This is a genomic window from Tateyamaria sp. GN1-10 (assembly GCF_055693845.1).
On record NZ_JBVFUR010000003.1, the window covers coordinates 1 to 56,021 of the forward strand.

The 56,021-nt window shown below is 60.4% G+C and carries 59 protein-coding genes and 2 pseudogenes (1 of these 61 running past the window's edge); 29 read left to right on the top strand and 32 right to left on the bottom strand.

Translation table 11 applies throughout. The annotated features are described in order from the left end of the window. Positions 1–22: 22 nt before the first annotated feature. The 4 genes from ACZ1HN_RS00575 to ACZ1HN_RS00590 are packed head-to-tail and all read right to left on the bottom strand — an operon-like array spanning position 23 to position 2,490. Positions 23–355, bottom strand: a complete 333-nt coding sequence (locus ACZ1HN_RS00575) for a hypothetical protein (protein WP_472726037.1) — start codon at positions 353–355, stop codon at positions 23–25. Beyond that, positions 352–1,239, bottom strand: a complete 888-nt coding sequence (locus tag ACZ1HN_RS00580) for an NAD(P)-dependent oxidoreductase (protein WP_472726038.1) — start codon at positions 1,237–1,239, stop codon at positions 352–354. The genes ACZ1HN_RS00575 and ACZ1HN_RS00580 overlap by 4 nt, the downstream gene beginning before the upstream one ends. Before the next feature lie 13 nt (positions 1,240–1,252). Beyond that, the gene (locus tag ACZ1HN_RS00585) at positions 1,253–1,735 is read right to left on the bottom strand and encodes a gluconokinase (RefSeq protein ID WP_472726039.1); all 483 of its coding nucleotides are present in this window, start codon (positions 1,733–1,735) and stop codon (positions 1,253–1,255) included. Continuing rightward, complete coding sequence (locus ACZ1HN_RS00590; RefSeq protein WP_472726040.1) at positions 1,735–2,490, bottom strand: SDR family oxidoreductase; 756 nt, start codon at positions 2,488–2,490, stop codon at positions 1,735–1,737. Before ACZ1HN_RS00590 ends, ACZ1HN_RS00585 begins: the two co-directional genes overlap by 1 nt. A gap of 93 nt (positions 2,491–2,583) precedes the next feature. Here ACZ1HN_RS00590 and ACZ1HN_RS00595 point away from each other — a divergent pair, with 93 nt between their 5' ends. From ACZ1HN_RS00595 to ACZ1HN_RS00625, 7 genes and pseudogenes are all read left to right on the top strand, one after another. Beyond that, a complete protein-coding gene (locus ACZ1HN_RS00595; protein ID WP_472726041.1) occupies positions 2,584–3,531 on the top strand; it encodes a 2-hydroxyacid dehydrogenase in 948 nt (315 codons plus the stop codon). An 11-nt stretch (positions 3,532–3,542) separates the two neighbouring features. After that, the gene (locus ACZ1HN_RS00600; RefSeq protein WP_472726042.1) at positions 3,543–4,571 is read left to right on the top strand and encodes an L-idonate 5-dehydrogenase; all 1,029 of its coding nucleotides are present in this window, start codon (positions 3,543–3,545) and stop codon (positions 4,569–4,571) included. Between the two features lie 139 nt (positions 4,572–4,710). Next, on the top strand, positions 4,711–5,751 hold the full coding sequence (locus tag ACZ1HN_RS00605) for a hemin-degrading factor (protein WP_472726043.1): 1,041 nt from the start codon (positions 4,711–4,713) through the stop codon (positions 5,749–5,751). After that, complete coding sequence (locus ACZ1HN_RS00610) at positions 5,751–6,605, top strand: heme/hemin ABC transporter substrate-binding protein (protein WP_472726258.1); 855 nt, start codon at positions 5,751–5,753, stop codon at positions 6,603–6,605. The genes ACZ1HN_RS00605 and ACZ1HN_RS00610 overlap by 1 nt, the downstream gene beginning before the upstream one ends. A gap of 23 nt (positions 6,606–6,628) precedes the next feature. Beyond that, positions 6,629–7,669, top strand: a complete 1,041-nt coding sequence (locus tag ACZ1HN_RS00615) for a FecCD family ABC transporter permease (RefSeq protein WP_472726044.1) — start codon at positions 6,629–6,631, stop codon at positions 7,667–7,669. Continuing rightward, positions 7,666–8,472, top strand: coding sequence for a heme ABC transporter ATP-binding protein (locus tag ACZ1HN_RS00620; protein WP_472726045.1), 807 nt, complete (start codon positions 7,666–7,668; stop codon positions 8,470–8,472). Before ACZ1HN_RS00615 ends, ACZ1HN_RS00620 begins: the two co-directional genes overlap by 4 nt. Positions 8,473–8,483: 11 nt before the next feature. Beyond that, positions 8,484–8,943: pseudogene (locus tag ACZ1HN_RS00625) on the top strand (Rrf2 family transcriptional regulator). A gap of 2 nt (positions 8,944–8,945) precedes the next feature. On the opposite strand, the gene ACZ1HN_RS00630 reads toward ACZ1HN_RS00625, so the two are convergent. Further along, positions 8,946–9,431: a hypothetical protein gene (locus ACZ1HN_RS00630; protein ID WP_472726046.1), complete on the bottom strand. Its 486-nt coding sequence runs from the start codon at positions 9,429–9,431 to the stop codon at positions 8,946–8,948. Between the two features lie 385 nt (positions 9,432–9,816). On the opposite strand from ACZ1HN_RS00630, the gene ACZ1HN_RS00635 reads away from it, so the two are divergent. Continuing rightward, positions 9,817–10,836 (top strand): Fe(3+) ABC transporter substrate-binding protein, encoded by a 1,020-nt coding sequence (locus ACZ1HN_RS00635; RefSeq protein WP_299206130.1) that lies wholly within the window; start codon positions 9,817–9,819, stop codon positions 10,834–10,836. Between the two features lie 129 nt (positions 10,837–10,965). Here ACZ1HN_RS00635 and ACZ1HN_RS00640 read toward each other — a convergent pair whose 3' ends face one another. Next, positions 10,966–11,145, bottom strand: a complete 180-nt coding sequence (locus ACZ1HN_RS00640) for a hypothetical protein (protein ID WP_472726047.1) — start codon at positions 11,143–11,145, stop codon at positions 10,966–10,968. Positions 11,146–11,159: 14 nt separating this feature from the next. Here ACZ1HN_RS00640 and hemP point away from each other — a divergent pair, with 14 nt between their 5' ends. The 5 genes and pseudogenes from hemP to ACZ1HN_RS00665 all read left to right on the top strand — a co-directional run bounded on the left by hemP (position 11,160) and on the right by ACZ1HN_RS00665 (position 13,943). Then, positions 11,160–11,333: a hemin uptake protein HemP gene (gene hemP / locus ACZ1HN_RS00645; RefSeq protein ID WP_299206126.1), complete on the top strand. Its 174-nt coding sequence runs from the start codon at positions 11,160–11,162 to the stop codon at positions 11,331–11,333. Continuing rightward, on the top strand, positions 11,330–11,800 hold the full coding sequence (locus tag ACZ1HN_RS00650) for a hypothetical protein (RefSeq protein WP_472726048.1): 471 nt from the start codon (positions 11,330–11,332) through the stop codon (positions 11,798–11,800). The genes hemP and ACZ1HN_RS00650 overlap by 4 nt, the downstream gene beginning before the upstream one ends. A 33-nt stretch (positions 11,801–11,833) precedes the next feature. Next, positions 11,834–13,095: pseudogene (locus tag ACZ1HN_RS00655) on the top strand (imelysin family protein). 165 nt (positions 13,096–13,260) lie between these two features. Then, positions 13,261–13,518, top strand: coding sequence for a DUF1289 domain-containing protein (locus ACZ1HN_RS00660; protein ID WP_472726049.1), 258 nt, complete (start codon positions 13,261–13,263; stop codon positions 13,516–13,518). 23 nt (positions 13,519–13,541) lie between these two features. After that, entirely contained in the window at positions 13,542–13,943 is a 402-nt protein-coding gene (locus ACZ1HN_RS00665; RefSeq protein WP_472726050.1) for a hypothetical protein, read from the top strand. A 53-nt stretch (positions 13,944–13,996) separates the two neighbouring features. On the opposite strand, the gene ACZ1HN_RS00670 is transcribed toward ACZ1HN_RS00665, so the two are convergent. Together ACZ1HN_RS00670 and ACZ1HN_RS00675 are read right to left on the bottom strand one after the other, a co-directional pair. After that, complete coding sequence (locus ACZ1HN_RS00670; RefSeq protein WP_299706495.1) at positions 13,997–14,467, bottom strand: Dps family protein; 471 nt, start codon at positions 14,465–14,467, stop codon at positions 13,997–13,999. Between the two features lie 106 nt (positions 14,468–14,573). After that, positions 14,574–14,996 (bottom strand): hypothetical protein, encoded by a 423-nt coding sequence (locus ACZ1HN_RS00675; RefSeq protein ID WP_472726051.1) that lies wholly within the window; start codon positions 14,994–14,996, stop codon positions 14,574–14,576. A gap of 73 nt (positions 14,997–15,069) precedes the next feature. Here ACZ1HN_RS00675 and ACZ1HN_RS00680 point away from each other — a divergent pair, with 73 nt between their 5' ends. The 10 genes from ACZ1HN_RS00680 (at position 15,070) to ACZ1HN_RS00725 (ending at position 26,434) form a co-directional block, all read left to right on the top strand. After that, positions 15,070–16,593, top strand: a complete 1,524-nt coding sequence (locus ACZ1HN_RS00680) for a di-heme oxidoreductase family protein (RefSeq protein WP_472726052.1) — start codon at positions 15,070–15,072, stop codon at positions 16,591–16,593. Further along, complete coding sequence (locus ACZ1HN_RS00685) at positions 16,580–17,563, top strand: imelysin family protein (RefSeq protein WP_472726053.1); 984 nt, start codon at positions 16,580–16,582, stop codon at positions 17,561–17,563. The genes ACZ1HN_RS00680 and ACZ1HN_RS00685 overlap by 14 nt, the downstream gene beginning before the upstream one ends. Beyond that, a complete protein-coding gene (locus ACZ1HN_RS00690) occupies positions 17,563–18,633 on the top strand; it encodes a DUF1513 domain-containing protein (protein WP_472726054.1) in 1,071 nt (356 codons plus the stop codon). The genes ACZ1HN_RS00685 and ACZ1HN_RS00690 overlap by 1 nt, the downstream gene beginning before the upstream one ends. Before the next feature lie 11 nt (positions 18,634–18,644). Further along, positions 18,645–18,968: a heme-degrading protein HmuQ gene (hmuQ, locus tag ACZ1HN_RS00695; RefSeq protein ID WP_299605366.1), complete on the top strand. Its 324-nt coding sequence runs from the start codon at positions 18,645–18,647 to the stop codon at positions 18,966–18,968. Positions 18,969–19,138: 170 nt separating this feature from the next. Continuing rightward, complete coding sequence (locus tag ACZ1HN_RS00700) at positions 19,139–21,031, top strand: serine hydrolase domain-containing protein (RefSeq protein WP_472726055.1); 1,893 nt, start codon at positions 19,139–19,141, stop codon at positions 21,029–21,031. A gap of 126 nt (positions 21,032–21,157) precedes the next feature. Further along, positions 21,158–22,198 (top strand): helix-turn-helix domain-containing protein, encoded by a 1,041-nt coding sequence (locus tag ACZ1HN_RS00705; protein WP_472726056.1) that lies wholly within the window; start codon positions 21,158–21,160, stop codon positions 22,196–22,198. A 90-nt stretch (positions 22,199–22,288) separates the two neighbouring features. Then, positions 22,289–23,377, top strand: a complete 1,089-nt coding sequence (locus ACZ1HN_RS00710; protein WP_472726057.1) for an efflux RND transporter periplasmic adaptor subunit — start codon at positions 22,289–22,291, stop codon at positions 23,375–23,377. Beyond that, entirely contained in the window at positions 23,377–24,087 is a 711-nt protein-coding gene (locus tag ACZ1HN_RS00715) for an ABC transporter ATP-binding protein (RefSeq protein WP_472726058.1), read from the top strand. Before ACZ1HN_RS00710 ends, ACZ1HN_RS00715 begins: the two co-directional genes overlap by 1 nt. Next, the gene (locus tag ACZ1HN_RS00720; protein WP_472726059.1) at positions 24,084–25,226 is read left to right on the top strand and encodes an ABC transporter permease; all 1,143 of its coding nucleotides are present in this window, start codon (positions 24,084–24,086) and stop codon (positions 25,224–25,226) included. The genes ACZ1HN_RS00715 and ACZ1HN_RS00720 overlap by 4 nt, the downstream gene beginning before the upstream one ends. Before the next feature lie 5 nt (positions 25,227–25,231). After that, complete coding sequence (locus tag ACZ1HN_RS00725; RefSeq protein ID WP_472726060.1) at positions 25,232–26,434, top strand: ABC transporter permease; 1,203 nt, start codon at positions 25,232–25,234, stop codon at positions 26,432–26,434. 36 nt (positions 26,435–26,470) lie between these two features. On the opposite strand, the gene ACZ1HN_RS00730 is transcribed toward ACZ1HN_RS00725, so the two are convergent. From ACZ1HN_RS00730 to ACZ1HN_RS00775, 10 genes are all read right to left on the bottom strand, one after another. Further along, positions 26,471–27,433: an energy transducer TonB family protein gene (locus ACZ1HN_RS00730; RefSeq protein WP_472726061.1), complete on the bottom strand. Its 963-nt coding sequence runs from the start codon at positions 27,431–27,433 to the stop codon at positions 26,471–26,473. A gap of 38 nt (positions 27,434–27,471) precedes the next feature. Then, the gene (locus ACZ1HN_RS00735) at positions 27,472–27,858 is read right to left on the bottom strand and encodes an ExbD/TolR family protein (protein WP_472726062.1); all 387 of its coding nucleotides are present in this window, start codon (positions 27,856–27,858) and stop codon (positions 27,472–27,474) included. Next, a complete protein-coding gene (locus ACZ1HN_RS00740) occupies positions 27,858–28,244 on the bottom strand; it encodes a biopolymer transporter ExbD (RefSeq protein WP_472726063.1) in 387 nt (128 codons plus the stop codon). Before ACZ1HN_RS00740 ends, ACZ1HN_RS00735 begins: the two co-directional genes overlap by 1 nt. Then, positions 28,237–28,890 carry a MotA/TolQ/ExbB proton channel family protein gene (locus ACZ1HN_RS00745; protein WP_472726064.1) on the bottom strand — a complete coding sequence of 218 codons (654 nt, stop codon included), beginning with the start codon at positions 28,888–28,890 and terminating at the stop codon, positions 28,237–28,239. The genes ACZ1HN_RS00740 and ACZ1HN_RS00745 overlap by 8 nt, the downstream gene beginning before the upstream one ends. After that, the gene (locus ACZ1HN_RS00750) at positions 28,890–29,321 is read right to left on the bottom strand and encodes a hypothetical protein (RefSeq protein WP_472726065.1); all 432 of its coding nucleotides are present in this window, start codon (positions 29,319–29,321) and stop codon (positions 28,890–28,892) included. The genes ACZ1HN_RS00745 and ACZ1HN_RS00750 overlap by 1 nt, the downstream gene beginning before the upstream one ends. 138 nt (positions 29,322–29,459) lie before the next feature. Further along, positions 29,460–31,091 carry an ABC transporter ATP-binding protein gene (locus ACZ1HN_RS00755; protein WP_472726066.1) on the bottom strand — a complete coding sequence of 544 codons (1,632 nt, stop codon included), beginning with the start codon at positions 31,089–31,091 and terminating at the stop codon, positions 29,460–29,462. Further along, entirely contained in the window at positions 31,088–31,954 is an 867-nt protein-coding gene (locus ACZ1HN_RS00760; protein WP_472726067.1) for an ABC transporter permease, read from the bottom strand. The genes ACZ1HN_RS00755 and ACZ1HN_RS00760 overlap by 4 nt, the downstream gene beginning before the upstream one ends. Next, positions 31,951–32,925 (bottom strand): ABC transporter permease, encoded by a 975-nt coding sequence (locus ACZ1HN_RS00765; RefSeq protein WP_472726068.1) that lies wholly within the window; start codon positions 32,923–32,925, stop codon positions 31,951–31,953. Before ACZ1HN_RS00765 ends, ACZ1HN_RS00760 begins: the two co-directional genes overlap by 4 nt. 64 nt (positions 32,926–32,989) lie before the next feature. Beyond that, on the bottom strand, positions 32,990–34,570 hold the full coding sequence (locus tag ACZ1HN_RS00770) for an ABC transporter substrate-binding protein (protein ID WP_472726069.1): 1,581 nt from the start codon (positions 34,568–34,570) through the stop codon (positions 32,990–32,992). A 116-nt stretch (positions 34,571–34,686) separates the two neighbouring features. Then, a complete protein-coding gene (locus ACZ1HN_RS00775; protein ID WP_472726070.1) occupies positions 34,687–35,622 on the bottom strand; it encodes a LysR family transcriptional regulator in 936 nt (311 codons plus the stop codon). Between the two features lie 104 nt (positions 35,623–35,726). Between ACZ1HN_RS00775 and ACZ1HN_RS00780 the strand changes: the two genes are divergently transcribed. Genes ACZ1HN_RS00780 through ACZ1HN_RS00790 form a run of 3 tightly spaced genes read left to right on the top strand, consistent with a single transcriptional unit; the run spans position 35,727 to position 38,219 of the window. Next, positions 35,727–37,364, top strand: coding sequence for an amidohydrolase (locus tag ACZ1HN_RS00780; protein WP_472726071.1), 1,638 nt, complete (start codon positions 35,727–35,729; stop codon positions 37,362–37,364). After that, positions 37,357–37,998: a GTP-binding protein gene (locus ACZ1HN_RS00785; RefSeq protein ID WP_472726072.1), complete on the top strand. Its 642-nt coding sequence runs from the start codon at positions 37,357–37,359 to the stop codon at positions 37,996–37,998. The genes ACZ1HN_RS00780 and ACZ1HN_RS00785 overlap by 8 nt, the downstream gene beginning before the upstream one ends. 14 nt (positions 37,999–38,012) lie before the next feature. Then, the gene (locus ACZ1HN_RS00790) at positions 38,013–38,219 is read left to right on the top strand and encodes a GTP-binding protein (RefSeq protein WP_472726259.1); all 207 of its coding nucleotides are present in this window, start codon (positions 38,013–38,015) and stop codon (positions 38,217–38,219) included. Between the two features lie 22 nt (positions 38,220–38,241). Here ACZ1HN_RS00790 and ACZ1HN_RS00795 read toward each other — a convergent pair whose 3' ends face one another. The 14 genes from ACZ1HN_RS00795 to ACZ1HN_RS00860 form a co-directional block, all read right to left on the bottom strand. Continuing rightward, positions 38,242–39,876, bottom strand: coding sequence for a V-type ATP synthase subunit A (locus ACZ1HN_RS00795; protein WP_472726260.1), 1,635 nt, complete (start codon positions 39,874–39,876; stop codon positions 38,242–38,244). Beyond that, a complete protein-coding gene (locus tag ACZ1HN_RS00800) occupies positions 39,842–40,090 on the bottom strand; it encodes a hypothetical protein (RefSeq protein ID WP_472726073.1) in 249 nt (82 codons plus the stop codon). The genes ACZ1HN_RS00795 and ACZ1HN_RS00800 overlap by 35 nt, the downstream gene beginning before the upstream one ends. Beyond that, a complete protein-coding gene (locus tag ACZ1HN_RS00805; protein WP_472726074.1) occupies positions 40,087–40,779 on the bottom strand; it encodes a hypothetical protein in 693 nt (230 codons plus the stop codon). The genes ACZ1HN_RS00800 and ACZ1HN_RS00805 overlap by 4 nt, the downstream gene beginning before the upstream one ends. 2 nt (positions 40,780–40,781) lie before the next feature. Further along, a complete protein-coding gene (locus ACZ1HN_RS00810; protein ID WP_472726075.1) occupies positions 40,782–41,459 on the bottom strand; it encodes a hypothetical protein in 678 nt (225 codons plus the stop codon). After that, the gene (locus tag ACZ1HN_RS00815) at positions 41,459–41,902 is read right to left on the bottom strand and encodes an ATP synthase subunit C (RefSeq protein WP_299206065.1); all 444 of its coding nucleotides are present in this window, start codon (positions 41,900–41,902) and stop codon (positions 41,459–41,461) included. The genes ACZ1HN_RS00810 and ACZ1HN_RS00815 overlap by 1 nt, the downstream gene beginning before the upstream one ends. Further along, positions 41,899–43,692, bottom strand: coding sequence for a V-type ATP synthase subunit I (locus ACZ1HN_RS00820; protein ID WP_472726076.1), 1,794 nt, complete (start codon positions 43,690–43,692; stop codon positions 41,899–41,901). Before ACZ1HN_RS00820 ends, ACZ1HN_RS00815 begins: the two co-directional genes overlap by 4 nt. After that, entirely contained in the window at positions 43,689–44,285 is a 597-nt protein-coding gene (locus ACZ1HN_RS00825; RefSeq protein WP_472726077.1) for a V-type ATP synthase subunit D, read from the bottom strand. Before ACZ1HN_RS00825 ends, ACZ1HN_RS00820 begins: the two co-directional genes overlap by 4 nt. Further along, on the bottom strand, positions 44,263–45,624 hold the full coding sequence (locus tag ACZ1HN_RS00830; RefSeq protein ID WP_472726078.1) for a V-type ATP synthase subunit B: 1,362 nt from the start codon (positions 45,622–45,624) through the stop codon (positions 44,263–44,265). The genes ACZ1HN_RS00825 and ACZ1HN_RS00830 overlap by 23 nt, the downstream gene beginning before the upstream one ends. A 53-nt stretch (positions 45,625–45,677) precedes the next feature. Further along, positions 45,678–46,610: a carbamate kinase gene (arcC, locus tag ACZ1HN_RS00835; RefSeq protein ID WP_472726079.1), complete on the bottom strand. Its 933-nt coding sequence runs from the start codon at positions 46,608–46,610 to the stop codon at positions 45,678–45,680. A 2-nt stretch (positions 46,611–46,612) separates the two neighbouring features. After that, positions 46,613–47,614 carry an ornithine carbamoyltransferase gene (gene argF / locus ACZ1HN_RS00840; protein ID WP_472726080.1) on the bottom strand — a complete coding sequence of 334 codons (1,002 nt, stop codon included), beginning with the start codon at positions 47,612–47,614 and terminating at the stop codon, positions 46,613–46,615. Positions 47,615–47,670: 56 nt separating this feature from the next. Next, positions 47,671–48,864, bottom strand: a complete 1,194-nt coding sequence (locus ACZ1HN_RS00845) for an arginine deiminase (protein WP_472726081.1) — start codon at positions 48,862–48,864, stop codon at positions 47,671–47,673. Beyond that, on the bottom strand, positions 48,864–50,168 hold the full coding sequence (locus tag ACZ1HN_RS00850; RefSeq protein ID WP_472726261.1) for an amino acid permease: 1,305 nt from the start codon (positions 50,166–50,168) through the stop codon (positions 48,864–48,866). The genes ACZ1HN_RS00845 and ACZ1HN_RS00850 overlap by 1 nt, the downstream gene beginning before the upstream one ends. 60 nt (positions 50,169–50,228) lie before the next feature. Beyond that, positions 50,229–51,629 carry a YfcC family protein gene (locus tag ACZ1HN_RS00855; RefSeq protein ID WP_472726082.1) on the bottom strand — a complete coding sequence of 467 codons (1,401 nt, stop codon included), beginning with the start codon at positions 51,627–51,629 and terminating at the stop codon, positions 50,229–50,231. Between the two features lie 186 nt (positions 51,630–51,815). Then, complete coding sequence (locus ACZ1HN_RS00860) at positions 51,816–52,928, bottom strand: porin (protein ID WP_472726083.1); 1,113 nt, start codon at positions 52,926–52,928, stop codon at positions 51,816–51,818. A gap of 211 nt (positions 52,929–53,139) precedes the next feature. Between ACZ1HN_RS00860 and ACZ1HN_RS00865 the strand changes: the two genes are divergently transcribed. The 3 genes from ACZ1HN_RS00865 to ACZ1HN_RS00875 all read left to right on the top strand — a co-directional run. Next, positions 53,140–54,174 carry an AraC family transcriptional regulator ligand-binding domain-containing protein gene (locus ACZ1HN_RS00865; protein WP_472726084.1) on the top strand — a complete coding sequence of 345 codons (1,035 nt, stop codon included), beginning with the start codon at positions 53,140–53,142 and terminating at the stop codon, positions 54,172–54,174. Positions 54,175–54,314: 140 nt separating this feature from the next. Next, a complete protein-coding gene (locus ACZ1HN_RS00870; RefSeq protein ID WP_299206043.1) occupies positions 54,315–55,388 on the top strand; it encodes a replication initiator protein A in 1,074 nt (357 codons plus the stop codon). Between the two features lie 507 nt (positions 55,389–55,895). Continuing rightward, positions 55,896–56,021: the start of a PHA/PHB synthase family protein gene (locus tag ACZ1HN_RS00875; RefSeq protein ID WP_472726085.1), read on the top strand. 1,590 nt of this gene lie beyond the right edge of the window; only the first 126 of its 1,716 coding nucleotides appear in the window; its start codon is at positions 55,896–55,898; its stop codon lies beyond the right edge, outside the window.

A 56,021-nucleotide genomic window follows, 5' to 3' on the forward strand; every position in this document is an offset into this window, starting at 1 on the left:
TGGTGACACGCGCACCCATGGTTTACGCCCGAAATTCGTTTAGCTGGGTGACGTGGTGGTGAATGCGACCATCGAAATGCTCAGCCACAATCTCTCCGGTCACGTCCCGCGATTGTGCGCGGAACGGACTTTCCAGCGCCCCCTCCATCGCGGCAGCATCGGGATAGGTAATGGCGAGGATCAACGGAAACTCTGGCGCGCCCTCGTCCCGGTCGTCGCTAAACATCACCCGCACATCCGTATTGCCGGGAAACTGCTTCCACAAGGGCACCAACCGCTCCAGCACGGCAGCGCGAAAGGCATCGGTCTGACCAGGCTTCACCGATCCTTCGAACAGGGCAAACCGCGTGATCATACTTCTATCTCCTCTTTTGCGCCTTGGAAGAATTCCATGAGCGCTGCCTGATCTTCTCCGCCCAGCCCAGCAGCGGTCAGCATCCGGTGAATTTCGGCACATAGGGCAGTCATGGGCATCGAAGTACCGGTTTGCCGTGCCAGATCGTTCACCATGTTCAAATCCTTGACCATGTTGTCGATGCGGCCAGTACGGCGGTAATCCTTGGTGGCGTACCGGGGCAGATACTCCTGCAACAGAGCTGAATCTGCCCGCCCACCCTTCAGCGCCTGCGGGATTTTTTCGGCATCCACACCAGCATCCAGCGCCAGTTGCGTGGCCTCTGCCACGGCCATAAAGCCCAAACCACACAGCACCTGGTTGATCAGCTTCGTGGTCTGCCCGGCACCAGACGGGCCCATATGGGTGTAGTTCGCCGCCACATGCTTCAGCGCCACATATGCACGCTCCACATCCTTGGTCTCTCCCCCCGCCATTAGGGTCAATTCCCCGATGAGCGCCTTGGGTGCGCCGCCAGACAATGGGCTGTCGACCCAGGCCAGATCACGTTCTGCAGCCATCTTTGCAAACTTACGCGTCGCATCCGGTTCGATCGAAGACATATCGATAATAACAGTGCCCGGCTTCGCCCCGTCTGCAATCCCGTCTTTGCCAAAGGCGGCAAGGCCCACGATGCGCGAAGCGTTTAGGCTGGTGATCACGAAGTCCACGTCGCGCGCTGCCTCGGCGGCAGAGGCAGCCGCAACCGCCCCCTTCTCCACCAGTGCGTCTACCCGTTCCTTATCCAGATCGAAGACATGCAGGGAATTTCCGGTCTCCAGCAACCGCGTCCCGATGGCGCCGCCCATGGCGCCCGCCCCGATCAAGGCAATTTTCTCACTCATATCATCGTCCCCCTCACGTAATCCTCGGACTGTGCGACCACCTGTTCAAAAGGAAGGGCGATATCGATCTCTCCCCCCACTCATCGCGATCCAGCCGTTCCAACGTCGCGAACTGACTATCGAGTAGGGACGCAGGCATGAAATGTCCGGGCCGGTGGGTGACCCGCTGGGCCAGTACATCGCGTGGCGCGTCTAGATGCAGGAAGTGCACCGGCTCGTCGACATGCGCCCGAATCCAGTCACGATACTTCTTTTTCAGCGCTGAACAGCCAATGGCGATGGCGCCTTCGTGCCTCGCCAGCATTCGGCCCACATCGGCCAACCAGGGCGCGCGATCGTCATCATCCAGAGGCACACCTTTCGCCATCTTGTCGATATTTTCTTGCGGATGAAGATCATCACCATCAACGAACTCCATATCGCATAGCACCTGCAAAGCCGTGCCAACCGACGACTTGCCGCAGCCCGACACTCCCATCAGAACGTAGCACCGCATTAGAGCGACGCCGTAATGCCGCCGTCCACGAACAACGTGTGACCGTTGACGAAACTTGATGCGGGCGAGGACAGGAAGACAGCCGCGCCCACCAGTTCTTCAACCTGACCCCAGCGGCCCGCCGGGGTACGCTTTTCAAGCCACGCCGAAAACTCAGGGTCAGCCACGAGGGCCGCGTTCAACGGCGTGTCAAAGTACCCGGGCGCGATGGCATTGCACTGTAAGCCATGCTTGGCCCAATCCGTTGCCATCCCCTTGGTCAGGTTGGCAACTGCCCCCTTGGTCGCGGTGTAGGGCGCAATGCCCGGGCGTGCGAGTGCCGTCTGCACGGATGCGATATTGATGATCTTACCTGCCCCGCGCGCGATCATGTGGCGCGCCACGGCTTGGCCCACATGGAAAACGCTCGCGATATTGGTTTGTAGCAACCGCTCGAAAGCATCTGCGGGAAAGTTCTCCAACTCCGTCCGATACTGCATCCCGGCGTTGTTGATCAGGATGTCGATAGTGCCGGTGTCTGCCTCAAACCCGTCCACCGCAGCGCGCACTGCATCATGGTCCGTCGCATCAAACGCCAACTGATGCACCTTACCGCCCAAGGCCTCAGCCGCTGTCGCCAGCTTGCCTGTATCGCGTCCGTTCAACACGATCTCGGCCCCCGCCTTCGCCAGCCCTTTGGCCAAAGCAAAGCCGATGCCTTGCGATGATCCGGTGATCAGGGCGCGGCGGCCCGTAAGCGAGAAAAGGTCAGACATGCGACACTCCGAATGTGAGGGGCGGGATTGACGGCCGCCAATTGTTATCGATAACATGATACCGATAACATCGCGTGTCAACGAGGAATCGCAATGCCAAAACCCATCGTCCTTCAAGTCGGCCCTTACCCGGACTGGGACCAAGACCCGCTCGACGCAGCCTTTGACGTCAAACGCCTGTTCGAGGCATCAGACGCCCCTGCGTTCCTTGCCACACATGGCCCACATGTACGGGCCATCGCCACGCGGGGCGAGCTGGGCGCCGATGCCGACATGATCTCCGCTTGCCCCGCGCTCGAACTGATCTCAGTCTACGGGGTGGGCTATGACGCCGTCGATCTAAGCGCCTGCAAGCCGCGCAACATCCGCGTAACCAACACCCCGGACGTGCTGACCGAGGATGTGGCGGACCTCGGCGTCGCCATGATGCTGTGCCAATCCCGGGGTGTGGTCGGGGCAGAGACATGGGTGCGCGATGGCTCTTGGGCCAACAAGGGGCTCTACCCGCTAAAACGCCGCGTCTTCGGGCGCAAGGCGGGCATCTTGGGACTTGGCCGCATCGGGTTCGAGGTGGGCAAGCGACTGGCGGGCTTTGGCATGGACATCGCCTATTCCGATATCGCGGCCAAGGACTACGCGCCAGACTGGACCTTCATCAATGATCCGTTGACGCTAGCACAGCACGCCAACTTCCTCTTTGTCACCCTGGCCGCCTCAGCCAAAACACGTCATATCGCGAACAAGGACATCATCGAAGCGGTCGGCCCCGACGGCATGATAATCAACATCTCGCGCGCTTCCAACATCGACGAGGATGCGCTGATCGAAGCTCTACACTCCGGTGCGCTTGGCTCCGCAGCGCTCGACGTGTTCGAAAAGGAACCGGCGCTCGACCCCCGCTTTCTGGACCTCGACAATGTGCTGGTGCAGCCACACCACGCCTCAGGTACAATCGAGACACGCAAGGCCATGGGCCAGCTTCTGCGCGACAACCTGACTGCCCATTTCGCAGGCGACGCCCTGCTGACCCCCGTTCTGTGAAAGGCCACACAATGAAAGTCATCGTTGCCCACGCGGCCAAGGATCTGCGGGTCGAAACCCGCGACATGCCAACACCCGGCCCGGGCCAGGTGCTGGTCAAGATGGCCGCGGGCGGCATCTGCGGCTCGGACCTGCACTACTACAACCACGGCGGCTTCGGTCCGATCCAACTGCGGGAACCGATGATCCTCGGGCACGAAGTTGCGGGCCATATCGAGGTTGTCGGCGACAACGTCACAGACCTGGATACAGGCACGCTTGTCGCCGTGTCCCCTTCCCGCCCCTGCGGCACCTGCAAGTATTGCGCCGAAGGCAGCCAAAACCATTGCCTCAACATGCGGTTCTACGGCTCCGCCATGCCCTTTCCGCACATCCAGGGCGCGTTCCGCGAATACATCGTTGCCGAGGCCACCCAATGCGCCGCGGCAGGCGGGCTAAGCGCGGGCGAGGCGGCAATGGCCGAACCTCTGTCGGTCGTCCTGCACGCCGCCAAACAGGCAGGCGACCTGATGGGCAAACGGGTGCTTGTCACCGGCTGCGGCCCCATCGGCCTTCTAGCGGTTCTGGTCGCGCGGGCGGCAGGCGCGGTCGAAATCGCAGCCACCGACATCTCCGACTTCACATTATCAAAGGCGCGCGATGTGGGCGCCGATCACACTGTAAACGTAGCCCAAACCCCCGACGGGCTTAGCCAATTCGAAGCAGACAAAGGCCATTTCGACGTGCTCTTCGAATGCTCCGGCGTGGCTTCTGCCCTCGCCTCGGCGGTCACGGCAATGCGCCCCGGCGCAACCATCATGCAACTCGGGCTCGGCGGCGACATGACCCTGCCGATGCAGGCGATGACAGCCAAAGAGCTGCAGCTCAAAGGGTCCTTCCGCTTCCACGCGGAGTTCTTCACAGCCGTCGAAATGATGCGCACCGGACGGCTTGATGTGACCCCGCTCATCACCCATGCCATCGACATCGACGCAGCGGTCGACGCGTTCGAACTGGCCGGTGACCGGTCGCAAGCGGTCAAGGTCAACATCACGTTCTGATGACCGGCGGCGGTGCAATATGCATCGCCGCTTGTCCTCACCTTTAAAGTCTACTATTTTTATCGGAAATCACCGAACGCAGCCAAGCCGCCCGGCCCAGCCATCCCCCTGCCCTTTTCAAGCATCAGGATCTGGCCGCGTGTCTGCACCTCACCTTTCCGCCGAAACGATCCGCGCCCGGCGCGCGGACAACCCCGACACCCGCGACCGCGACTTTGCCGACGGCCTCGGCATAAGCGAAGGCATGCTGGTCGCCGCCTATTGCAGCCGTGGCGTCACCCGCATCGACCCGCATCCTGACACGGTGATGGACGCGGCGCAAAAGCTGGGCGAGGTCATGGCCCTCACCCGTAACGCCTCCTGCGTGCACGAGAAAATCGGGACCTACGACAACTATCACCCCGGCCACCACGCCGCGATGATCCTGACCGAAGACATCGACCTGCGCATCTTCCCCAGCCACTGGCAGGATGCCTTTCTGGTCGAACGGGACAACGGCAAAGGCACGCGGCCCAGCCTTCAGGTGTTCGATGCCGCAGGCGACGCGGTGCACAAGATCATCCTGCGCGACGGCTCGAACCACTCAGCCTTTGCCGATCTGGTCAAGACACTGGCCTCCGACAACCAGTCGCCCGAAGCCACGTTTGCCGAACGCCAAGCTCCCGAAGCGCCCAAGATCGCTGAGGACAAGATCGACATTCTGCGCAAGGAATGGCAGCGGTTGAAAGACACGCACCAATTCCTGCGGCTGGTATCGAAGCTCAAGATGAACCGGCTGGGCGCCTACCGTGCGGCGGGGGCACCTTTTGCCCGGTCGCTCGATCCATCCGCTGTCGACACACTGCTGACCGACCTGCAACGCACGGAAACCGAGATTATGCTCTTTGTCGGCAATCGCGGCTGCATCCAGATCCACACCGGCGCGCTACACAGTCTCAAACCCATGGGGCCGTGGCAGAATGTGATGGACCCGCGCTTCAACCTTCACCTGCGCCGTGATCACGTGGCCGAGGTTTGGGCCGTAGACAAACCCACCCAACGCGGCACCGCCACATCGGTTGAAGCATTCGATGCCGACGGCGCGCTTATCTTTCAGATCTTCGGCGTGCCCAAGGAAGGCCGTGATAGCCGCCCGGCCTTCCGCGCCATTGTCGCGGAATTGGACGGAGTGGCTGCGTGATGGATCGCCGCGACTTCATCGCCCTTTCGCTGGCCTTCGCAGCGGCACAGCCCACCCGCGCTCTTGCCGCCAGCGATGCGCAAGACGTCATCGCCATCGGCGGCGACGTGACCGAGATCATTTATGCACTTGGTCAGGGGCACCGGCTGCTCGCGCGCGACGCCACCTCGACCTACCCGGCAGAGGCGCAGGCGCTGCCGGATATAGGCTACATGCGTAGCTTGTCCGCCGAAGGTGTCTTGTCCTTCGCCCCCTCCCTCATCGTCTCGGCCGAAGGCGCTGGCCCGCCCGAGGTGATCGACATTCTTCGGTCCGCAGCAGTGAATTTCGCCGAAGTGCCGGAAGGCTATGATGCCGGCGCAATCGTGGAAAAGATCAACGCGGTTGGCGCTGCCCTCGATGTGCAAGAACTGGCCCAGACCCTCGCGACCGAAACCCGTGTCGCGCTTTACGCGGCTCAGGATCGCGCGACACGCCTGAACGCGGAGAAGAAAAGGGTGCTGTTTATCCTGTCGACCCAAGGGGGTCGGATCATGGCCTCCGGCACAGGCACCGGGGCGGACGGGATCATCCGAATGGCGGGGGCAACCAATGCCGTGTCCGAATTCGAAGGCTACAAACCCCTGTCGGACGAAGCGGTCAGTGCCGCTGCCCCCGACGCAATCCTGATGATGGACCGCAGTGGCGATCACGCCTCGACCGACGAAGAGCTGTTTGCGCTGCCTGCCCTGTTGGCAACACCCGCAGCGCAAAAACGTGATGTAGTGCGCATGGATGGGCTGTTCCTGCTGGGATTCGGCCCACGCACGGCGGATGCGGTCACTGCGCTGCACCGCGCCCTGTATCCGATCTAGCGCCCTTGGTACTGGCTGATCATATGCCGAAAAGCCGTGTGTCACGGGCGCGGCACATGCATGTCTGGTTGGCGGTTACCCTTGTGGTTGTCGGCCTGTTCAGCCTGACGATTGGCGCGACGGATGTGTCGCTGGGCCCGGCACTGCAAAAGGTGGTGAGGGGGCAAGCCCTGACACGGACCGAGGCCATCGTGCTTTGGGACATTCGCGCCCCGCGGCTGGCGCTTGGTGTTTTGGTTGGGGCTGCGCTGGCCATGGGCGGCACGGTGATGCAGGGGCTTTTTCGCAATCCTCTCGCGGACCCCGGACTGGTGGGCGTCAGCGCGGGTGCAGGTCTGGGGGCGATCTCTGCCATTGTTCTGGTTGGATTTGCACCTGCATGGCTTGTGCGGAATGTTGGGGATCACCTGGTCCCGGTGGCTGCCTTTCTGGGCGGATGGGGCAGCACGCTCTTGCTCTATCGGGTGTCGACGCGGCGCGGGCGCACGTCTGTGGCAACGATGTTACTTGCGGGCATCGCCCTTGGCGCCTTGGCCGGGGCCTTGTCAGGCATCCTCGTTTACATTTCTGACGACCGGCAGCTGCGGGATCTGACGTTCTGGGGGTTGGGATCGCTTGGTGGCGCCAGCTGGGCCAAGGCACTGGCCGCTGGGCCGATCATCGTGATCTCAGTTCTGGCGGCCTGTGCCTTGGGTCGCGGCCTGAACGGGCTCGCACTCGGTGAAGCAACGGCAGCGCATATCGGACTGAACGTGCAGCGGGTCAAGAATATGGCAATCCTGACAGTGGCAGCCGCCACCGGTGCCGCCGTCGCTGTATCTGGCGGGATCGGGTTCATCGGAATTGTTGTACCCCACCTGCTGAGGCTGGCAACGGGTCCCGACCACCGCCCGCTCCTGATCAACGCGGCCTTGCTGGGCGCGTTGCTGCTGGTGCTGGCGGACGTGATCGCGCGGGTCATCATCGCACCTGCCGAACTGCCCATTGGCATTGTCACGGCGGTACTGGGTGCGCCAGTCTTTCTCTGGATCCTGTTGCGACAGCGCGGGATGGTGGACCTGTGACGCTTACGGTGCGCAACCTCGCAGTGCGTTATGGACGCAAGACCGTCATCGACGGGCTGTACGCTGACGCGCTGCCCGGTGCACTGACAGCCATCGTCGGGCCAAACGGGTCCGGCAAATCGACCCTGATCAAGGCAATGTGCGGCGACCTTCCCTATGACGGCACCATCACGCTGAACGGCATCGATGTGTTCCGTGCACAGCCCTGGGAACTGGCCGCCGTGCGGGGGGTGTTGCCCCAGACCTCAACCCTTGCCTTTCCCTTTCACGCCATCGAGGTGGTCAAGATCGGCCTGACCTCAGGCACGGAAGCAGATCACGAAGGGCGGGCGAGCGCCGCGCTGGCGCGGGTGGGCCTCGCCGGTTACGCCAACCGCTACTATCAGGAACTGTCAGGCGGCGAACAGCAACGGGTGCAACTGGCCCGCGTACTGGCGCAGGTGTGGGCGCCCGCTACTGCAAGTGGCCCGAACTGGCTCATGCTGGATGAGCCGGTCTCCAGCCTCGATATCGCGCATCAATTGCAAGTGATGCGGATCGCCCAGAACTTCGCGCGCGCAGGTGGCGGTGTCGTGGCCGTGATGCACGATCTGAATCTGACGGGCCTGTTCGCCGATCAGGTCCTTGTCATGGCCGAAGGCCAGGTGCTGGCCGCAGGCCGCCCTGCCGACGTGATGACAGACGGGGTGCTGTCGCGCGCTTATGGATGTGATTTGCGGGTCAATACGGCGCCGCAAGGCATGGCCCCATTCGTGTTGCCGCACAGCATCGATGCATCTGGCAATGCAGGTTTCGCAGAGTAAGGAGACGCGCCATGAAGCTCAGCACAAAGGGACGATACGCGCTGGTCGCTCTGGTCGACATCGCCTTTCACCAAGATGCCGGACTGGTGTCGATGAACGACATCAGCCGGCGGCAAGACATCTCTTTGCCATATCTCGAACAACTCTTTGCAAAGCTTAGGCGGCACGGGCTTGTCATCTCGGTACGCGGCCCCGCCGGTGGATACAAGCTGGCCCGCGCACCCCATGATATCCGCATCGATGCTGTACTGGCCGCCGTGGACGAGATCCGTAAATGCGCTGCGTCAGGGTGCCGGGGCCAAGGGCGGCGCGTCAGGCACGCAGGCTCAGTCTCTGTCCAACCGCCTCTGGGAAGGGCTCAGTGCGCATGTCTATGTGTTCCTGCACCGCACAACGCTGGCGGATGTGATCGACAATGAACTGGTGCCCTGCCCGGCCATCCCCGCCCTGTTCGAAGTCGAAGACGCCTGAGATCACACCCGGATCGTGTCGCGCGTCGTTGCACCGACACAATCGGCAAAGCTGCGCGCGGCAGCAATCACGCGGTCGGTCGCATGGCCCTCGCACAAAAGCATAGCTGATGAGGCCAGCATGGATACACGGTGCGCCCGCGCATGCTGCACCAGTTGCAGCAAGTGCCGTTCGTCTTCAGTGACAATGCTGGAACATCCTTCGCATCGGGGATTGGAAAAGCGAAAGGTTGACCGGCGCGAGGTACGCATTTCGTGTACGATCGCCAAGGCGCTGCGCATCTTTTCCGCGCTGTCGGGGCCGGGAAAGAAATAGTCCGCCCCAAGCATGGCCGTCACCCATGCGCCGCCAAGCGGTTCAGAAAAGGACACACAGAAATACCGCGCGGCGGACAGAAATCCGTACTCGACGGCATCCGCACCTAACGCTTCTAAGGACGTGTCGCCCATAGACATAAGGTGGCAACAATTGTGTGGTCGATCAGCCATGATACCCATCCTTGGCGGGTCGGCCGTCACGGTCAGCGACAGTTGCGGACCCGCGTTCAGGCAAGACCCGATGGCAATAGGCATCCATCGGATGCGTTCGCATTCGCAGCAGATCAGGCTTTACTCCGTCCGCAAACTTGGCTGCAAAATCCAGCAGCCGCAGTATCCCCGGTAGATCTCGTGACATCGCCAAAGCCCCCATTCACAACAGAATTCCCGGGCATACGATTGGTTTCGCGGCTTGGTTACAGAAAGGTGATAGAAAAACTCAGGATTCGGCAAGCCATTTCCGACAATTTTGCTCGGAAAGGGTTGCTTTCCGCCGGGGCTGCTGTAATTGACTGTTTCTGTAAGATTAAGATCTGTGGAAACAGGGAGTATTTCCATGACTGCAAAAACCTATTTTGTGACTCTTGCTGCTGCGGCCATCACCGCCACAAGCGCTGCGGCCGAAGGCGAACTGAATCTGTATTCATCGCGCCACTACGACACCGATGAACGCCTGTATTCAGAATTCACCGAAGCCACCGGCATCACCATCAACCGCATCGAAGGCAAGGCCGACGAGCTCATCGAGCGGATGAAAGCCGAAGGGGCCAACTCGCCTGCAGACATCCTGCTGACCGTTGACACTTCGCGCCTTGAGCGTGCCAAGGACGCAGGCGTATTGCAGTCAATCGAAAGCGAAACGCTCGAAGCCCGCATTCCTGCAAACCTGCAGGACGGCGACAACCAGTGGTTTGGCTTCAGCCAGCGCGCTCGGATCATCTTTTACGACAAGAATGACGTGGCAAACCCGCCCGCGACCTATGTGGACCTCGCCGACCCTGCCTATAAAGGCCAAGTGTGTCACCGCTCGTCCTCGAACGTCTATTCCCAAACACTGCTGTCGGCTGTGATCCAGAACCACGGCGAAGAAGCTGCCAAAGGCTGGGCACAGGGTGTGGTCGATAATTTTGCCCGCTCACCTCAGGGCGGTGATACCGACCAGCTGCGCGGCTTGGTGTCGGGTGAATGCGATATTTCGATCTCGAACACCTACTACTTTGCCCGCGCCATCCGCAAAGACGTCGATGGTCTGCCTGCCGATGCCCGCGCCAACATCGGCTGGGTCTTCCCCGCGCAGAATGCCGAAGGCGCGCACATGAACCTGTCAGGTGGCGGCGTAGCGGCAAACGCTCCGAACAAGGAAAACGCAATTGCGTTCATGGAGTATCTGGCCAGCGATCAGGCGCAGCAATACTTCTCGGCTGGCAACGATGAATACCCTGCCGTACCTGGCGTCGGCCTCAGCCCATCGGTGGCTGCGCTTGGGCTGTTCCGCCCCGATGGCGTGGACCTGACCGAGGTGGCCAAGAACGTGCCGACAGCTCAGAAGATCTTTAACGAGGTGGGCTGGGAGTAATTCCGCTCAAACGATGAAGAATTAGGAAGGCGCGGTCTTTTACCGCGCCTTTTCTTTTCCTACTGGAATTGTCAGGATTGACGTACCCGACAAAAACAATCAACATATCTGCAATGAGTCTCAGCCACCCTATTCGGGCAGCCCGGACACCGCTGACCCAACAGGAGGTGAGACATGGTGAGACGACACGTAAGCAAACGCGAAAAAGCCCGCAGGTGCTGTGAAAAGCCGTGCTGCCAGGAACTGCTGCAGGGTGCCCTTGGTGGGCTCTACGGCGATGATCAATGTCTTGAGCGCATGCTTGATCATCTGGAGCGGGCATCATGAACGCAATGACACAGGTCCCGAACACAACAACAGCGCCCGACCCGCAGCAGATCGATACCTATGACGCGCGTGACTTGATCAAGGACGGCGTGCAGGCGTCCATCGTGCTGGATGGGCAGGTCTACTATTTGCGCATCACCCGCGCCGGCAAGTTGATCCTGACAAAATGAGCAGCGCACATCACGCCCGTGGGGGTGCGGCCGTCGCCGCTCTCAACCGCATGGACGAATGGGAAGCCAACCTTGTCCTGAATTTGCGCCTGTGGTGCGAAGGGCCTGCCGGCAAATCGCAGGCGCGCCAAGATTATAGTAATGTGTTCCCCGCGCCCGAAGCAGATCGCGCGTGGCAAACCTTTGAAGGTCTGCTGAACAAGATCATCTGCACCGCTTCCCGACCGCTTGTCCGGCACGAGGTGGGGTGCAACTGCGTTGGTTCGGACGAATGCGTTTTCGTAAACCTTGTCCGCACGGCATCCGACGGACATCTGAACGACGCAGCGCTGATTGCAACGCTGCTGTCGGGTCCGGCCCACGCTGAACACATCGCCCTCATGGCGGGCGAAGTCGGCACCGCGATCCGACGCATCCACAAACCATTTTCACCCGCAATCGCACCCAACGAGGTGCGCCTGCATTAACCCGTCAGAAAACCAATTAAGGGAACGCCACCTATGAAACTGACAATGACCACGGCACTCGGGACAGTGCTATTGGCAGCCGCCCCCGCACTTGCGGACAAGGCCGCCGTTTTAAACAATTATGCTGATATTGCGCTTGCCAAATACACCGACAGCCTGACCACGGCTCAAACGTTGCTGGCAGCGGTAAATGACCTCACTGAAAACCCTTCGGCCGAGATCCCTGCAGGCGGCGAAAGAGGCATGGCTGGCGTCTCGCGTGCCCTACCAACAGACTGAAGTTTACCGCTTTGGCAACGCCATCGTCGATGACTGGGAAGGCAAGGTGAACGCTTGGCCACTGGACGAAGGGTTGATCGACTATGTGGACGCCTCCTATGGCGGGGCCACGGATGAAAACGAATATGCTGTGCTGAATGTCGTGGCGAACCCGACCTTCACACTGTCGGGTGAAACCGTTGATGCCTCGGCCATCACGCCCGAACTGCTCGAAGGTGCGCTGCACGAGGCGGACGGCGTCGAGATCGAACGTCGCGACCGGCTATCACGCCATCGAATTTCTGCTGTGGGGTCAGGATCTTAACGGCCATGACGCAGGTGCAGGTAATCGCCCCTGGACGGACTACGCCGCGGGTGACGCCTGCACAGGCGGGAACTGCGACCGCCGCGCCGACTATCTGACGGCAGCAACGGAGCTGCTGGTGTCCGATCTGGAATGGATGGTCGCGCAATGGCAGGACGGCGGGGATGCCCGCACCCAACTGACCGCAGACGAAAACGCAGGCATCAGCACCATCCTGACCGGCATGGGCTCGCTCAGCTACGGCGAGCAGGCCGGTGAGCGAATGCGCCTTGGCGTGCTGTTGAACGACCCCGAGGAAGAGCACGACTGCTTCTCGGACAACACGCATAACAGTCACTTCTACGACGCGCTTGGCATCCGCAACGTCTATCTGGGCAGCTATACGTCCATCGACGGCACCATCGTGTCGGGCGAAAGTCTATCGTCGCTCGTCGCTGCGACTGACGCGGGTGTCGACACCGAACTGCGCGCCAAGCTGGATGCAACGATGCTGGAAATGTCAGAGATGAAAACGGCCGCCGAAGCCGGGTTTGCCTATGACATGATGCTTGAGCGCGGCAACGACGCGGGCGAAGCCCTGATCATGGGTGCCGTCGACGCTTTGGTGGACCAGACCCGTTCGATCGAACGGGCTGTGGCTGCCTTGGGCGTTGACACGATCGAGTTCGAAGGCTCGGACAGCCTCGACAACCCCGACGCTGTGTTCCAATAACGGTTCCCCATGCGTGGCAACGGGGTTCCCCTAAACTCCGCCGCGCACATCGCCATCCTCCGGGTGGCCACCTCGCGCGCACCGGATGTTTCCGCGTTTCCGGTGCGCGCGTTGCAAATCCAGACCTGAATACCCAGCTCAGCTCAGCAACAGCAAGGTTTCCGAATGGCCAAGACCCCAAGCCCCTGCATCGACGTCTGCAAGTTCAAACGCGAAGGTCATTGTATCGGCTGTTCCATGACCAAGACGCAGAAAACGATGTTCAAGCAGTTGAAGAAGGACAAGCACCGCGCAGCCTTTGTCGAGATGGTGGTGACCCAGCAAAAGATGCTCGGCCAGTACAAGCACTGGGTGCCGCAATACCTGCGCAAATGCCTCAAGAAGAAAGCGAAACCCGTTCAGGCGGTGCGCGACGCGGCCTGACATCCTGACACAAGGATCGCCCCATGCTCCGCCTTCCTGCCACCTGTCTCCTTCTCTCTACCCCTGCCGTTGCCGACTACAGTCTGGCCATCACGGACACCGGCAAACGCGACTATTACTGTACGATCACCGTGGCCCTGACCAATGACAGTGATGCGCATCTGACTGAAATCAACGCGTTCTTTCTGAACTATATCGGCGACAAACAAGTGGGGCGGTCCAAGGGCGCTTCCTTTTTTAATGTCGCGCCCGGCACTTCGGTGTCAGCGGTGTTCGAAACGCCCAACGCGCCTTGCGCCGAGGTCGAGCGTTACGACATGATCATCGGCGCCTGCCGCCTTGGTCCGTCATTCGAAGACAAAAGCGTGTGTGTGGACCAAATGGCACTCACCCCACCCTTCGGGGCGGCCGCACCCCTTGAGTGACAAGAAAAAAGCCGCCCCAGCGGAACGGCTTCAAAAATTACTGCTTGCTCACATCACGCCAGATGGGACCGCAGAAACCATGCGAACTTTTCGTGCTCCTGACCACGCGCAATGCACAGGTCTTCGGTCAGTGTGTCGCCATGCTCGGCTGCCAACTCGCCACAGCCCGCCAGTGTTGCAGCCAGGGTCTCCTGCGCTTCTTGCATGATCTTGATCATCTCTTTGTCGGTCGCATGGCCCTCATGCTCTTTGACCTTGGACCGCGCCAACATGCCCGCAAGCGTACCCTCGGCAAACGCATCGATCGCGCGGATACGTTCGGCCAGATCGTCTTGCGCAACAAAGTGATCTTCGTAAATCTTCTGAAACAGGTCGTGCAGCGGGCCAAAGGCCATGCCCTTTACATTCCAGTGGAAATTCTGCGCCAGCATCGTCGTCACTGCGGTTTCCGCGACGGACTGGTTCAACGCTTCGGCAATGGCAGCGCGTGCATCAGTAGACAGCGCAACAGCTGTTTGGGTCATCCCTACAATCCTCTTTATTTTGACGCTGGCTTGCACGGTGCTGGCTGGCTTGCCCAGTATTAGTTAGGCACCCAGATCAGATAGGCAAGTGGTTTTTAGAACAATTCTAACTCAGAGAAAAATACTCTGAAATACGGCCCACCAGAAAACGGACCAAACGACAGTGTTCCGGCAGCACGCGCGACCTCAGTAGAAAGCCGACGCTTGCCTCATCCCGCCGCACCACAGCCTGACCGAGCTGTATCAGCCACGTCTCATCAAAAGACATCTCAAGCGTGCCGGGCGTATGCAATCGCGCGGGTTTTCCAAGGGCTTGGCTCAAACATCGCATCAACGCCTCGGCATGGGCTTCTTGCGAGGCAGTGCGGGTCACATGCAACAAGGCGCAGGCTTCAAACAAGTCAGCGCGCGGTTTGGACCGGCATGACATGGACATGAAACGCAAGTGATTGATAAAGGCAAACGCCTCGGCTGATACTGGCCGAATGGGCCGCGGGTCAGCCACCATATCCAATCGCAAGGGCACCATGTCGCAGGTCTCTCCATGGGTGCGAAGCAGGGATCACCTCGCCAATACAAATTCCTGAGTATATTTATAAGCTATGAGTAAGATCACAAGCATATTCCCGACCATACTTGTCGGAATTTTGACATTTCCTGCCGGTGCAGTGGCCGAACTCACAGACTTACACCTGCCTGTGATCCCAAGAACAGCGGCCGAGGCCGAGCGTATCTCGGCTGTCACGCAACCCACCACCGATTTCACAAAAGCCGAACAATTCGAAAACAATCCGGCCGGAGCCGCAACTGTCCGCGTCAGCGACACACGCAACGCATTCAGTCAGCCATCGGGCAATATCAGCTTTGAAAAAGAGCTGGATTTCAAAGTCGGCAACGGCCTGTTCAAAAAGCTGTGGGTGTCGTCGCCCTCGTCCACACTTGCATCCGACGGGCTAGGGCCACTCTTCAACGCGCGGTCGTGCCAGCGCTGCCACCTGAAAGACGGGCGGGGTCATCCACCTGCGGGGCCAGACGACAACGCAACATCAATGCTCGTGCGCGTGTCAATCCCCGGCGGCGCATCCCCCGAGGACATTGCAGACTACATCGCCACCCAGCCCGACCCGAACTACGGCGGCCAGATTCAGGATTTCTCGGTCGCAGGGGTCGATGCCGAGGCAAAGCTGCAAATCACCTATACCGAAGAGGTCATCGCGCTCTCGGGCGGTGAAACCGCCTCCCTCCGACACCCCGCCTATGACCTGATCAACCTCGGCTACGGCCCGCTGCACCCAGATGTGATGCTGAGCCCGCGCGTGGCGCCGCAAATGATCGGGCTGGGCCTGCTCGACGCGATCCCCGCGGCGGATATCCTCGCAATGGCCGATCCCGATGATGCGGATGGTGATGGCATCTCGGGCAAGGCCCAAATCGTCATGTCCAGCGCATACAGTGTGCCGATGTTGGGGCGGTTCGGCCTCAAGGCGGGCAAGCCCTCTGTCTGGGAACAATCGGCAGGCGCTTTTTCCGGTGACATCGGTATCTCAACCACATTGCACCCCGCAGGTTACGGCGACTGTACCGAAGCGCAGACCAAATGCCGCACGGCACCCAACGGCAATACAGCGGCGCACGACGATGCCGAGATCGGCGATGTGGGGCTTGAACTGGTGTCGTTCTATTCCTCGAACCTTGGCGTGCCCGCGCGCCGCGATATCGATGATCCGCAAGTGTTGCGGGGCAAGCAGGTATTTTATGAAACCGGCTGCATCTCCTGCCACACACCCAAGCACGTCACGCACCGGCTCGACGGTCAGCCCGAACAAAGCTTTCAGCTGATCTGGCCCTATACCGATCTGCTCCTGCACGACATGGGCCCCGGTCTGGCCGACAACCGGCCCGAGGCGCGCGCGAATGGCCAGGAATGGCGCACACCACCGCTTTGGGGTGTCGGCTTGACGGAAACCGTGTCCGGCCACACGTTGTTCCTACACGACGGACGCGCCCGTAACCTGCTTGAAGCGGTCCTCTGGCACGGGGGCGAGGCCAAACCACACAAACAAACGGTCATCGACATGCCACCACCCGACCGCGACGCCTTGATCCGTTTCCTTGAAAGCCTCTGACATGCGCTTTGCCCTGATCCTCCCCTTCCTCACCCTACCCGCTTTTGCCGACATGCAGACGGCATTGGATGATCACATCCTGCCCGGCTACACGCGCCTTGCGGACGAAACGGCAAAACTCGCCGAGGCGGCACAGGCCGATTGCACCCCCGACGCGCTGCAACCGGCGTTTCACGCCGCGTATGGCGCGTGGATCAGCATCAGCCACATCCATTTCGGGCCGTTGGAAGATCAGGCGCTTACACTCACCATGTCATTTTGGCCCGACCCCAAGAACAGCACCGGCAAAGCGCTCGCACGTTTGACCACTGCTGCTGATCCCATCGTCGATCAACCAGAAGCGTTTGGCGATGTTTCTGCGGCGGCTCAGGGCTTCACGGCCCTCGAACGGATGCTCTACGATCCGCAGCCCGATGCGGATTACGCGTGCCGTCTGACACAGGCCATCGCTACGGGTCTGGCGCAGAAGTCCGACAGCCTAAACGCTGCCTGGCCCGCCTTCGCCGACCAGATGCTGAGCGCAGGCACCGGCGGTAACGCCCGCTTTCAAAGCGATATGGAGGCGCAACGCGCCCTCTACACGGCCCTGTCCACCGGTCTTGAATTCCTGCATGATCAGCGCCTTGGTCGCCCCCTTGGAACGTTCGACCGCCCTCGGCCCAGCCGAGCCGAAGCGCGGCGCTCGGAACGGTCCCTCCGCCATATCGAATTACAGCTTGCAGCCCTGGAACGGCTCGCCGCAGCGATGACCAACGCCGATCTTGGCGCGACAAGCGCTGCCTTTGCCGAAGCGCGGGCACGGGCCGACGCCCTGGAAGACCCGGCTCTGCAAGGCGTCGCCGACGCCGAGCAACGCTTCAAGGTGGAGGTGCTGCAACAGGCCGTGCGCGCCGTACAGGTCGCCGTGATTGACGAGATCGGCACACCCCTCGGCATCACTGCCGGGTTCAACGCGCTCGACGGAGACTGATGCCCTCGCGTCGCGCCTTCCTTGCCGGGCTGACCTCGGCCTCGCTCACACCCACGCTCGGATGGGCAGATGTGGGCAACCCGATCGCACTCAGCGCCGCGATGGATTGCGAGGGGCGCTACCTGCTTATTGGGCTGACGGCCGCTGGCGACATCGCCTTTCGCATCCCCCTGCCCGCCCGTGGCCATGCGGCTGCCGCCCATCCCCACATAGCCGAAGCCGTTGCTATCGCCCGCCGCCCCGGCACCTTTGCCAAGGTGATCGACTGCAGCACCGGTGACGTCACCCAAACCCTGCGCGCACCGACAGGGCGGCACTTCTACGGGCACGGCGCCTTCTCCGGCGATGGCACCCTGCTCTTCACCCCGGAAAACGACATCGCGACGGGACAGGGACGCATCGGCGTCTGGGACTGCAGCGCAGGCTACAGACGGCTCGATGATTTCACATCAGCCGGAATCGGACCGCACGAGATCCTACGCCTGCCAAACGGCACGCTCGCCGTCGCCAACGGGGGCATCCGCACCCATCCCGCAACAGGACGAGACAAGCTCAACCTCGATACCATGCGACCCAACCTCGCGCTGTTTGACACGAGCGGACGGATGACGGATTTCGCTGAAGTGCCAGAGGCCCGTCACCACAACTCCCTCCGCCATATCGCGGCAGCTCCCGACGGAACTGTCGTCTGTGGCTTCCAATGGCAGGGCGATCCGTTCGACACACCCCCTCTGGTGGCGCTCTACACCGGCAACGGCACATTGAAGCCAACGGATATGGACGAAACAACGCTCCACCAGTTGGACGGATATATCGGCAGCGTTAGCGCCTTCGGAACAGGGCACTACGCAGCGTCCTCACCCCGCGGCGGTCTGGCTTTTCAATTCGACCAAACAGGTCAGCAGGTTGGCACGTACCGGATGCACGACGTCTGCGGGCTGTGTGCCGCCCCGGACGACACCTGCCTTGTGACGGACGGGACCGGCCAGGTCCACACATTGAAGCGTGACACGCTCACACACCGCACGACACACACGCTCGCCTTCGACAACCACCTGACCGCCATCTGAAAGGGCCGCCCATGTTTATCGCCATGAACCGCTTCACCGTAACCAAGCATAAAGCAGAGGCATTCGAAGCGCTCTGGCTCGGGCGCGACAGCCACCTGAAAACTATGGATGGCTTTGTCGAATTTCACATGCTCAAAGGACCCGAAAACGAAGACGGCACACGGCTCTACGCCTCGCATACGGTCTGGTCATCGGAAGAGACATTTCGCGCCTGGACCCGGTCAGACGCCTTCCGTGCAGCGCACAAGGACGCAGGCAACACGGCCAAGCTGCACGAGGGCGCACCAACGTTCGAAGGCTTCTCAGTGATACAGGAAATCTCGGCAGACGCCTAAGTAAGCGCGTCCGCTTTGACGCAGACCGCGTATGCTTTGAGCTGCCTCAACATAAATCGCTTTTTGCGCTTGGGTCCGCTTCAAAAAACGCAGACAGCACCGATATTGGTGACTGCCGACATTGTTCAAATCTGTCGGCGCAAATCGCCAATACAAATGGGCTCCGTGACATGATCCACCAGCTCTGGCAGAACGTCCTGTCTGCTGTCCTGCGCCTTCTGTTGATCGCACTCGTTTGCGCCAGCTCAGCCGGAAACGCTACCTCGAACGAGCAGTGGCAGGAAACGCTGGAAGGCTTTGTAGATGGGTTGGTAACCACCGGTCTGGATCAGGATGCCGTTGCCGGGGCTGTCGTGGTTGTTGTTTCGGGCGACAACGTAATCCTGTCACGTGGCTACAGGCTGTCGGATGTTAGGTTCGGACGCACGATGACCCCCGAAGCAGACATCATTCCACTGGCATCTGTTACCAAGGTTTTTACAGCCCTGGCGATCCTACAATTGGCAGATGACGGGCGGCTGTCTTTGGACGACCGCATTACCCGACACCTTCCCGGACTGCAGCTGAACCAGCGTTTCGGCAATATCACGGTTGCTCATCTGCTCAGCCACACAGCGGGGCTGGAGGAGCGCTACTCGGGATACTTCGCGGTGCATGGTGAACGGGGCAACACACCGGCAATTGAACAGATTTCGAAAATCCTGCCACGGCAGATTCGTCCACCCGAAGATGTCATATCCTACTCGAATGCCAGCTACGTTTTGCTGGGTGAAATCATTGCTCAAGTCTCGGGCCAGCCGTTCGAAGAATATATTACCGATACCATCCTGTCCCCTTTGGGAATTGACAACGCCCGCTTCATGCATGAGCCATCCGAACTTCGAGGGACCAGCCCGTTTCATGTTTGGGATACCGGTCGCTATGTCGCCATCGATCCACCGTCTTTTCACGCGATACATCTAAGCTCGGGCGGTCTCGCGCTGACGGCCGAAGCTATGGGCCGGATCATGCAACTGTTGCTGGCGAAAGGCACCGGCGATGAAACGCCTGCTCTGACCTCAACCAGCATTAAAAAGATGTACGAACCCGCGTGGCCGGACGCTGCAGAGTTTTCCGGGCGCACGCTTGGCTACTGGACGGAACGCTGGGCCGGTCACACGGTCTACCACCATGGCGGCAGCCATTTTGGGTTCCACACCAATATGGTGCTCGTCCCGTCCATGGACCTGGCGTTCTTTGTCGCCGCAAATGGTCCCAGTGGCAGTGCGCTCACGGGGTTGCCACGCCGTGTGCTCAGAGAAGTGATTGCACCGCATGAACGTCCGGTTGCGGCGCGTTCCGACTGCGACACCGCCTGCCTGCGCGATTTCACTGGTCATTACATCCCCACGCGGCGCAACGCGACTGGCCTGGATCGACTGCATGCACTCAATTCCCATCGCATGGACATACAAATCGCCGACGACGATATGCTTCTTTTGTCCGGCCTTGGCCATTCCCGCCTGTTTCAAGCAATAGCGGAGGACCAATTCGAAACGCCAGAAGGCGATTTTCGTCTTGGGTTTCGACGCGATGCATCAGGCAGCATTGTCGGCGCTTACTTCAATGGCGGTATGCACACATTCGACCGCATAGGGTTTTGGCACAGCGCAGCCTCACTAAACTCAGCGCTGTGGGCGGCTTTGGCCGGTTCTCTGCTGTGTTTGGTGGGCGCAGTGATAACGTGGCGCTCAAAAAGCTGCCTGACAGGTATGACTTTCTCGCTGGGTGTGGGCTGGATAGTGGGCGTCTGCATTTGCATGGTTGTCCTGGTGCCACTGCTGAATGGTCGAGACCTTTCTTCTCATGCCTTTGCGGGTATCGGTCTTTGGACTCTAACCTGCCTCTATGCGGCTGCCGTGGGGACCCTTGTGTGGTCCGCAGCATGGCTTCTACGCCCGCTGCAAAGCGCAAATGCAATGCGAACGGAGCGGTTTGTGGTCTTCGCTGCTATGCCCCTTTTTGCGTGGGCCCTTCTCGCCGCTTGGATTTGGAAGTTGCCAACCGCCGCCCTGACATGGTGAAACTCAAAAACTCTTTGGCGGTTGGGACAGAAAGCAAACGATGACACGCCCCTAGACCAATGGCGGTGTGTGGCGCATCTTTCGGTCAGATGCAGGATGTAACAGCCATCAGGTCGATATGAGCCCATGATATTTATCCCGCTGCCCTTTGTCGTTGCGCTTCTGCTGGTGCTCCTCTTCCTCAGTGTGGTGCAGCGGAACAATGAACATCCGACAAACTTCGCATTTCTTGCACTCATCGCCTTGGCCGCAATGCAATCCGCTCTCATCGGCTTGCGCTTCGGTTATGGGGTTGAGTGGTTGCGGTTTCTCTCGCCCCTCATTGCAAGCGTGATGGCCCCAGTGGTGTATTTTGGGTCTTTGCATCTCGCCAAGCCAAGCCCTTATGAAAAGACCCTGACAGTTGCGTCTCATGGTATTCCACTGCTGCTCGTCTCGCTCTCCATGCTAGCCTGGCCGCTTGCGCTTGATGTCATCATCATCGGCACGTTCATTGCCTACGCAGTCCTGCTGCTGCTTCTTCTGCGGTCGGGCGAAGACTCGCTCAGATTGGTTGCGCTTGAAGGCGTTGGGACCGTTCACCGCGCGCTGGTCTTTGCAGCGCTCGTCCTGCTGTTCTCGGCAGCGATCGACACCCTGATCACCTTCGATATTGCCTTCATGGACGCACGCCACTTGCCGCAACTGGTTTCGGTTGGGAATGTCGCAACCTTGCTTTTCCTCTCCATAGCCGGTGCTGTTGCCAGCAGAGGCCGAGCACCGGAAGATCACGCACCCCCGCCGGTTCGGATGCAGCCGGAACCAGAGGCCCCGGATGACCCGGTGATCATGAACAAGATCGAAGAGCTGATGACAAAAACCCGTATTTATCGGGATGCTGACCTGAACCTTGATCGGCTCGCACGACGGCTGATCACCCCAGCCCGGCAAATCTCCGGGGCCATCAATCGAACGACGGGAAAGAATGTTTCGCAATACGTCAATGATTTCCGCATCAGCGAAGCCTGCGAACAGTTACGATCTGGCACCAAGTCGGTAACAGAAATCATGTTCGACGCCGGGTTTCAGACCAAATCGAACTTTAACCGCGAGTTCCGTCGCGTTACCGGCATGACCCCTTTGGAGTGGCGCAAAGCCAAAGGATTGCAACAAGAGTTTGAAGCCTGACAGCCACCTGAAGTGACTAAATCGCGATTTTGAACGTCCCGGATCGTGATCTAGGTCGCGGACAAACAGCACGCCGCCGATCCTGGTGGCATGAACACATTCACCGATCACAACCGCCAGATGGCAGAGACATTGCGAGAGCTTTCAATGTCTCCAGTCCCATCACCCGACATGGTGCCAACACCGCTCCGGCGCTTTCCTCTGAAATTGGCCGCCGTCCTCGCCGGTACTGCACTGCTGTTGGCCGGTGCCGCCTTCGGCCTACGATCAGAAGGGACCCAAACGCCATTCCAAAGCGCGCCGGCAGCGAAAGATCAACTTCCACCTTTGTCAGAGGCCTCGCCCTCGGTAGCCGCACCTATGGTTCGGGAGATTACCGGATCAGGTTACGTCATCGCACCGGACATGGCCGTCATCTACGCCGAACGCGGTGGCACAATCACTGACATCTTGGTCAAACCCGGAGATCAGGTGGTTGCAGGGCAAGCTCTGCTTCTGGTCGAAGAGTCGAGTGTGCGCTTCGCCGCCCAAGAGGCACAGCTCGCGCACACCGCAGCAAAGCTGACGCTCGCAGCCGCACGCATATCCGAGGCGCAGGCCAAGAACATTTTGAACCGGCGGACGGAGTTGCGCCAACGCGGGGTGATCGCTAGCGAACGACTTGAAGACGCAGAACATGCCTTCCTCATCGCAGCCAACTCTGTCGAGCAGGCCAAGGCCACGCTCGACGACGCGGAGCTGGCGCTACAAATCGCCGAAGACAGGGTTGCCGACCTGACCGTGCGCGCGCCGATCCCGGGCACGGTGACCCAGCTCTCGGCGCATGTCGGCGACGCCGTGCTCGACCGGGTGGATGCGATCCACGACGGGGTCGGCCTGATGACAATTGCCCGGCTCGACACCTTGGCGATCGATGCTGATGTGGCCGAAAAGGCAATCGGAAACCTTCAGGCGAACCTCGTTGGCGAGGCTGTTCTGGACGCCTTTCCAGATCACACCTTCAACTTCGAACTCCACCGGGTCGCACCACACGTGAACGCAGCCAAAGGTACTGTCGCGCTGCGACTTGCACCCATCGCACCGCCGCCCGGCATCCGGCCCGGCATGGCCGCCCGCATCCGCATCCCGCTGCCCCCTTCCTCTTCGCACGACCCACAAGAAACCGGAGTCAGAAACTGATGACGACATTAAAAACTGAAAGCCCGTTCATTGCCCTCAGCGGCGTCAGCAAAAGCTACCGAACCGGCAATGAGAGCTTACCAATTTTCACAAATCTCGACATGACCATCCAAGGTGGCGATTTCGTCGCCGTGATGGGCCCTTCCGGCTCCGGCAAATCAACACTTCTCAATTTGCTTGCCGGCATCGACCACGCCGACACCGGCGACATTCAAATCGCCGGCCAAAGACTGGACCACATGGGCGAGACGGCCCGCGCAGCCTGGCGGGCACATCACCTCGGGATCGTGTTCCAGTTCTACAACCTGTTGCCGATGCTCACGGCGGCGGAGAATGTCGAACTGCCGCTGCTGCTCAAACCAATCCCTGCATCCGTGCGGCGTGAGCGGGTCGCCAAGGTGCTCGACCTGGTTGGTCTTGGCGGACGTGGCAAACAGAACCCCACGCGGATGTCGGGCGGTCAACAGCAGCGCGTCAGCATCGCCCGCGCCATCGTGGCCGACCCAAGCCTGCTGCTCTGTGACGAACCGACCGGAGATCTCGACCGCAAATCCGCCGACGACGTTCTGGCCATGCTCGGGTATCTGAACCGCGAATTGGGCAAGACCATTGTCATGGTGACCCATGATCCCGAAGCGGCCAACGCCGCCAATCGGACACTGCATCTGGACAAAGGAGTCTTTGTCGAAAACGAGCAGGTGGCGGCATGACTTTTCTTGGCCTCATCCGAAAAAGCGCGGTGCGCAAACCGCTGCGAGGCAATCTTCTGATCGTTTCCGTCGCCATGGCTTTCCTGATCTACGGGCTGACAGCCAGCTTCATTGCCGGATCACAGGGTACTGCCGCCGCCAGCGATGATCTTCTTGGCGTGATGAATGCGGCTGGTCGGGCACAACCCTTGCCGCTGGCATACTTACCCCGGATCACTGAACTGAAGGGCGTTGCCGCAGTCAGCCCGATAACGCGCCTCCGCGGCAGTGTGGGCGACGCACGCAACGTCGTGGCAGTCAGCGCGGGCAACCCAGACAAGTTACTTGCAGTCAGCGGCAAAGAACTCGGGCTGACAAACGCCATGGTCGATGCGCTCGATGATGGGCGCGACAAGGTTCTTGTTGGCCGCGCACTGGCCCAAGCACAGGGCTGGAGCATCGGCGACACGCTGACCGTGACGGCCTTTCGCACCAAAAAAGCGGATGGAAGCCGAGACTGGCGTTTCGAAATCGCGGGTATCTTCGACGGTAAAAGCGCCAGCACCGACACCTACTTCATCCTCGCCCAGTATGATTATATAAACAATGCAAGGGCCAAAAACAGGGATACAGTATCCACCTTTGCGCTGCGCCCTGAACCGGATGTCTCCCCACAGCAACTGGCGCCGCGGATCGATGCGCTCTTTGCCAATTCGGCGGCCCCCACGCGCACGCTGTCCGAAAAGCAGTTTCTGAGCGCGTTCCTCAGCCAATACGCCGATGTCAAGCGCGTGGTCACGCTGGTTGTCAGCGTCTCATTCGTGACGCTCTTGATGATTGTCGTAAACACGTTGGTTTTTGCGCTCCGCGAGTACCGCTTTGAAATCGGCGTTTTGAAGGTTCTGGGGTTTCGGTCATCGAAGATCATGATGATGGTTCTTGCCGAAGCGCTCTTCGTGTTCCTGGTCGGCGGCACCATCGGCATTGGCCTCGCCAAACTGGCCAGCCTTGCCGCGCCACCCGTGCTTGGGCTGGTTCTGGACAGAAATGTAGCCCTCCGGGCCTTTGCCTTGATTTTCCTACTTGGCCTCGCCTCCGGAGCACTTCCGGCACTTTCGGCCATGCGCACGCCAATCCTGTCAGCTTTCAGAACGAGGTAACACCAATGATGGCTTCCATACGACAAACCATGGCAATGAGCCGGGCGACGTTGCTCAGCGTGCCCCGACGCATGGCCATCTCGCTCTCAATGGTCGGATCAATCATGCTGGTCGTGTGCGTCCTGAGCGGTTTCCTGTCCATGGCACGCGGTTTTGAAATCACGCTCCAAGGCGCTGGATCACCCGACGTTGCCGTTATCCTGGGCGGCAGCACGCGCGAGGAAGTGAACTCCGAAATCCCCTCTGACATCGCACGGTCCATCATGGCAAAAGGCAATGACATCGGCGTCCTGCGAGATGCATCAGGCACACCGCTCCTGTCACGTGAACTTGTTGTCCCGGTTGAGTACCGCACGCAGCTCGACACATCGGGAACGACGCTGGCGCTCCGCGGAATGGAGGCCTCTGGTCTGACGATCCGATCGGGCGTGACGTTTTCATCAGGTCGCCTCGTATCACCAGGCGCGCGCGAGATCCTGGTGGGGGAACAACTGGCAACAAAATATCCGGGCCTGAACATCGGAGCCGACATCCGGCTGGGCCCGGTCGTCTGGACGGTGGTCGGCCATTTTTCCGCCGGGGGAAGTGCATTCGAGTCCGAGATTTGGGGCGACTTCGACGCCGTCGCCTCAGCGTTCAACCGCATGGGAGAGGTGCAAAGTCTACGGCTGAAGCTGACCGAACCTACCGCAATCGACAGGCTCAAATTGTCCATGTCGGAGTTTGCCGACGCACAGCTCATGACCTTCACCGAGGCCGATCTTTATGCCGAGCAATCCGAAGCAACCGCTCAACTGATCCGAATGTTCGGCTGGCCCATCTCGTTGCTCATGGCGATCGGCGCCACCGCGGGCGCGCTCAATACCATGATGAGCTCGCTGTCGGACCGAACGGTCGAAATCGGTACGGTTCGTGCGCTAGGGTTCAATCGCCTTTCTGCTTTTCTCTCTACCTGGCTGGAAGCGTTCCTGCTCTCTGCGGTTGGTGCCAGTCTTGGTGTCACCCTCTCGTGGCTGGCACTGAACGGTTGGCAAGCCAGCACGATGGGGGCCAACGGCGCCCAGATGGCGTTCCGATTTGTCGTCAATGCCGATGTGATGACGATCACCGCTTTGGTGGGCGTTGCCATCGGAGCGGTCGGCGGGGCTCTACCCGCATTTGCAGCTGCCCGGCTTCCCGTTGCAACCGCACTAAGAGCGCGGGGATAAAGCGTTGTCGTTCCCAAACCAACCGCTGCGAACTTCTTATCGCCCCTTGATCTGAATGCTGAACGACCGCTGCGCGCCCGGCGGAGGGGCAGGAAACGGCGCGGCACCCCGGATCACCTGCAAGGCCGCGTTGTCCAGATCGCGAGAGCCCGAGCTGCGTGCCACCGACACGGCACTCAATCCACCATTCGATGCGATGCGGAAGCTGACGGTGGCCACACCACGATCCCCGACACGCGGGCGACGTGCACGTTGCAGCTTTCGCATGATCTCGCCGGGATAGTTCGATGCTGCCGCGTTGCCTGCCTGCGCCGCTCCCGCGTTCCCCGTTGCCCGCGGTGCCGCACGCACCGCCGTGCCGTCTGCCGCCCCAGCGCGCGTGTTCGTCCGCGCCTGATTGCCACGCAGCGCAGGGGCATCAGGGGTTCGGCTTGCCGTCTGCGTTGTCTGACGCAGCGCGGGCGGCGGATCATCCGGCTTGTTGCGCTCTTCAAAGGCACGGGTGCGGACCTTGGGCCGCAACGATTGCGTCAGATTCAACCGGTCAGGGTCTACCGCGGTCAGGGTGTCGGGTGGTGCAGCTGGTTGCAGCGCAGGCGGTGTCTCGGAAACAGAGGGCGCGACACGCAGAGTGGGTTGTGGGACCGGCGCTGCATCAATCGCAGACGCGCTGGCCGTCACCTGATCTGGCTCAACGCGGCGCATTGCGTCATCCACGTCTTGCTGCTCGATGCGCGTATCAGTCTGTGCCGCCTGAGTCTCTGCAGGGGGCGTCGGATCGATCCTCTGCTCAGTCGGTTCAGCGGTCTCCACTGTCTGCTCAACCGGGACAGGTTCCGTCACATCGGTGGTTTCGATGCCGGTCAACGTGCCTTGGGCCAGATCGGCAAATGCATTGCCCAGTGACGCCTCGGTCGCCCCGGCCTGCCCACCTTCCATTTCGACAGGTTTGATGAGGTCCAGACGCATCACCCCACCCACATGAAGGGTGGCAGCCATCAGAACCGCCAGTACTGCGACGGAACGTGACCCGGCAATCATTCCAGCCCCCGTTCCGTTACGATGATCACCTTTCCAGCACCGGCACGGCGCAAGTCTCGGCCCAAAGCGACCAATTGAGCAGCGGGCAGCGTGCGGTCCGGCACAATGCGCACCTCGTCCCGCGCTTCGGGGTCAAGCCCGGACACATACATCTCTGCGTCCGCTTGATCAGTGCCACGGAAACTCAAAGTCCCATCAGCGTGAATGACCAGCGCATCCGGCGGCGGCCGCCCCTCAAGATCGGCGGTCCTGACAAGGGTCATGTCCCGATCCAACGGCGGTGCCAAAGTGCCTGCGACCATGAAAAACACCAGCATCAGGAACACGATGTTGATCAGGGCAATGGTCGGCTCTCGCCTTGACCTTGGTGCACGCCCACGCATCACGCATCCCCCAACACGGTGACGCGCAATCCTTGAACGGCACGCAGGACAACCAGCACATCGGTCAGCCGCTGTGCCGTCACCCCACCCTGCAAGCTGACAATAAGCGGCTGCATCTCTGCCGCAGGCACAGTGTCACGCAACGATGCTTCCAGCAGCGCGATCCCGACACGTTCACCATTCAGCGCCAGCATCTCCTCACCGACCTGCAAAAACAGCGGTGGTGCGTCTGCGGGTGCTGCAGCCTGCCCTGGCCCTCCGGCGGTCAACTCGACCTCTGCAAATTTCGAAAAGGTCGACGTGAGCATAAAGAACAACAGCAATAGAAAGATCACGTCGATCAGCGACGTCATCGACAACCGCCGCACCCGTCGCGTTCTAGCCATGGGCGGGCATCATGTTCGCGCCCGGGTCGGATGCACCCGCCCGATTGGCAGGGGCAAGAGCCGTCAGAACAAAGGTGTCGGCCACAACCCGCTCCGCCTCCATCCGCGCCTCAAACCAGGACAGCAACAGTGCTGTCGGCATAGCGACGACCAGCCCGACAGCCGTGGTCAAAAGCGCCACCCATATCCCACCCGCAAGAATAGAGGGGTCCACCTGCGCCCCGGCGGCCTGCAATGACTGGAACGCCTCGATCATCCCCAGAACAGTACCAAACAGCCCCAGAAGAGGGGCCAGTTGTGCCACAGAATCCAGATACCGAAACCCCCTCTCCAACTGGGAAAAACGCTCCTCCGCCATGGCCAGCAGACGGTCCTTGTCACGCCCTTCAAAGGCTGCAGCCACAACGGGTGCCAGATAGCTCTTTGATTTTTTCAGGGCCGTCCGCGCACTTGCCCGATCGCCTGCGTCCCAAGCCGCCACAGCCGTGCGCAACGCCGCATGGTGACCGACATGCGCCACTGAAAACTGCCACAGTTTGTAGAGAACAACAGCGAGGGTGACGACCGACACCCCGATCAGCACCATAACCACGGGGCCGCCCAGATCGAACACGGCCATCAATTGTGCAAAAATCGCATCCAACATCAGCCCAGCACCTCAATCTCGACACGGCTTGACGGCAGCAAACCGTCGGCACAGTCGCTTTGCGCCAGACCCTCAGCCGCGCAGGTATGCAAACCATTGAACAGCACCCGACCCAAGCCCTCGCAGGTCAATTCCGGCACCGCAAATTGACGGACACGCGGCCGGCCCACCGGCAAGGCTCCGAAATCGAACAGGGTCAACCGGTCGACACTGCCAGAGGAGTCAAACAGCACGGTCTCATAGACAAGCTTGTCAATATCAACGGGATGGCCATTGGTGACCATGAAGGTCAGAGTACAGGCTCCCTCCCCGTCCGATACGGTGTTTAACTCGACGGCCACCTTGCCGGTCACGTCGGTCTCTTGGGCAGCACCTGCAATGGGCACCAGTATCAACATCAATGCCAAAAGACGTGCAAACGTCGTCCCCATGTCATGCTCCTCGGTCGAGAGTAAGGGCTGACCTGGCAAGCGGCTGGGGACCCGGGTTACGGTCTTAAAACCACTAATATGGCCGTATCGCAATACCTGATTAAAACACTCAGCGGGCAGGATGTTTGCAACCAGTCACTACGCCGGATGTTCTTTTACACTCTCCACAGATGGAACGGCGGCAAGCAGGTTCCGCGTGTAGTCTTGCTGCGGCGATGCAAACACCGCGTTGCGCGTGCCGTATTCAACGATATCGCCCATATACATGACCGCCACGTCGTCACACATCTGCTGCACAACGCCAAGGTCATGGCTGATGAACAGATAGGTCAAATCCATATCCCGCTGCAGGTCGTGCAGCAGATCCAGAATCTGAGCCTGTATGATCACATCAAGGGCGGACACCGCCTCGTCGCAGATGATCAGACTGGGATTGGTGGAAAGCGCCCGAGCAATGCTGATCCGTTGCCGCTGCCCACCCGAGAATTGGTGTGGGAACAAGTGCATCTGTGCAGGTTCCAACCCCACCTGTTCGAACAACTCCGCCACGCGCGCATCGCGTTGCGCGACGGGCAGACTGCCTAGGTTGTCCATGGGTTCACGCACGATGGCGCCCGCACGCAGGCGCGGGTTAAGCGACGAATAAGGGTCCTGAAAAATCACCTGCACATTTGCGCGCGCCTGCCGCAACGCCTCACCTTCGAGCGTCAGCATGTCCGTGCTGTCCAGTGTCACATGCCCAGCCTGCGCCGCCACCAGCCGCGCCACGGCAAGGGCCGCCGTGGTTTTGCCTGACCCACTCTCTCCCACGATGGCCAACGTCTTGCCCCGCTCCACATCAAAGCTGATGCCATTCACGGCGGTGAACATCTCGCGCTTGCCCCAGCGTTTCTTGACCGGGAACTGCACCGTCAGGTCGCGGACACTCAGAAGCGGCTGATCGACCTGCGCCGCGACTTCGCTTTCATCGCGTGTCTCTGGCGTCAGATGCGGCACGCTCGCGATCAGCGACTTGGTGTAGTCGTGCTGCGGGCGGTTGATCAGATCGGTCACGGTGCCATCCTCGACCTTTTTACCTTTGAGCATGACAACCACCCGGTCGGCCATTTCGGCAACCACACCCATGTCGTGGGTGATCAGGATCGTGGCGGTCTGGGTCTCCTTCGCCAGCTCGCGCATCAAGTCAAAGATTTCGGCCTGCACAGTCACATCCAGGGCCGTGGTTGGCTCATCCGCGATCAGGATCTTGGGCCGACACGCCAGGGCCATGGCGATCATCACCCGCTGACGCTGCCCGCCGGACATCTCGTGCGGATAGGTGCCCGCACGGCCCTTGGCGTTGGGAATGCGCACGGCATCCAGCAGATCAACGGCATTGGACCAGGCCTGCGCGGCACCTTGGTTCTGGTGATGGCGCAACACCTCTGCAATCTGCTCTCCAACCGTATAGACAGGGTTGAGCGACGTCATAGGCTCCTGAAAGATCATGCCGATCTGGTTGCCACGAATACGGCGCAGGGCGGCGTCCTCCATCTGCGTCATGTCCTGCCCTTCGAACATGACCCGGCCCTGCGCGACACGTCCGATACGCGGCAACAGCCCCATAACTGCCAGCGCCGTCATGGATTTTCCGCTGCCGGATTCCCCAACGATGCTCAAGGTCTCACCGGGGTTCAGCCACAGCGATAGGTCATCGACAACCGGCACCATTCCGCCCCGCGTGGCCAGTTCGATGCGCAGGTTTTCGACGGAAAGAAGTGGTGCGCTCATCGTTCCCTCAGCTTTGGGTTCAGGGCGTCGTTCAGGCCGTCACCCACAAGACTGATGGCCAGAACGGTAATAAAAATAGCGATGCCCGGCACAGTGACGGTATAGCTGGCGTCGAGGATGTATTGCCGGTTCGACCCGATGATCTGGCCCCAACTGGCGACGTTCGGATCGGTCAGACCCAGAAAGCTCAAACCCGCCTCGAACAGGATCGCCGACCCGACCATAAGGGCCGCCTGCACGATGATTGGCGGCAGCGCATTGGGCAGGATCACCCGGAACATCAGACCGCCATTGCGCACGCCCCCGGCGCGGGCGGCGGTGACGTACTCCAACTCACGGATGCGCAAAAACTCCGCCCGCGTGATCCGCGCCACGGCAGGCCAGCTGACAAGGCCAATGGCAATGGTGATCATCAGCAGCGACGCCCCGAACAGCGCAACAATGACCATGGAGAACAAAAGCGTCGGCAAGACCTGAAAGAACTCGGTCAGGCGCATCAACACTTCTTCGACCCAACCGCGATAGAACCCGGCAAGCGCGCCAATGGTGATGCCGATGGTGACGGTGACAAAGGCAGCGGCAAGGCCAACCGTCAGCGACACCCGCGCGCCGTGGATGAGTAGGGACAACAGGTCCCGCCCAAGGTAGTCGGTGCCAAACAGATACCCTTCTGTCCCAGGCGGGGTGAACGGAGCCCAGACCATGTCAAACGGGTTGCCGGTGTACAGGACCGGCCCGAGGATCGCCACGGCGACAATGATAAGCAGAATGACCAGCCCTGCCACCGCCGCATGGTTGCGTCGAAACATCTCGAACGCTTCGGCAAAGGGCGACCGCGCCTTGAGTTGCGTATGCTCGCTCATGCCTTCCCCCTGACCCGCGGATCAATCAAACGCAAAACAAGGTCTGTCAGCAGGTTGCCGACAATCACCACAAGCGCTGAGAAAAACAGAATGCCCAGGATCGTCGGCGTGTCCCGCGCGAGGATCGAGGTCAACGCAAGCTGTCCCAAACCCGGCCACGAAAACACCGTTTCCACCAGAACCGCGCCCGAAATCACGGCCGAGAATTGCAAACCGGCAAGCGTCACGACCGGCGGCAGGGCATTTTTTAAGGCATGTTTCATGGTGACATCACGGGGCGACAGCCCCTTGGCCTTGGCCGTGCGCACATAGTCCGATCCCAGCACTTCAAGCATCGAGGCGCGACACAGGCGGGAATAAAGCGCGATGAAGATCGACCCAAGCGTCAACATCGGCAGCACCAGATGGTGCGCAACCGACAGAGCTTGGGGAAAGAAACCTTCGACCGTCACGTCCCGCATCCCCGCGACGGGAAAGAGCGGAATTTTCAACGAAAAGGCAATCAGCAGCAGGATGCCGGTCCAAAACACAGGCGCGGCATAGCCGAACAGCGCAAAGAGCGTCACGATATGGCTGAGAATGCCGTTTGGGCGCTGCGCCGCGAACACACCCAATAAGATACCCACCACAAGGGCAAAAATCTGCGCTGAAAAGACCAGAAGCAGCGTGGCGGGCAAACGCTCAAAGATCATCTCGGTCACGGGGCGATTGTAGAAATACGATTGGCCCAGATCGAACTGGAACACCCGCCAGATGTAGTTGCCCAACTGCACGATAACGGGTTGATCCAACCCGTACTCGGCCCGGATTTGAGCCACCAGTTCGGCGCTGGCCCCGCCCATATCGGCGGCAATCGTATCAACCACATCGCCCGGTGCCAGATTGATCATGGTGAAATTCAGAACCAGTACAGCCAGCAACAGCAGCACCCCATAAAGAGTGCGTTGCGCCAGTACGACCAGAAATCCCATGCACCACCACCTCAATGAAGACCTGCCCCGAACATCGGGGCAGGAAGGTCTTTCTCAGGACAGCTTACTCTTTCAAGAAGACAAGGTCATAAGGAGAGGAGGATGACCAAATGCCCAGAGGCGGGTTACCGACCTTTTTGTTGTAGATCGTGTGATACGGAAGCGTATTGGTCCAATAGACCGGCAGGTCATCTGCCAGAATCTCTTGGAACTCCTTGTAAAGCGCTGCACGTTTATCGGGGTCAATCTCCTGCCCCGCTGCCGCCATCAGCTCATCGATCCGTTCGTTGGCGTATTGCTGCGTGTTGGACCAGATGACGCCTTCTTTGATGTTCTGGCTGTCATAGGTGCGGTGCACCCCGATCACCGGGTCGCCCCAGTTGAACACAGTGTCCCAGGTCATGTCGAAATCGTGGTTCGAAATCTTGTTGGCCCAGGTCGGGAAGTCGACAAAGGAATTCACGCTGACGTCAATACCAACCTTGGCAAGCGACGCCTTGGTAAACTCCGCCTGCGGCTTTGTTGTCGGGTTGCCGTGGTCGATGGTCAGTGAAAAGCGGATGCCATTGGCGTCCTTTTCATACCCTGCCTCATCCAGCAGCGCATTGGCCTTCTCGATGTCCAGATCGTAGCCATTCACATCCGGGTAGTAGAGCGGCGAACCGGGATGAATTCCGGTTTTCGACTCCTGGCTCAGCCCCAGCATGATGGCGTTCAGGATGAAATTCTTGTCGATAGCATAGGCGATGGCCTGACGCACCCGCTTGTCCGCCAGCGGCCCATCGGACCCGGTGTTGAAAGCCAGCCAATTGATCGGACCAATGGCGGCATAGCCTTCGTCCGTGGCAACCAGATCATCGTTCTCGGACATCCGCTTGATGTTGCGCACGGTGTTCTCGAACGTCGTCATATGCAGCTCACCGTTTTCCATGCCGATGGCACGGGCCGACGCGTCCTTGATGATGCGATAAACGATGCGGTCCAGATACGGACGACCCTCGATAAAGAAGTCGTCGTTGCGCTCCAGGATAACCTGCTGGTCTGCCGTGAACTCCACGAACTTGAACGGACCAGAGCCAACCACATCCTTCCCATTGCGGGGATGCGATTTCGGGTCCTGACCGTCGCCGTAAATGTGCTTGGGAATGATCGGCATCAGCTGCGACGACATGGCCAGCAACAGCGCCGGGTGCGGCTGTGACAGCTTCAGGATGGCAGTGTGATCATCCGGCGTCTCGACCGCCTCAACCACGCCGAACATCGTCTTGAACGGGTGGTTCGCCTTGATGGTCTCGACCGAGAAGGCGACGTCCTCGGACGTGATCGGCTCGCCATCATGGAAGGTGGCACCCTGCACAAGGTTCAGGGTCATCGACAGGCCGTCATCCGACCACGCCCAACTTTCGGCAAGGTAGGGCTGCGGCGTCCAATCCTCATCATAGCGCAGCGGCGCCGCGAACAGTTGCGCCCCCGGCGCACCCGTGACGATGCCTGACTGGACTGCCGGGTTCAGGTGACGCGGGGTCTGCGGAAGGGTCGTGATCAGGATTCCGCCGCGCACGGGGTCTTCGGCCATGGCCGTCGTCCCCAGCAGGGCGGCAACCCCCGCGGCAATGGCCAGGTGTCTCAACACAGCGATCTTCATCGGTTTTTCTCCCAGGGTCTCTTTTTTGTTGAGAGAAGGTTAGGCGGCACCCATCATTCGAAAAAATAGTTTTAATACGTGTGAAAGCGCTAAAAAATGGTGCTTATCACGCCAACTCACTCGGCGCGCACAGCCAGGTTTTCAAACACCCCATCGTCGCGAAGTGCATGGCAACGCTCGATAAACCGCTGCACGGGATAGGGCAGCGTGACCCGCGATTGGGTCACCAGACCAAAGCGCCGCGCCGGGATCGGGTCGGTGATGGGCAAAACGGTGATGCCTCGACTGTCCAGCGCCGCGCTTACAGGACGGGCATTCAGAATTGAAAAGCCAAATCCTGAGGCAATCAGCGTACGGATCATCTCGACCGATGACGTGGCATGGGCCACGCGCACCGTCAAACCCGCATCGGCAAACAGGTCCGAATAATACGTGCCCGACCGCTGCAATTGCAGATTGATCATCGGCTGGTCCTGCAAATCGGCAAGGCTCACCGCCTTGCGCTGTGCCAGCGGGTCCTGCGTGTTGACCATGGCATAGTGCGGCAGCTCGACCATCAGGTCAAAATCATGGTGGCTCCCGATCACTTCATCATAGGTAAAGGCGATATCGGCCGCACCCGTGTCCAAATATTCGGCGACATTGTCCATGTCTCCCTCAACCAGCTCGAACTGCACATTGGGAAACTCCGACTGGAACTGCTTGATCGCGGGCGGCAGGAATGTCGCCGCCGCCGTTGCGAAACAGGCCAACCGGATCGTGCCCGTCACGGCCCCACCAAGCGCGTAAAGCTCCGCCTCGAAATCCCTGTAGTCAGCCAGGAAGCGACTGATCAGTTTCAGCGTGTCGGCCCCGCCGGGGGTTTTCTGAATGCCCTTGGCCGGCACCCGCGTGAAAATGCCAAACCCCAACTCCGCCTCAAGCGCATCAATGGCCGCCGTGATCGAACTTTGCGAAATGCTCAGCGCTTCTGCTGCAGCCGCAATTGACCCCAGCCGTCCAGTCGCCTCAACGTAACGCATCTGCTTCAACGTCAGACCGACTGCCATCATTCCCCCATAAAATAGTATTTATGCGGCGATTAAATCCAGTTTTTGGCAAAAAGAAAACCGCCTAGCCTTGCACGACAGACGTTTTCAGCCGCAGGCCCCCACACGTGATCAAAATACTCTCCGCCCGTAAAATCCTGACGATGAACCCGCAAAAGCCGCACGCAACCCATGTGGCCATACGCGACGGCATCATCCTTGGCGCAGGATCACTGGAAGACCTTGAAGGTTGGGGCGACTATGAAATCGACACCCAATTCGCCGACAAGGTGCTGATGCCCGGCCTTGTCGAAGGGCACTGCCATCTGCAGGAAGGCGCGCTTTGGTCCCACACCTATGTGGGCTTCTTCGACCGCATGTCGCCCGAGGGGGACATGCAGGCCGGCTGCAAAAACCTCGACGCCGTCCTGTCCAAACTGGCCGCGGCAGAGGCCAAGCTGGACGACCCCGACGCCCCCCTGCCCGCATGGTCGCTCGATCCGATCTATTTCGACAACCAGCGCGTGGACCGCACGCAGCTCGATACGATCTCGACCACCCGCCCCATCGGGATCATGCATGCCTCGGGCCACATCATGAACGTCAATTCCAAAGCGCTGGAACTGGCGGGCCTGCTGAAACCCGGAATCAATCACGAGGGCGTGCCGCTTGGGCCAGACGGCCTGCCCTCCGGCGAACTGAAAGGCCCCGATGTGATGAGCCCCGTCTCCATCCACGTAGGCTTCGACCGCGACATGCTCGCCTGCGACGAACAGGGCATGTGGCGCTTCGGCAAGCTTTGCGTGCGGGCTGGGGTCACAACGGCAACTGACCTTGCCGCGCGCCTGCCCGAAGATGCGGTTAAGCTGATGCACAAAGTCACCGACAACACCGCCTACCCCGCCCGCATCGTCCCCTTGCGCTTTCACCACGGTGTCAGCCCCGAGGATCTGATCAAACATGTCGAGGCGCTCGCCCCGCAAAGCACCGAAAAGCTGCGCCTGGGCCGGATCAAGATCGTGGTCGACGGCTCGATCCAAGGGTTCTCCGCACGTCTGCGCGCGCCCGGCTACTATAATGGCGCGCCCAACGGGCTGTGGTACATCGCGCCCGAGCAACTGGCCTACATCCTCGAAACCTCGCTCGCCAAAGGCATACAAGTGCATTGCCACACCAACGGGGACGAGGCGACGCAACTTGTCATCGACACCATGCGCAAGGCCCTGCGCAAAACCCCGTCATCCGATCACCGGTTCACATTGCAACATTGCCAACTGGCCGACACGGCCCAATTCCGACAAATCAAGGAACTGGGCCTGTGCGTGAACCTCTTTGCCAATCACCATCACTATTGGGGCGACCAGCACTACGAACTGACGGTCGGCCCGGAACGGGCCGAACGCATGAACGCCGCAGGCACCGCCGCACGGCTGGGCGTGCCTTTCGGCATTCACTCGGATGCGCCCATCACGCCGCTGGGCCCGCTGTTCACCGGATGGTGCGCAATGAACCGCAAGACCGCATCGGGCCGGACATTGGGCGAAGCGGAAAAGATCACGCTCGATCAGGCGCTTTACGCCATCACGCTCGGTGCTGCCTACACTCTCCATCTGGACGGAGAGGTCGGGTCGATCGAAGCCGGAAAACGCGTGGATTTCGCTGTGCTTGAGGACGACCCGGAAGAGATGGGCGTCGAGCGGTTGAAAGACACAAGGGTCTGGGGCACCGTCCTTGGCGGAAAACCCTTCGCAGCCGCCAATGTCTGACACCCTGCCTATGACGATCATTGCGGGCTATCTGGGCGCAGGTAAAACGACCCTGATCAACCAGATCCTGCGCCACGCAGACGGGCAAAGGCTGGCCGTGCTGGTCAATGAATTCGGCGCGCTGCCCATCGACGCCGATCTGATCGAAGCGCAGGATGACGACCTGATTGCGCTGGCGGGTGGATGCGTCTGCTGCTCCTATGGCGATGATCTCATGCTGGCGCTCAGCAAGATGCGTACCCTTGATCCCAAGCCCGATCACGTGCTGCTGGAAACATCCGGCGTGGCCCTGCCGGGCAAGATCGCAGCATCGGTGGGCCTTTTTGGCAATGACATCCAGATGCAGGGTATCGTCGTACTGGCAGATGCCGAATGCCTGCCTGACCACTTGGCCGACAGCTACCTGGCCGACACGATCATCCGTCAACTCGCAGCCGCCGACTTGACCGTTCTGACAAAGACGGATTTGGCCACGGCGGATCAAAGGCAAAACAGCAGGGACATTATCTGCCAACACGCTCCGCGCGCGACCCTGCTCGAAAACGGCAGCGAACACTTGCATGAGGTGCTGCTACAGGACACGGCAGTGATACCCCCATCCAGCACAACAACGATCCGCACCGCATCGCCCTGACAACGCGGACCGTCATACCGTCCGAACCCGTCGATGCACAGGACTTCGCGCAATCTCTGGCCGATCAAAACACCGTTGTGCGGGCGAAGGGGCACCTGATCGCCAAACCGGACAACACAATGCTGACGCTGCAAGTGGTCGGCAAACGGTACAAACTGACCAAGGCGGACGCCACGACAACACCGGGCATCGTGATCATCGAACGACACGACAGCGCGTGAGGCCACAAAAGGGCCTTCGGTTTCACAGCTCCGATATCTTTGCCTCGATCTGCGCCAGCAGCGACTTGTATTCCGGCGTGCCATCCGCCGCGTAGTGGAAGTTCTTAAAGAGGCCGGTGATCTCGGTGAACCAGCTGCGGATCGCACCCTTGTCCTCAAGCGTCATCGTGGCATCCACGACCCGCTGCATCAGCCCGAACACGCGTTGCTGCCGGTCAAGCGGCGCGCAACTGTCCACGTCGTCAAGCGCGTCTTGCTGAAGAAAGATCATGTCAACGAACAGCGCCTTCTGGAAAGTCACGTAATCCGCGAGGGTCACGCCCTCCTCGCCCGTCACTTTCATCATTTGACTGATCTGCTCACCGCGCTCCAACAAGGCTTGCAGGGCTTTCACCCGGTCGGTCCAACCCGGTTCGATACGGCGGTCATACCAGTCCGCCATCTGGTCCAGATAGCGCGACCACGAAAGAAGCGGGTCCACCGCAGGATAGAAGCGTTTATAGGCACGCTCGGACGACAAGCCGAGGAAACACTTCACCGTCGACAGCGTGGCTTGCGTCACCGGCTCGTCAAAGTTGCCGCCCGCCGGGGACACGGTGCCAATCATCGTCAGGCTGCCCGTGGCCCCATCCGCAGCCTCGATCACACCGGCCCGCTCATAGAGACCCTTGATCGAGCTTTCGAGGTAGGCGGGAAAGCCCTCCTCCCCCGGGATTTCCTCCAGCCGCCCGCTCGTTTCGCGCATCGCCTGCGCCCAGCGGGAGGTACTGTCGGCGATCAACAGCACATCCAGACCCATCTGGCGATAATACTCACCCAAGGTGATCCCGGTGAAAATCGACGCTTCACGTGCAGCCACAGGCATCGACGACGTGTTGCAGATGATAATCGTGCGATCCATCAGGCTCCCGCCCGAGGTCGGGTCGGTCATCTCCGGGTATTCCGTGATGGTCTCGACCACTTCGCCCGCGCGTTCCCCGCAGGCCACGATGATCACGATATCCACCTGCGCATTGCGCGCGATCAGGTTCTGCAACACGGTCTTGCCCGCCCCAAAGGGTCCGGGAATACACGCCGTTCCACCCCGCGCGATGGGAAAAAACGTGTCGATCAACCGTTGCGAGGTCAAGATGGGCGTGTCGGGAAACTTGCGCTGCACGGCCCCGGATTTCAGCAGATCCCCCGCCATGGGCCGCCGCACCGGCCAGCGCTGCGACAGAGGGATCACATGCTCTTGCCCGCCATCCGAGGTCAGGCGCGCCACCGGATCGTTGACGGTCACGGCTCCCTTCTGCACCCAGTTGACGGTATAGGTGCCTGTCCAGTTGAACGGCAGCATGATCTTGTGGGTAAAGCGGCCCTCGGGCACCGTCCCGATGGTCTGACCAGCGGTAACCGTGTCCCCTAGCTTCACCGACGGACTAAAGGACCACTTGGCCGCCCGGTCCAGCGGGTCAACATCGGCCCCGCGCGGCAGAAAGATACCGTAGGCATTGGCCACCTGCTTCAGCGGCGCCTGCAACCCGTCATAGACCTGCCCCAGCAACCCGGGCCCCAGCGCCACCGACAGAAGCTGCCCGCTTTGCACCACCGGATCGCCCACGGCCACGCCTTGCGTGCTTTCATAGACCTGCGCGTCTGCAGTATTGCCCCGCACCCGCAAGATCTCGGCCTTGAGGCGCTCCTGTCTCGCCGCCTGCCGCCAGACGGCTGGGCAAGATGTAAACCATCTCGTTCTTGACCAAAGCTCCCGGCGTTCCGTCAGGATTGTCCATGGATTCGATCCGCACCAACCCTTCCTGCACGGCGACGATGCGCGCAGTGGCGGCTTCGGCCTCGGGGTGTTGAACCTTCTTTGCGGCGGCGGTCATGCTGTGGCTCCTTCCGCTTGCAAGTGGGGGAAATTCTTCAGCGCGTCTTCGGACAGTTCGGTAAAGCGCTGTGCCGCGGCCACGCTGTCGGCCTTGGCCCAACGGTCAAAGATGTTCCACTTCAGCACGTAAATCACGACCGCTTCGAAATCGAAGTGATGGCGGCCTGCATGACGTTGCAACTGGCGAAAGGTGACATCCAGCAGATGGCGTTGCAGGCCCAGCGGGTCCCCCTGTTCCAGCAACTGCCCCGCCTGCCGCAACCATGGCAAGGATCGATCCAGACCAAAGGCCGGCTCGTTCCAATTGGCCGCGATCTGGGACGTCCAGACGCCATAGCCCCACGCCCCCTCCGGCGCCCCCGCCCCACCATGCCGCATCCGCAGCGCGGCCACAGCAGTGCGCAACTCCATCCGTTCGTCCACGATGCGGCGCAACGTGCGATGCGGTAGATCGGACATCAGGACCTTTGCCCGGCCAACCAACGTGTTCAGGTCTGACCCCGGGTCATAGGCCGACCAGCTCAACAAACGCTCGATCCGCGCAAGCGTCTGCGCATGTTTTTCGCTCAGCGCCGACAGGCGCCTGTTGAGCCGCAAGCGTGACAACGGGGGCCGCTTGGCCACGAACAACCGCTCCGAACTCGGCAGGCTGGACACGAGCGCGACATAGGCATCGGGATCAGACATGGCTACTTGATCACCCCCTCAAGCACGGCGCGGAACCGGGGCTGCAAATGCTGCATCAACAGCGCGGCAATGGCTTGATCCGACAGGTCCAGCGCCACACCATCCTCACCCGCCTGCGCGCGGATACCGGCGTGCAGATCGCTTGCGGCATACAGCGTCACACCCTCTTTCAATTTGTCCTGCGCCAGACCCAGAACATATTGGGTCAGCGCGCCCGATTGGATGTCATCGGCATTCGCCGTGATCGCCTCCGGACCCACCACCTCGGCAGGCAAGATCACACTGGCCCCCTCGCCCATCGACGCCGCCTGCCCGGCCCGCCCGACCAGCTCCAGCACCATCTGGCGCAGCATCTCGGTGTCAGACATCTCGGCACTGACCATCCGCTGCACATCCTGTTTGAACTGCGCCATGAGGGTCGATTTCATCGTCAGCACCGCATCACGCATGGCAGTGTTCAGCGCCTCTTCACCCGCGCGGGTGTAGCGATCTGCCGCCTTCTTGGCGTCGGCTCTGGCCTTCTCTGCCGCAGCCTCTGCCTCGGCAACGATCCGGGCCGCCTCCGCCTGCGCGTCCGCCACCAACCGCTCAGCCTCCGCGGTACCTGCGGCCACACCATCGTGACGCAACCGCGCGATCAGGGCATCGACCCCTCTGGCCGTCTCATGCTCGGGCGACATCACGCAATCCCCGCGCTGATGACCAGAGCAAAGACAAAGGCGAAAACGCCAAAGCCTTCGATGATGGCAGCGGGCGCAAGGGCCAGCCCAAAGATCTGTGGCTTCTCCTTGGACGCATTGATCGCCGCGGCACAGGCACGCCCCTGCCAGATCCCGGAATACAGCAGCGCAATGCCCGACAGCAGACCGACCCCAAACAGGCCTCCCGCATTCTCAAGCGTCACCTCGCGGTTCAGGGTGAACATGATGACAATGCCATAGATCACAAAGGTCGACGGAAAGGCCGAGATGCCGACGAACCGGCCATAGCCGCCTTCGGTCTCCAGCATCGCCCCGATACTCGCCTGCCCGGCAATCGAACAGCCGATGGAACTGGCCACCGCGCCAAGGGCCATGGGGGAAAAAATACCGACCCACCCCAATGCGATTACAAACTCATTCATTCCTGAACCTCCTTGCGGGCAAAGGCCCGGAAGACGATGCCTTCCTCGGGCAGACCCCATTTGTAAAACTCGATGAAATTAAGCCGCAGCCCGTGCACAACGCCGCTCATCATCGCGAGCGCGAAGTTGAGCACATGACCCATGACAAAGATCAGCAGCCCGCCCAGCACAGCAAGGCCGGAGCCGGACGCCATCACATCCGCCGCCAGATCGTTGAACGTGATGGCCAAAGAGGCCGAGGCGAGGCCAAGCGCGAACAAGCGCATATAGGACAGCACGTCACCAAACATGCCCATCAGGCCCGCAGCGCCCTTGAGGCCGTCAAACCCGCGCCACAGCCAGTCCTTGGGCTGCCGCACAGGCCGGTCACTGGCATAGACCATGACCAGGGCAAGGCCCACGCCCATCAGCGCACCGCCAACGTCGCGGGATGATCCCTCCAGACCGCCAATCCACAGCACCACCCCGCCCGCCAGCAGAGCGATCCAGCCCAGGTTGGCATAGCGGCTGCGCTTTGTCTTGACCTGAAACGCCATCGCGTTGGCAAAACAGATGTGCAGCACGCCGATCAGGATCGACAGGGTCATCATCGTGTCGAAGTCATTGAGATCAAGAAAGGCGAGGCCGCGCAGCACACCCCGTTCGGGCGGAGCAAAGCCAAAGTAGCTGCCCACGATCACGCCAAACGCCACCGCCGCCGCTGCCAGATACAGCCCCATCCGCCGCCACGCCCGCAGATGCGGTGTCGCCTCCAGCCGCCGCCAAAAGGCCAGAACCAGAAGGCCGACCACGATGCCATAGCCCGCATCCGCCACGATCATCGCAAAGAACAGGGCAAAGGACAGCATCAGCATCCGCGTCGGATCCCATGCCCGGTAATGCGGCGGCTGGTAGAACGTCGCCAGATCGACCCCCGCAGCAGCCTCATCAGGTTGCTTCAGCAAGGTAGGCGGAGTGTCGTCCGGTCCCGGCGCTTCGATCAACACGGCCAGTCCCAGATGGGCACAGGCCTCCTCGACCTCCAGCACCCGTGCCTCTGGCACCCAGCCCTGCACGGCAAAAAGGTCTGGGTCGCGCAAGGTCTGACTGTCGGCAAAGGCGCGTTCGGCCAGCGTTTCGGCCTCCGACAGCTTGCCCCGCAGCAAGGTCAGATAGCGGGTCAACGCCATCCGCTCGCCCAGCAAGGTTTCAATCTCGATCTCGGCAGTTTCCAGATCGGCTTCAAGCACTCGGCCGGGTTTCGCCCCCAGATGCACGCGCGGTATGGGCAACAGGTCACTGGGCGGCTCATCCGGGCTCAGAACAACAACAAAGAGATACCGCGCATCTTGCCCGACAATCTCCCACGGCAGATCCACCGATTGCAGCGCCGCGCGGTGCTTCACCGGCAATTGCCAGAACCACAGGCGCTGACCCGCAAGGCTCTCAAGCGGCGGGAATTCAAAATCCCCCCATGGCTGCATATGCGCGAGCCGATTGGCCAGCGCATCACGACGGTCCCGCGCGGCGCGCAACCTGTCCTTCAGCGCCAGCACATCCGCAACAAAGGCCTGCACATCGAAATCGGGATCGCTGCGCACCTGCCGTCGCGGCCCCGGCACAACAGCCAGAAAGCGCAGCGCCTTATAGGCCTCCTCCGCCTCCCGGCTCACGCGCTTCTCCACGCGGGCTTCGACTGGAACCAGCGGCAGGATATGCATCACACCCATATCCTGAAGCCGGGTCAGGGCCGCGTCCTGCGCATCCACAGGCCCCACAAGGCTCAGCTTTTTCAAGGGCGCAATGCTCATGCCGCCCCCCGCTTCCGCTTGGCGATCTTAGACCGTGTCACGGCACTGGTCTGCTCGTCGCTCAGGTAAATGCGGATTTTCTTGATGTTGGCGCGGGCGGTGGGAATCAACACCTTGTCAAACAGGTTCAGCCGCTGGGTCACGGTCTGGACAGCACGGTCCAGCACCTCGACCCGCTGGCGCGCCACTTGCACGCGCAACCGGGCAGTCAGCATGTCGTGCAACAGGTGCGTCACATGATCGACCCAGTGGGGCAGAACCATGGGGGAATAGGGGCGCACCGTCACCTCGATCCGGTCGAGCACTGGCAACCGGGTGCCCACCACGTTTTCCTCACCCAGATGATAGTCAGTCAGCTCCACCAACCCGCTCAGATCAATGTCGCGATTGCTCAGCATCGGCACATCGCGCCCGACCTCCGCCGCCAGCCGGTCGACCTCCCCCTGCAAGGCCGCAACCTCCGCCACAGCCTTGGCCCGTTCCGCCATCAACTGCTGACGCTTCAGGTCCAAGGACGGCAGGAACCGCTCATAGGACCGCAACTGCGCCGCCTCTCGGGCGAGCGAGGATTTATTCAGCTGCAAGCGCGCCATCAGCCACCTTGGGGAAAAATTTGTCGATCAGGGTCTGCTTCATCAGCAGCTGCTCAGGCGCAAAGCATTCGGCCAGCGTCTGCCAACACAGGTCCAACGCTTCCTCCAGCGGCATAGATACATTGATGTCCATGAAACGGTCGCGGAACAGGTCACCGAACTTCAGCACCTGGTGGTCATAGTCCGACAGCTCGAACGCCATCGCCTGTTTCTGGGCCGCATCGCGGGCTTCGGAATAGAACCGGATCATCGTGTTCATGATCTGGCTGTGATCCTCGCGCGTGGTCTTGCCCACCACGTTCTGCTTCAGACGCGACAGGCTGCCGAACGGGTCAATCACACCGGAATGCAGGTAAAACTGCCCCTCGGTGATGTAGCCGGTGTTGTCAGGCACCGGATGGGTCACATCATTGCCGGGCATGGTGGTCGCGGCCAGAATGGTGACCGACCCACCCTTGGCATAGTCGCACGCTTTCTCGTACCGGCGCGCCAATTCGCTATAGAGGTCACCCATATAGCCGCGCTGCGACGGCACCCGCTCCTGGCTGATGCCAACCTCTTTCATCGCGTCGGCATAGGCGGTCATGTCGGTGAGCAGGACAAGCACGCGCTTGCCCTCCTCCACCGCGAATTTCTCGGCCACGGCCAGCGCCATGTCCGGCACCAGCAAACGCTCGACCAGCGGGTCAGACGCCTGATTGACGAACATGACAGTACGCGAAAACACCCCGGCGTCCTCGAACGACTGCCGAAAGGTGTAAAAGTCGTCAAAGATCAGACCCATGCCGCCAAAGACAACAATATCCGCATCCGCCTGAATACCGATCCGGGCCAGAAACGGGTTATAAGGTTCGCCCGACACCGAAAAGATCGGGATCTTCTGGCTCTCCACCAAGCTGTTGAACACGTCGATCATCGGCACATCGGTGCGGATCATCCGCTTGGGCACGATGCGCTCTGCCGGGTTCACTGACGGCCCGCCAATATCATAGCGTGGCTCACCGCTCAGGTCCGGACCGCCATCCACCGGCGCCCCGGCCCCGTCAAAGACGCGGCCCAGAATGTTGCCGGAATAGGGTGCCTGCATCGGGTGGCCCAGAAAGGTCGCCGTGGCCCCGGTCGAAATCCCCTTGGTCCCGGAAAACACCTGCAACGAGACAATGCCCCGCTCGATCCGAATGACCTGCGCCAGCGATGTCGCGCCATCCACGCTTTTGACCACGGCCAGATCGCCATAGCGCACCACGCTGTCCGCCCCGGCCCTCTCCGGCACATGAACCTTGAGCGTATCGCCCACGATTTCCAGAACCTGCGAATAGCGGATCAGTTCACGCACCATGTCGCGCCCTCCGTCCCTTTGATTTGCCCTGAGCAGACGACATGCCGCAAACCCTAGTCATGGAATGTGACACCCGTGGCATCGGTTGAAATCAACGTGCCCTTGTCCCCGGCCACCATCGCCTCGACATCGGCGAGCCTACCGATGGCCGCTGTCTTGCCGGTCTTACGGGCGAACTGGCAGGCCGCCGCCACTTTCGGTCCCATGGACCCGGCGGCAAAGCTGTGCTTTTCCAGTGCCTCGGGCGACGCCAGCCTGATCACGCGCTGATCGGGCGTGCCCCAGTCCAGAAACACCCCTTCGGTGTCCGTCGCGGCAATGAACAGGTCTGCACCAATCTCGCGCGCCAGAAGTTCCGAGGCGAAATCCTTGTCGATCACCGCCTCAACGCCTTCAAGATCGCCCTCCGCGTTGTAAGCGGTGGGAATACCCCCACCACCCGCACAAATGACCACAGTGCCCTGTTCCACCAGCCACTTGATCGGACGCAGTTGAAAGATGCGCTTCGGCAAGGGCGACGGCACAACGCGCCGCCACTTGTCACCATCGGCCCGCATCTGCCAACCCTTCTCGACCGCAATCCGGTCCGCCTCGGCCTTGTCATAGACGGGACCCACGAATTTCGTCGGATCTGCAAAGGCGGGATCATCCCGGTCCACCTCGATCATGGTCAGCAAGGTCGCCAGCGGCTTTTCAAACGGCAGCCGGTTGCCCAGCTCCTGTTCGATCATGTAGCCGATCATACCGTCCGTCTGCGCGCCCAGCACATCCAGCGGATAGGCTTCGTCGGGTTTGTAGGCATGGCCCTGCAAGGCCAACAGCCCCACCTGCGGGCCGTTGCCATGGGTGATGATCAACTCGTGATCCATGACGATCTGCGCCAACGCTTCCGCTGCAATCGCGGTGTTCGCACGCTGGTTCTCTGCCGTCAGCGCCTGGCCGCGCCGTAACAGGGCATTGCCACCCAGGGCCGTGACAATCCGCATGATCAGCGCCCCAACGTGGCCACGAGCACGGCCTTGATCGTGTGCATCCGGTTCTCGGCCTGCTCAAACTGAATGCCTGCCGGGCTTTCGAAGACGTCCTCGGTCACCTCCATTTCCGAAATCCCGAATTTCTCAAAAATCTCCTGCCCCACCTTGGTCTCGGTGTTGTGGAAGGCAGGCAGGCAATGCATGAACCGCGTGCTGGATTTGCCGCTCTCTGCCATCAGATCGGCGTTGACCTGATAGGGCGTCAGCTGCTTGATCCGCTGCTCCCAGACATCATCGGCCTCCCCCATCGACACCCAGACATCCGTATGGATGAAATCAACACCCTTCACGGCCTCGGCCGGGTCATCGGTGATGGTCAGGGTCGCACCATACTTGGCCGCCGCCGCCTCGGCCGGGCCGCGGAACTCATCCGTCGGCCACAGCTCCTTGGGCGAAGCGATGCGCACATCCATCCCCATCAGACAGCCCGCGATCATCAGCGAATGGCCCATGTTCGAGCGGCCATCGCCCACATAGGCATAGCTGATGTCATGCAGCGGCTTTTCCGCATATTCCTGCATCGTCAGCAGGTCGGCCAGCATCTGCGTCGGGTGAAACTCGTCCGTCAGCCCGTTGAACACCGGCACGCCAGCGTTCTCGGCCAATGTCTCCACCAGATCCTGACCAAAGCCGCGATACTCGATCCCGTCATACATCCGGCCCAGCACGCGGGCGGTGTCTTTCATGCTTTCCTTGTGCCCGATCTGCGACCCCGACGGCCCAAGGTAGGTCACCCCCGCCCCCTGATCCATCGCCGCCACTTCAAAGGCGCACATGGTCCGGGTCGAGGTTTTCTCGAAAATCAGGCAGATGTTCTTGCCCCGCAAGTGTTGCTGCTCGGTCCCGGAATACTTCGCGCGCTTCAAATCACGCGACAGGTCCAGCAAATAGCGCAGCGCGCGCTGATCGAAATCCAGCAGCTTCAGGAAACTGCGCCCTTTGAGATTGAATGCCATGGGCCTCGTCCTTTCGATAAATCAGTAATCCACCGGGTCGCGCCAGATCGGGCAGGTCATGCAATGCCCCCTCCCCTGCCCCGGCCCAGTTCCGAACCGGCAATGGTGATGACCTCGACCCCGGCCTTGCGCAGCAGCGTGTTGGTGTAGGTGTTGCGATCGTAGGCCACGACGACACCGGGCTCGATGGCGACGACATTGTTGCCGTCATCCCATTGCTCACGCTCCTGGTTGAAAGCATCGCCCCCGGTCTGCACGATGTTCAGGGCCTTGATGCCAAGGCATTCGGCGGCCACGTCGAACAGGTGCTTGTCCTCGTGATGAAAGTCGATGCTGCCCTCGCGGTTGCCGGGGCGCAGGCTGACGCATTTGATCTCGTTACAGACCTCGACAAAGGCGGTCGCGGTCTCGCGGTCACAATGGCTGAACACCGTGTCCAGATGCATCGCCGCACGGCTCCGCGGCATCTGGCAGGCCACCACCCGCTCTGCCGCTTCCTTGGCAAAGAGCGCCTTGGCCACCTGCCCCACGGCCTGCGGCGTGGTGCGCTCGCCCATACCGATCAGGACGGTGCCCTTGCCCCATGGCATGACATCGCCGCCCTCAACCGTGGCCGGGCCATAATCCGTGTCCGGATCACCCCACCAGATGTCAAAATCGGCACCTTTAAAATCCGGGTGGAACTTGTAGATCGCTGTGACCAACAACGTTTCGGGCTTGCGCGCGGGCCAGTACATCGGGTTGACGGTGACACCGCCGTAAATCCAGCAACTGTTGTCGCGGGTGAACTGCGTGTTGGGCAGCGGCGGAATGACAAAGCCCAAGGTGCCCAGATAGCTGCCGAACATGCCCGACGGGGTAAAGGGCAGGTCCTGCACCGAAATCCCGCCAATCAGGAACCGGGCCAAGTCCTTGGCGGCCATCTCGTCCAGCCAGCTCCGCAACTCGCCCAACATACCGACGCCCACCTGGTTCTGGGTGATGCGCCGGTCGAGCACCCATTTGCGCGCCTCCGCGTCCTTCAGCGTTGTGGCCAGCAGGGCCTGGAACTCCAGCACCTCGACCCCGCGCTCCTCCATCTTCATGCGGAAATCGGCGTGGTCCCGGCGCGCCTTGTTGACCCACAATACGTCATCGTACAGTAGTTCCGCCGCATTGCCCGGGGTCAGCCGCGCATGGGCCAGACCCGGTTCACAGACCATGACCTTGCGCAGCTTGCCGATCTCTGAATGCGCACCAAATCCAGACATCAAAATGTTCCTTCCTGTGTGAGATCAGTTCCCTTCATCCAGCATTGCCAGACGTAGACAGGCACCCCGGCCATCAGCAGCAGGAAGCCGTAGAACACGACCTCCGCCCCCGATCCGAAAATCGCCCAAACGGAGTAGATGAAGCCCAAGGCGGCCAGCAGAATGACCTTGCTCATTTCACCCGGCGACGGGCCCACCACGCCACGTGCACGCAGCGCCAGCTCAGCCAGCGCGCAAAGGAGGTAGGGAAACAACGTCGACAGGGTCGCCAGCAGGACAATGAACTCGAATTGCTCGGCAAGATTTTCGCTGAAACTCATCAGGATCAGACCGCTGGCCAGCACATTCGACACGACCAGACCAAAGGCGGGCGTACCGGTGGCGCTGAGGCGGGCAAAGGCTTTGGGGAATACGCCATCCTGCGCCGCACCCAACGGAACCTGCCCGGTCAGCAGGGTAAATCCGTTCAACGTGCCAAAGGTCGACACGCAGGCACCCAAGGCAATGAACATGGCCCCACCCGCACCCCAGATCGCCCCCGCGACCAGCGCGAGAGGCGCGTTTGATCCCACCAACTCAGCGGACGGGATCACCCCCAGAGCCACGACCGTGACGCCAATGTAGACAAGGGCGGTCAGGCCAGTGCCCACGATGGTTGCCAGTGGAATGGTCCGCTCCGGGTCTGCCACGTCGCCCGCTGGCACGGTCGCGGATTCAAGACCAAGGAAAGCCCACAGCGTCAGCGCCGCGCAGGCAGAAATCGCCGACAGCGCGCCAACCCCACTGGTGTTCACCGGTGTGAAGTTGCCCGGATCAATGTACGCCACGCCCAGCACGATCAGCGCCAGCAGCGGAAACAGCTTCATGCCCGTGGTCAGGATCTGGACAATGCCCGCCTCCCGCACGCCCCGGATGTTCAGCCATGTCAGCAGCCAGATCGCCCCAAGCGCCGCTGCCACGCTGGCAAGCGGGCTGGCCCCGACATCCGGCAACAGAAACCCAAGATAGCCAGCAAAGGCCACGGCAATGGCGGCATTGCCGGACCACAGCGCAATCCAATACCCCCACGCCACGAGGAACCCAGCGAAATCACCAAACCCATATCGTGCGTAAGCGTATGGTCCGCCCGTGCGCGGCGCGATCCGCGCTAGCCGCCCAAAGATCAGCGCCAGCACCAGCGCCCCGGCCGCCGTGACCAGCCACCCCGCCAGTGAAATGGAACCATACGCTGCCAACGCAGACGGCAACAGAAAGATACCCGACCCGATCATGTTGCCCACGACCAGCGCCGTGCAGGCAATCAGGCCAAGACCAGCCCCCTCCCCGCCCCTTGGGCAGCGATATGCGGCGTGTCAGTCACGGGTTCAGCCCATGGTCGCGATGCTAAGGCCCACCATGATAATGACGCTCAGCAAGATCAGCAGCGGCACCATGAACCGTATCCACCGGTCATAAGGCACCCGCCCCAGCGCAAGCCCGCCCATCACCACGGCCGAGGTCGGGGTGATCAGGTTCACCAGCCCGCTCGCCGATTGGTAGGCCGTCACGACCAGTGACCGTTCGACGCCCGAAAAATCACCAAGCGGTGCCATGATCGGCATGGTCAGCACCGCCAACCCTGACGACGACGGCACCAGAAAGGACAGACCCGCCTGCAAGCCGAACATGGTGTTGATGAACGCGACCTCGCCCAACCCCTCGACGGCGCCTTCGGCCCAGAACAGGACGGTGTCGGTCATATTGCCCGCATCCATGACCACAACGATGCCGCGCGCGATCCCAATGATCAGCGCCACGCCCAAAAGGTCACGCGCCCCGTCGACAAAGGTGGTGACAAACGTCTCCTCCCCCATCCAGTCGATCACACCAATGATCAACGCAGCAACCAGGAACAGCGCCGACATCTCGGCCATCCACCAGCCACCCGCGGACACCCCCCAGATCATCACGCCAAAGCTGGCAGCAAAGACGACGAGGATGATCTTGTGACGGCCGGTAAACACGATCTCGTCACCGATCGAGGCTTTCAGGAAATGCGTCTTGTTGGACTGTTCAAGGTCGGCCACGACCGACCGCCCCGGCTCGGTACGCACCCGCGCGGCATAGCGCATGACATACGCCACGCAAGCCAGCCAACAGGCCACCAGCAACGCCAGCCGCAGATTGATGCCATCCGTGAAAGAAATGCCCGCCGCATCCGACGCAATGACAGTGGCAAACGGGTTGATGGTGGACCCAAGCGTGCCGACACCGGCGCCCAGCATGATGATGGCGACACCTGTCAACGCATCGTATCCGGCAGCAATCATCACCGGGATGATCAGGGCATAAAAGGCCAGCGACTCCTCGGCCATGCCATAGATCGTGCCTCCGGCGGCAAACAGCGCCATCATGATCGGGATCATCCACTTCTCGCGGCCTTTCAGCCGCCGCATGGCGGTCCCAATCCCGGCATCAATGGCACCAGTTTTGGTCACGACGGCCAGAAAGCCGCCAATCACAAGAACAAACAGCGACACGTCAATCGCCTGCGCCTCATAGCTGCCAGGGTCATAAAACCCGGCGATGGGCGCAAGGAAGACGTCGATGATCCCCTGTGGGTTCGGCTCCACGGTCTCATAGGTTCCCGGCACCGGCACATCCCGCCCGAGCGCCTCATTGGCGACACGCTCATACTCACCGGCAGGTACAAACCACGTTGCAATCGCAACAAGGGCAATCAGGGCAAAAAGGATGGTGTAGGCAGTCGGAAACTTCAGCTTCATGGCGCGATGACTTCCCCGGAGTTATGGCAGACCTTCAAAGACGGATTGGAACGCTGACCCCAGCCTAGGCAGCCAAAACAGGGCCGCGTTGATATGCGTCAACAGTGTTTCCGATTGTGCGATGGACGGCGAAAAACCGCGGGCGGCGCGACAGGACACCGCCCACAATCCCGCGTTTTCAGTGCGTTAGAACTTCCACAACGCACCCAAAACGATGGTCGAGTTGTCTTGGAAATCACCCGTACTGTCTGAATAATCGTATTCCTGATAGGTCAGGTACAGATCGGTGTTCAGCCTTTTGACCTCCTGCACCACACCGATCCCCCAGACATCCGAATCCGATCCATCGACGTTGAAATCGGAACCATCCCAGTAGTGCAGCCCGATGCCGGTCTTACCCATGGGCAACCAATCGGCCTCGTAACTCACCTTGGCATAGTAGTAGCGCGGGTCGCTGGCCCCGCTGGCATCGTCATCGCGGTCACCAATGGCCGCGGTAAAGCCCAGCCCGCTTTGCAACAGAACCGAGGCAGACGCCACGATGTCAGAACGATCACCCTCGGTCCCGTTGCGCTCCTGGTACGCCAGACCGGCCGACATCTCTGCACCACCGCCAATCGATGCATTATAGAAAACGGCCACGTCGTAATACTCGTTCTCATCCTCCTGATCGAGGATGTTCTCGCCCGCCGCCGCACTGAACGAGAAGCCTGAGAAATCGGGTGAATCGTAGCGGATGCGCCCACGGCGCGACCCATCGAAGTTGTCCGTCGTATCCCCGATGGCCGGGCCACTCAGCACGTCAAACCCATCCCGGAACAGAAAGCTCGGGTTGGCATCGGCGGTAAAGGAATACAGCGCAGTGCCCACATAGGACAGGTCATTCTCGGCGACACCATCGGCCGCCATGCTGCCCTGACCCAGCGAAACCTGGCCCCAGGCACCCTCCAGCGAAAAGTCGAAATGGCGGATGTCATCGCGGGTAAAGCGGCTGTAATCCGATCCGCTCTGGCTCACCTCGGATGAGTTCGGCAGCCCAAGACCCGTCTCCAGCCGGAACTGGAACGTGTTGTTTCCGAAGGGCGTTGAATACCGCAGGCCAATCCGGCTGTTCGACAGGTCATTGTCCAGCAGGTTGGTTTCGCTGTCCCGCCCATCATCGACCGAGATGATGGCGGGGTTCAGTTGACCATAAAAGGTCAAGGTCGCACCGGACCCCAAGTTGTATTCCAAATCTGCCAAAACAGGCGTCGCCAACGCGGTCAACCCGGCGGCGGTTGGGATAAGTGCCGTTTTCATTTGAACCCTCGTGTTTGTCCGCTGCGCGACCCGTTTGCACCCCGCGCACGCGGGCCAAAACAAAAGCATTGCCCGCAGGGCAACACTCTCAACATGTGAAGGGGACGCACAAAAAATCATTCTTTTCCAATGATATAGAGACTATAATTGGAAGAAATGGCATCTTCGGACAGATGCTTGATAATTCCGGCCAAATACATACCTGCCGGATATGAGAAAGCTGTCCAACATGCGCACTGCGACAGGCATCCGGGCGGTGTGCGACGTTGCGCAGGACATGGGCATTGATCCGGCAGAGGTGTTGAAAAACACCGGATTGCAGCGCCAGGATCTCACCGGCACAGACAGCCAGGTCACTTGGCTGCAAGAGGTTCAGACGATCAGGAACATCGTTCGCCTCGCCCCGCACGACATCGGACTGGGTGCCAGGGCGGGCCGCAAGCTGCACCCCTTTGCCTACGGGGTCTACGGGTTTGCCCTGCTGACCGCGCCCACTTTACGGGTCTCGGCCCAACTCTCTCTCGACTACATGCAACTCTCAACCGGCCTGACCACCTACACGGTGGAAGACGGCGGTGATCGGGTGCTTATCAAACTGGATATGACAGAACTGCCCCCCGAGGCCCACACCTTCGCGATCGAGGCCCAGTCGGTCATCAGTTTGGACTTCATTCGCGAAATGTTGGACGCGCCCAATTTCAACGACATGGTTGTGGAAACGCCCTATACCGATGCGCGCTATGTTCAGGATATCGCCAGCACAATCGGCGTGACGGTCAAAGGGGCAAGTCCCGGCTTTGCCCTGTCCTTTTCCTCCGCATTGTTTGACCAACCTTTGCCAAAATCGGATCCGGCCACGTTCCAGTACTGTGTCGACCAGTGCCAGATCCTGTTGGAACAGCAGAACGCGCAACCGGACCTCTGGTCGCAAAAGGTCAGACACACGATCCTCGACAACATCGAAGACGACCTGAACATCCAGACGGTCGCCGGGATGCTTGCCACAACGGAACGCACCTTGCGTCGGCGGTTGTCCGAGGAAAAGACCAGCTTCCGCGAGCTGTACCTCGACGCAAGACTGTCGCGGGCCCATCACCTCCTTGAGATCTCCGGTCTGCATGTGGACACGGTGTCGTGGCGTGTCGGCTATGCGGAACCCGCCAGTTTCACACGGGCCTTCACCAAAAGGTTCGGCAGGTCGCCCGGTCAGGTGCGGCCCCAAAAAACACCTGTTGGATCAAACTGAGCACGCCTTTTGGCGACGCGCTCAAACGCGACTTGTGCCAAAATCCACCGCTACCGCAACATCTTGAAAATATCGGTACATCGGGAACACAAAACTCGGTATAACGGGAACACGCGAGATTCGGTACATCGGGAACGGACGTGTCAGACAAACAAGTAGACCTCTTCTTGGACCAACTCGCCGACGCGCCCGTCAAGGACGAGCGCGCGCTGATGGAATTTCCCTTCTTCTCCCTGCAAAAGCGCCCGCGCATGACGCCCTTCGTTTTCGACGATGGCACGGTCAAGATCGAGATCCAGCCGGGGCACAAGGGGATCGCCACGATCTGGGACAAGGACATCCTTATCTACCTGACATCATTGGTAAATGAACGGATCGAAAACGGCCGCTTCGACGCGGACACGTCCAACACAATCCAAGACCGCACAATCACCTTCTCCGCCTATGACTTCCTCAAGGTAACGGGCCGCAGTTCCGGAAAACGCGCCTACGAGCTTTTCCTCGACGCGCTCGACCGGCTCCGCTCGACCAACATCCTGACCAACATCACCGCAGGCGACGAACGCGAACGCCGCGGTTTCGGCTGGATCGAAGACTGGCGCGTGATCGAACGCACGAACCGTCGCGGGCAAAAAGTCATGGGCGCCGTCGAAGTGACCATGAACCGCTGGATGTTCAACGCCATCGTCAAGGATCGCCGCGTTCTGACCATCAACCGCGATTACTTTCGCCTGTCCAAGGGGTTGGAGCGCCGCCTCTACGAACTGGCCCGCAAACATGTGGGCCGCCAGCCCGAATGGTACATCGGCATCAAACGCCTGGCCGAAAAATGCGGCTCCATCGACACCGAGCGGAAATTCAAGTTCCGCATCAACGAGATTTGTGAGGCCGGCACCATCCCCGACTACCATGTCGAGATCGTGGACCCCTCCTCCGTCTCCACCCCGTTCAAGACCAAGGGAAAACAGGCGCTTGTGCGATTCCAGCCGAAATTCGACGATCTGACTGTTCCTGATGTACCGAATGCGCTGAACCTCGACGTCGCCCACTCCGTCCTGACCGAAGTCAAACACGCAAACCCGGAATATGACATCCAATATATCCTCAACGCATGGCGCGAATGGGCGGAAAAAAAGGACGAACCGGTCAAAAACGCCAATGCAGCGTTCCGTGCCTTTGCAAAAAAGTACATCGAAGCCAATCCGATCTGGTGACTCGGTACATCGGGAACATTCTATCGGTACATCAGGAACACACGACTCGGTACATTAGGAACGCTAGTTCGGTACATCGGGAACACATGTTCGGTACATCAGGAACGCTAACAATCCTCAAGGACCTGAATTCCCTGAGTCTTTCCAATGCCCTAACATCGTAACAAACCTAACCAGATTTCTAACAGAAATAACCAAACACCCAGCAAGCAGGCACCGTCAACCTCTGCCATAAACGTCTTTTTTGCTTATAAATAGCGGCCCTGAAGCAAACTCAGCTGTTCCTGATGTACCGATAGCGCCCTGATGCACCCCAACGGTTCACCTTAAGGCCCGACATTCACAGGAAAACGATAAATTCTTGTGCACCTCCCACCCCGCCTGAACGTCAAACAGGCATACAAACCCACCGGCACATTCCCGCTTACGGGTTCGACAGTCGCATGCTTGTGATGTGGGTCAGCCATTCTTACCTGCGAGCAGGATCGACAACCGCAGGTGTGCAAGATGAAAGACTTCAACAACCAACCATCCGAACCCTCCACAGACCACACCTTTCGCAAACTCATCGCAACAATGACGCGCGGCACCTCCCCCGTTTCAACGATCAACATGTGGAACGACTGGGCGCTG

Bases quoted from the DNA above. Each gene is read 5' to 3' on its own strand.
- ACZ1HN_RS00690 (WP_472726054.1), top strand. From the start codon at position 17,563: ATGCCCTCGCGTCGCGCCTTCCTTGCCGGGCTGACCTCGGCCTCGCTC.
- ACZ1HN_RS00760 (WP_472726067.1), bottom strand. From the start codon at position 31,954: ATGAGCGAGCATACGCAACTCAAGGCGCGGTCGCCCTTTGCCGAAGCG.
- ACZ1HN_RS00815 (WP_299206065.1), bottom strand. From the start codon at position 41,902: ATGAATGAGTTTGTAATCGCATTGGGGTGGGTCGGTATTTTTTCCCCC.
- ACZ1HN_RS00705 (WP_472726056.1), top strand. From the start codon at position 21,158: ATGATATTTATCCCGCTGCCCTTTGTCGTTGCGCTTCTGCTGGTGCTC.
- ACZ1HN_RS00675 (WP_472726051.1), bottom strand. From the start codon at position 14,996: ATGGTGCCCTTGCGATTGGATATGGTGGCTGACCCGCGGCCCATTCGG.
- ACZ1HN_RS00595 (WP_472726041.1), top strand. From the start codon at position 2,584: ATGCCAAAACCCATCGTCCTTCAAGTCGGCCCTTACCCGGACTGGGAC.
- ACZ1HN_RS00820 (WP_472726076.1), bottom strand. From the start codon at position 43,692: ATGAGCATTGCGCCCTTGAAAAAGCTGAGCCTTGTGGGGCCTGTGGAT.
- ACZ1HN_RS00785 (WP_472726072.1), top strand. From the start codon at position 37,357: ATGTCTGACACCCTGCCTATGACGATCATTGCGGGCTATCTGGGCGCA.
- ACZ1HN_RS00770 (WP_472726069.1), bottom strand. From the start codon at position 34,570: ATGAAGATCGCTGTGTTGAGACACCTGGCCATTGCCGCGGGGGTTGCC.
- ACZ1HN_RS00810 (WP_472726075.1), bottom strand. From the start codon at position 41,459: ATGTCGCCCGAGCATGAGACGGCCAGAGGGGTCGATGCCCTGATCGCG.
- ACZ1HN_RS00710 (WP_472726057.1), top strand. From the start codon at position 22,289: ATGAACACATTCACCGATCACAACCGCCAGATGGCAGAGACATTGCGA.
- ACZ1HN_RS00775 (WP_472726070.1), bottom strand. From the start codon at position 35,622: ATGATGGCAGTCGGTCTGACGTTGAAGCAGATGCGTTACGTTGAGGCG.
- ACZ1HN_RS00600 (WP_472726042.1), top strand. From the start codon at position 3,543: ATGAAAGTCATCGTTGCCCACGCGGCCAAGGATCTGCGGGTCGAAACC.
- hmuQ (WP_299605366.1), top strand. From the start codon at position 18,645: ATGTTTATCGCCATGAACCGCTTCACCGTAACCAAGCATAAAGCAGAG.
- ACZ1HN_RS00640 (WP_472726047.1), bottom strand. From the start codon at position 11,145: ATGATCAAGCATGCGCTCAAGACATTGATCATCGCCGTAGAGCCCACC.
- ACZ1HN_RS00680 (WP_472726052.1), top strand. From the start codon at position 15,070: ATGAGTAAGATCACAAGCATATTCCCGACCATACTTGTCGGAATTTTG.
- ACZ1HN_RS00755 (WP_472726066.1), bottom strand. From the start codon at position 31,091: ATGAGCGCACCACTTCTTTCCGTCGAAAACCTGCGCATCGAACTGGCC.
- ACZ1HN_RS00805 (WP_472726074.1), bottom strand. From the start codon at position 40,779: ATGTCTGATCCCGATGCCTATGTCGCGCTCGTGTCCAGCCTGCCGAGT.
- ACZ1HN_RS00650 (WP_472726048.1), top strand. From the start codon at position 11,330: ATGAGCAGCGCACATCACGCCCGTGGGGGTGCGGCCGTCGCCGCTCTC.
- argF (WP_472726080.1), bottom strand. From the start codon at position 47,614: ATGGCATTCAATCTCAAAGGGCGCAGTTTCCTGAAGCTGCTGGATTTC.
- ACZ1HN_RS00715 (WP_472726058.1), top strand. From the start codon at position 23,377: ATGACGACATTAAAAACTGAAAGCCCGTTCATTGCCCTCAGCGGCGTC.
- ACZ1HN_RS00700 (WP_472726055.1), top strand. From the start codon at position 19,139: ATGATCCACCAGCTCTGGCAGAACGTCCTGTCTGCTGTCCTGCGCCTT.
- ACZ1HN_RS00865 (WP_472726084.1), top strand. From the start codon at position 53,140: ATGAGAAAGCTGTCCAACATGCGCACTGCGACAGGCATCCGGGCGGTG.
- ACZ1HN_RS00845 (WP_472726081.1), bottom strand. From the start codon at position 48,864: ATGTCTGGATTTGGTGCGCATTCAGAGATCGGCAAGCTGCGCAAGGTC.
- ACZ1HN_RS00730 (WP_472726061.1), bottom strand. From the start codon at position 27,433: ATGGCTGCCACCCTTCATGTGGGTGGGGTGATGCGTCTGGACCTCATC.
- ACZ1HN_RS00825 (WP_472726077.1), bottom strand. From the start codon at position 44,285: ATGGCGCGCTTGCAGCTGAATAAATCCTCGCTCGCCCGAGAGGCGGCG.
- ACZ1HN_RS00590 (WP_472726040.1), bottom strand. From the start codon at position 2,490: ATGTCTGACCTTTTCTCGCTTACGGGCCGCCGCGCCCTGATCACCGGA.
- ACZ1HN_RS00745 (WP_472726064.1), bottom strand. From the start codon at position 28,890: ATGTTGGATGCGATTTTTGCACAATTGATGGCCGTGTTCGATCTGGGC.
- ACZ1HN_RS00610 (WP_472726258.1), top strand. From the start codon at position 5,751: ATGGATCGCCGCGACTTCATCGCCCTTTCGCTGGCCTTCGCAGCGGCA.
- ACZ1HN_RS00830 (WP_472726078.1), bottom strand. From the start codon at position 45,624: ATGGTGCGTGAACTGATCCGCTATTCGCAGGTTCTGGAAATCGTGGGC.
- ACZ1HN_RS00575 (WP_472726037.1), bottom strand. From the start codon at position 355: ATGATCACGCGGTTTGCCCTGTTCGAAGGATCGGTGAAGCCTGGTCAG.
- ACZ1HN_RS00635 (WP_299206130.1), top strand. From the start codon at position 9,817: ATGACTGCAAAAACCTATTTTGTGACTCTTGCTGCTGCGGCCATCACC.
- ACZ1HN_RS00615 (WP_472726044.1), top strand. From the start codon at position 6,629: ATGCCGAAAAGCCGTGTGTCACGGGCGCGGCACATGCATGTCTGGTTG.
- ACZ1HN_RS00765 (WP_472726068.1), bottom strand. From the start codon at position 32,925: ATGGGATTTCTGGTCGTACTGGCGCAACGCACTCTTTATGGGGTGCTG.
- ACZ1HN_RS00800 (WP_472726073.1), bottom strand. From the start codon at position 40,090: ATGACCGCCGCCGCAAAGAAGGTTCAACACCCCGAGGCCGAAGCCGCC.
- ACZ1HN_RS00740 (WP_472726063.1), bottom strand. From the start codon at position 28,244: ATGGCTAGAACGCGACGGGTGCGGCGGTTGTCGATGACGTCGCTGATC.
- ACZ1HN_RS00750 (WP_472726065.1), bottom strand. From the start codon at position 29,321: ATGGGGACGACGTTTGCACGTCTTTTGGCATTGATGTTGATACTGGTG.
- ACZ1HN_RS00580 (WP_472726038.1), bottom strand. From the start codon at position 1,239: ATGAGTGAGAAAATTGCCTTGATCGGGGCGGGCGCCATGGGCGGCGCC.
- ACZ1HN_RS00660 (WP_472726049.1), top strand. From the start codon at position 13,261: ATGGCCAAGACCCCAAGCCCCTGCATCGACGTCTGCAAGTTCAAACGC.
- ACZ1HN_RS00670 (WP_299706495.1), bottom strand. From the start codon at position 14,467: ATGACCCAAACAGCTGTTGCGCTGTCTACTGATGCACGCGCTGCCATT.
- ACZ1HN_RS00725 (WP_472726060.1), top strand. From the start codon at position 25,232: ATGATGGCTTCCATACGACAAACCATGGCAATGAGCCGGGCGACGTTG.
- ACZ1HN_RS00860 (WP_472726083.1), bottom strand. From the start codon at position 52,928: ATGAAAACGGCACTTATCCCAACCGCCGCCGGGTTGACCGCGTTGGCG.
- hemP (WP_299206126.1), top strand. From the start codon at position 11,160: ATGAACGCAATGACACAGGTCCCGAACACAACAACAGCGCCCGACCCG.
- ACZ1HN_RS00630 (WP_472726046.1), bottom strand. From the start codon at position 9,431: ATGGCTGATCGACCACACAATTGTTGCCACCTTATGTCTATGGGCGAC.
- ACZ1HN_RS00585 (WP_472726039.1), bottom strand. From the start codon at position 1,735: ATGCGGTGCTACGTTCTGATGGGAGTGTCGGGCTGCGGCAAGTCGTCG.
- ACZ1HN_RS00735 (WP_472726062.1), bottom strand. From the start codon at position 27,858: ATGCGTGGGCGTGCACCAAGGTCAAGGCGAGAGCCGACCATTGCCCTG.
- arcC (WP_472726079.1), bottom strand. From the start codon at position 46,610: ATGCGGATTGTCACGGCCCTGGGTGGCAATGCCCTGTTACGGCGCGGC.
- ACZ1HN_RS00855 (WP_472726082.1), bottom strand. From the start codon at position 51,629: ATGAAGCTGAAGTTTCCGACTGCCTACACCATCCTTTTTGCCCTGATT.
- ACZ1HN_RS00720 (WP_472726059.1), top strand. From the start codon at position 24,084: ATGACTTTTCTTGGCCTCATCCGAAAAAGCGCGGTGCGCAAACCGCTG.
- ACZ1HN_RS00665 (WP_472726050.1), top strand. From the start codon at position 13,542: ATGCTCCGCCTTCCTGCCACCTGTCTCCTTCTCTCTACCCCTGCCGTT.